Genomic DNA, 44,314 nt, shown 5'->3' with positions numbered 1-44,314 from the left:
CTTCTCGGAGATCGATTACGAGCGCAACAAGGCAGCCTGGCTGAAGGACCAGCCACCGGTGCCCCTCACCCCCGAAGACGTCTTCTCGCAGCTCGACCGTTTTCAGGGAGATGCCCGCGCCCGCGGCATCACCCACACCACGTTCCGCCACCTCACCGAGGCACTAAGCCTCAACGGCTCCCAGCGCGATGAGCTACGCCGAATCCTCATCACCAGTCGGCCTGACCAATACGACGCTCCGCTGTGGAATATCAGGGCATGAGCGCGTTCGCCAGCGACCCAGGCCTAGACAACGTCAGGGACGCAGCAGGCCACGGCACAGAAGTCGACGTGGCCGTACATCTCTTGGACGGCACCGTCAGGCTCTCGATCATGTGGACACAAGAGATCCTGCTGAGCCCCGACGACGCCGACCAGGTGGCCCAGGCACTTCAACGGGCCGCGGACCAGGCGCGCAAGATCACAGAAGCCGGGCGATCGGACGCGCCAACCGAGGCCTGAATCCCACTGAGTTACAACCTTCTCTACGGGTTCAAGGGCCCGCGCAAAGCGCGGGCTGGCCCCTTGGGCCTGGCCCCTCTGCGCCTACGGCGCCGGGGCCTGGCCCTGGGGGCCGCAAGCATGTTACGGCCCAGGCGGTAGAGCCTTAGACGGGCAAGGCCACGGTCAAGATGATGCCTCCGGCGGGGGATCGGCCGGCACCGGGATGGAGGGGGCGCCGTATGCGACCGCGGGTTCGTAGTGGCGTGCGCGGGGAGCTCCCATCCCGTCCACCGTCGACCCAGGCAGAGCCGAGCAGACGCGGCCCATGGCGTCCAGGTCGTTCGTACAGTGGCGCGCTCCACCTGGACGCCATGAACCACGCCCGCTCCACATGCGTGTGGGTCGACGGCGGACGGGATGGGAGCTGGGGAGAGTGGTGGGTTGAGGCGGAAGGAAGTGCCGACGTTAGTACGGCAGTGACGCTTGCGTACGGCCGAAATGTGCAGGCGCTGTACGCGGCGTTCTTCCCCAGGCCGATGACGTTGGGCACCCTACCGCCATGGGGGCATCTACCACTTCACCGACAATCCGAGTGACCTTCGACGATTACTACCCGGACCCAGCCGACGCTGACTGCCTTCGTCGCGCAGTCAGCAAGCGAGCGGACCATCTGACCTTCGAAGATGGGCATGTGGTGCTGTGGTTCGTAGGCGCAGAAGTTGGTCGCTATCCACTGCAGACGATCACATCCATCAGCATCCCCGGAGCTGAGGATGGGCGACGACGGGATGACTCAGAAGCAATCCGCAAGCAGTTCCCCAACGCGTATCAGCCATGGTCACCAGAGGACGACGACCAGCTACTGGCGCTCTATCGAGGCGGTAGCCGTGACTTCGACGATCTGGGGCAGACGTTCGGTCGGCAGCCCAGCGCCATCCGGTCACGTCTCGCCAAGCTGGGACTTGAACAGCTGTCATCCGCGCCGCAGACCAAAGTCGCAGCACTCCGCGCGAAGTGAAAATGCCATTCCCACACACCCCATCTGACCTGCGGAAACTCGCCACTGTCCAGCTTGGACGTAGGAAACGGTGGTAAAGTTCTACCTGTCGAATCAGGGTTGCTATGACAACCCCAGATCGCACCTTAAGCCTCCTGCACGGAGGCCCGGCCCCGGGTGCAACCAGGACCGGGCTCGTGCGTGGAGTGAGCGAAGCGGGTCCGGCCGAGTATGAGACGGTCGGACCCGCTTTGCGGTCCGCCCATCGTCCGGCGCCACTTCACCACGGCGCTAGTGCCGCGCCAACTGCTCCACACAGGTTGCGATAGCCGCCAAGGCCGGCAGAGCCACGATCAAAAGCCTGAACCATCGCGGGTCCGAATCTTGATCGCGCTTTTCCTCCTGCTCGTCAGGCTCTCGCTTCTGCATGTCTAGCTCCTCACCTTGTTGGTTCCCCCGGGCGAGCCGGGTCCCTCGACGGCAGTACGTCAAGGCGCGGTGCTCGGTGAAGAGCGAGACCGCCTCAGCATACCGGCCCCGTCATGAGCTTGACGGAGCGTCAGTGCGAGACGAATTGGAAAGCTGGCGCGCGCGAAATTGATTCATTCCCAATTCGTTCTAGCTTCGCCGCTCCCCTCCACTCCAAATCGGATGCCGATTTTCCGCATCCGATTTGGATGCCTGACTCGCATGCTCCCTCAGGGAGGTTACACTACGAGCAGCCGTAGTAGGTGCGGGTTGCCCCAAGGAGGAGGACGAGCGTGACGGAGGTGAGCTCCCCGGAGCGCGAGGTCAGCGAGTGGAACCTCGAACCAGGTGATGTGATCGAGCGCAAGCAGCTGCACGTCAAGTACGGCGGGCGGACTCAGGGCGGCATCGGACCATCAGCCAAGACGCCCAACGTGATGATCTTTACGGACCCGATCGCCGGCGAGAAGCATGGGTACTACGACGGCTGGATGCCCGATGGGCTCTTCCACTACAGCGGCGAAGGGCAGTACGGGGACCAGCGGATGCTCTCCGGTAACGCCAGCATCCTGAACCATGAAGCCGAGGGTCGAGCCCTTCGGGTCTTCCAGGGCGCCCGGGGCAACGTCACCTACCTTGGCCGCTTTGCAGCCGACGGCTGGTACGAAGCGGACGCACCGGAGACTGGAGATGGCCCGCTCCGCAAGGTCATCGTCTTCAAGCTCCGGCCCTTGGACACTCCAGCCAAGCACCCCGGCACAAAGTTGGGTCGGCTCCTCGCGGACCAGCAGGACCCAGTCACCGAGATCGACATCGAGCGGCTCGAAACCGAGAAGACGTACGTCGACCCGAACCGCGAGCCGTACGAGGCGGAGCGACGAGAAAGCAAGCTTGTGCTGGACTTCAGTGCCTACTGCCGCGCCAAGGGTTACCGGGTGATCCGTCAGCGCATCCTGCCCGAAGATGAGACCAGGCCCCTCCTCACAGACCTATACGTCCAAGACCTAGATGTCCTGATCGAGGCCAAAGGCAGCGTGACGAGGGAGAATATGCGTATGGCCCTGGGTCAGCTGATCGACTACAACCGTTTCGTGCGCGCCAAGTACCAGGCCGTTCTTGTGCCGAGCAAGCCCCGACCGGACCTCATTGAGCTCGCGAATGCTGCTGGGCAAGCGATCATCTGGCCCCAAGGCAACGGCTACAAGTGCTCCGACGCTGACCTACTAGCACACGCTTGATCACCGTGCGGGGGTTCCCGCGGCAGTCATCGGCGCAGCTGCCCACAGCGACCTGCCTCAGTCGAGGTTCCTAGTCGGGGGCCGTCAAGTGTCCACCCACGGCTCTTCTGGCCCGCTCCACCAGTTGCTCCTTTTTCTCGGCGCGGCGCCTCACGAACTGCGCCCAGTCACCCGAAGCGCGTATGTGCAGCTCTTCACCACCATGACTGCCCTCCAGGTACTCCTTCAGCGCATCCCATTCCTCATAGGCCAAGCCAGCCATCGACCTTGCCACTTCAGCAACGTCGGGCGGCCCTTCAAGTTCGATGATGTGCATCGTCTTCCAGAGCTGATCCACATGTTCGGTCAGCTGGCGCAGCGCAGGCTCGACAGGGGACGGCAAAGGCTCCATCCACAACTGATCTATGAAGTGGTGAGCGTCCAGCAGCTGGTTGAGGAAGCGCACGTAGACATCACGCCTCACCTCACGATGCCGCACTGCGCGTTCCTCGATCAGCCCTTCCCTTGCCTGCTCCCTCTGGCTCCTCGTCTGAGTGAGCGCCGCCTTATACGAAAATGCAGCAGCCAGTCCACCGGCCGCCACCGTAGACACGGCAGTGATCAGGGCTACAGCGACAACGTCGTTCATGTACGTAGTGTGGCCGCTGAGAGACCTGCGGCAGCCTGAGGGGATGAGCTCTGAGACAGGTGAGGAACTTCCAGACCTAGGTAAGTGGCTTCCTGCCAACATCGATCTTGACTTCGTAGCGCTCTTTCCGATCGCGGTACCCGACGACGGTTGGCTCAAGTTCACGCCCGATCCTGAACGAGGCTTCCCTGCCGTGCACATCGACGCCGCTTGGATCACGGACGAGGTGCTGCACCAAGCTACGGTCAGCGGTTTCACATTCGGTGAGGGCGACGACGTGGGAGAGCGCGAAGTGATTCGGCAGGGACAACTACCACTGACCTCGACTACGACATCGTGAGCGGCGATGGTCGCGCAGAACTGGAAAACGGGGAGATCGTGATCGGACTGCCCGGAGCGCTAATCGACCCTTACGTTCGCTAGATGCGATCGCTTGGTCGTGCCACTCTCGTGCCAGAACAAGCGGGGAGTCACGGGGAACTACGGAACCGAGAGAGCAATGGCGCGAGGTCCGCTCAGGACAACGAAGCGCCAGGTCACATCCGTAGTCGCCCAACCTCGCTCCTAAAGTGGTGCTCAGCTCCCGCCGTGCAGTGCGGTACTGATCTCCATAAGCCGCCCCTCGGACAGAGCGAACGCGTTGCTTGGGTTTCGGTAGGAGTGCCCACCGTCATTGGTCCAGACGTCGCCTGCCGACCTCCACCGAGCGGGAGCCCACTGGCCCTGATTCTCAAGCAGCATCCATCGATCACTCACTGGGTTCGGCGGGTAGGAGAGAACCCAACTCGGTTGATCCGTAGGTCAGGAAGACGAGGTCGCTATCGCTGCTGGTGTCCCAGATCTTGCGGTCGAATGTCACGGGGACTGATGCCGTGGACGGCGGACCCAAGTAGCACTCGACGGACGTCGCGCCGTCGGAACGTTCGAAGGACACGCGAGCGTCGTTACGCGGAAGGGACAGGCTGTAGATACCGGGGCGTCCGGCATCTGGGGTCAGCCAGCGGCCTGAGAGAAGGTTGTTCGTGAGCTTGGTGGCAATGTCTGACGGAGCAATGTCTCCGGCCAGGTCCGGCGGGGTCTTCATGGTGATGTCGTCGGGGGTGCCGAGGTCGTCGGCGCTGACGGGCTGGTTGTTGATGTCGTCGATCTGGGTTCGGATGACGGCGATCTCACTGGCGATGACCTCGTTGCTGAGGTTTGCGGCGAGGGCAAGGTCTTCGATGACCTTCTCGACGGTGCCGAGGACAGGGGCGGCGCCGCCGAGGATGTTGGTGAAGTCGTCGAAGTCCTCCTTGATGCCCTTATAAACCTGCTCCTCGACGGTGTCTTTGTAGAAATAGTTGCTGATCTGGAGGCGCTCGTAGGTGGCGCCGATGCGGTCGATACGGCCGATTCGCTGCTCGACGCGCATCAGGTTCCAGGGCATGTCGTAGTTGATGAGGCGGCCCGACGTCTGCAGGTTGAGGCCCTCACTCATCGAGTCGGTGCCGATCAACACCTCGATATCGCCGTTGCGGAATCGGGCCTTGATCTCGGCCTTAGTGACCGGGGTCCACTTCCTCTCTACGGGATCGTAGATCTCGCCACCGCGGCCGGAGTAACAGCCGAGCTTGTAGTAGCCGGCGGTCAGGAGGCGCTCGCGGACGTAGTCCATGGTGTCGGTGTACTGGGTGAAGACCACTGCGGAGTCATACGTTTTGAACGACTCGGCCAGGTCCCTGACGAGCTGCTGGGCCTTGGTGTCTTCGCCGGTGATATCGCCGAGGTCGTTGAGGAAGGCGCGGAGCTCGCCGATCTCCTTCTTGAGGCGGTCAGCGCGGACGTCGAAGGTCTCGGGGTCGAAGAGGGAGTTCTCCAGGTCGACGCCGTCGTCATCGGTGAGGAGGTCGGCGAGGCTCTTGCCCTGCTCGAGTACGTTGAGGCGGCGTTGCAGGGACTGCTTGATCGCTTCGAAGGAGGAGGTCAGCCGACGCCGGTAGACGGTCATGATGAAGCCGAGGGCCTTGGTGGCCTTGTCGGACTTGTACGCGTTGTAGTGGCGGCGGATGTATTCCTCGATGCGCTCATACAGCTTCCGCTCGTTCGGCGCCAGGGGGATGAACTCGTCGGCGACGTACCGGTACGGGATGACGATCGAGGCCGGGATGATGCCGGCCGCCTGGTAGGCCCGCATGGTCTTGCGGGTGTTGCGGAAGACCCGATCGCGTATCGGGGTGTGGCGGCGGGCCCACTTATCCATCCACTCGGAGGTGGCGTTGGGGAACTGTGCCCTGAGGTCCGGTGAGGGTGGGTTGCCGGCCATCCCGGTCACCGTCCACGCGTCGGCCCATCCGAGTGCGTTGTCGACCTGCCGCTCCAGCTCAGTGTCGCGTTCGGCGAGTGGATCGGAGAAGTAGTCCTCCAGCATGTCACAGATGAGTTTCCACCCGCGCCTCTCGGGCGGGTCGCCGAGGTAGGTGAAGTATTGCGTGAAGAAGAACGCCTGCTCACCCCACTTGCCCGGCAGCCCGAGAAGCTCGATGAGGTCCCAGGCCTCGTGGGGGTGCATCTGCATCGGGGTCGCCGAAGCGAGGTAGAGCGCACGCCACAGGTCGCGCTTCTTCATCTCCTGGAGCAGCGCAAGCAGGGAATTGGGAGTGTCGGTCGCCTTGGAGCCGCGGCGGCGGGCGTGATGGGCCTCATCGACGAGGACGACATCCCACGGTCCGGCGTCCAGGATCTGGGTACGGCGACTGCGGCGGCGAGCGAGATGGGAGGAGGCGAGCACGATCGGGAAGGCCGACCACGGATTCGCCTTCGGATCGGTCGCGATGGGCTGGTCGAACCGGTCCATGAAGCCGCCCTTGTCGTATCGGGCGACGTCGAGGTTCATCTTCTCGTGGAGCTCTTCCTGCCACTGCTTCATCACCGAGGCAGGCACAAGCAGCAGCGCCTTCTTCGCCCGACCGGAGGTGAAGAGCTCACGCAGCACCATGCCTGCCTCGACGGTCTTGCCGAGACCGACCTCGTCGGCGAAGAGATAGCCGCGCGGATACGTCGACACTACCCTGTGGATCAGCTCGGCCTGGTGCGGCAGCGGCTGAGCCCACGCTGTGCCCACACCAGTCCATGCCGACTGCTTCGGCGCATCCCGGAGAGCGACCAGCTCGTCCCAGGCCGCCTGGATATCGGCGTCCACGTCGACAGGCGATGCCTCGTGATCGGCGTCCTCCCGCCTCGGCTGCGGCACGAACGTGTCAAAGGGGAACGGCGGAGTGTCAGGAGCGTGCTCTATCAGGTGTTTCCGGATGGCGGTGGGCAGGTCGATGATCGCCCAACCCTCGTCGGGGTTGGCACGCCAGTGCCGCTCGAAGGCTCGTTCCTTGGGATCGCCGTAGTCCTCCCAGGACTCGGTACGCCAGGAGCGGTAGGCGTCGAAGGTCTCGTGGTTCTTCACCCATGCGGTGACCGAGGCGTTGTTCGAGCCGCTGAATGCGACCTTCTGGCCGTAGCGGTCTGTGAAGATGCCGTACTTGGTGTGGAAGTAGCGGCCCGACTCCTGGTGGGTGAGCAGGTGGCCGTGCTTGTCGACCGGGATGCCGACCCGAATGTGGAGCCGGTCGTTGGCGACCATCCAGGCCAGCACGCTGAGGTGGTCGCTCTGCACGATCTTCGTACCCTCCAGGCCAGGGTCAGCCAGTAAACGCTCGGCGACCACATCGTCGAGCGGAGTGCCGGAGAGCACCGCGTCGACGTCCTTCTTTCCGAGCTGAGCGCCGACGATGAGTCTCATCACGCCGCCACCGGCGATGAAGTACGCCGTGCCCTGGGCGGCGTACTGCAGCTCTGCCCCGGACCAGTAGCCGACCGCACGGTCGTAGGCGACAGCCCTTGAAAGCAGCGGCTCGTAGAACGTCTCGAACGGTGCGTCGTCGGGCGAGTACATCGCCTTCAGCGTGAGGCTGCGGAAGGAGTCCTCGGCCGTGGCAGGATCGTGGTCGAAGAGACCGTCCTGCGCCGGTGCCGCCGGCTTAACGGCGGCACCGGGAAATAGGGTGTCGTCGTGCTCGGCCAACCTCACTCCATTTCAAAGAGCGCGTCGGGCTTGTCCTCGACCAGCGTGGCCACGTCGGTGGCCTCCGGCAGAGTCACGTCGGGGAAGTAGAGCGTGCACAGGATGTCAAGGCGCCCAGCCTCCGGCAGAACCCACTCTTCCTTGAGCCTGGTTCGCGGCATCGCATTCACCAGACCCTGCAGGGTGGAGATGAACCCTGCGTCATTGGTGTAGCCGTGCTTGTCGAGGAATCGCTTCGCCGCTGGCATGCCATCGTGCTCGGCGATGTACAGGGTCGTGTCGACCGCGTCGATGATGTAGTCGAACGAGGCAGCCTCGGGCCGTACGCCGGGGGCGTCGGAGTCGCCACCGCGCCGCACTCGCTCGCTCGGGGTGAGTAGGGTGACCTTACCCGAGGACTTGACGACTACCTTGGCCCGCTCGAGCGCGTCGATGTCGAGCCCACCGACGGCGAGCGCCAAGAGGCGGGCAGTGTCGAAGGGGAACTGGCGGGCAGCGAAGGTGTCCCAGGCCAGTAGCACAAAGTCGGTGAGCGTGTCGACCTTCGCCGCCTTACCGACCAGGCGGGAACGGCGCAGGTCCACGATCTCCTCACGGGCCAGAGCAAGGGCGTCCTCGGGTCGCAGCAATTTGTCGCGGCCATCCTCGTCCGGGGTCGAGGAGTAGACCGGCCAGCTCTGCGAGATCACCGAGAGTGTCGGGCCATACGTCGAGAGCAGTAGGTCGACGCCCTCAATCCCGCCGTGCTGGAAACGCATCGCGGCCTCACGGGCTGCACGACGAACGTCCTGCTCGATGTCATCGAGATAGACCTTCGCGTCACCCTCACGGTCTTCGCGCTTGCGGCACACCAACATGATGGTCGACTGGGCTGAGTTGAGAGCCCTGATGTTGAGCCCAACTTCAGTCTCGGTGTTGACCGGCCACGAGGTCTCGATGGTGAATCCTGCCTGTAGAAGGCCCATGCCCAGGGTGTCCCATGCATTTGCCTTCTTGTGCGTGAACATCACCGAGAGCACACCATCGCTGGCGAGGACTCTGCGGCATTCGGCGAAGATACTGGTCATCTTCGACTCGTAGTCGAGGTCAGCGAGCTCTTGGCGACGCTTGCCCGCCGTCAGAAAACGGGCGATGTTGGCGACAGCCTCGTTGTCCTTGTCGGTAAGGTCGTCGTGGAAGTAGTCAGGAACCAGCCGGCCGAGAGTGCGCCTTTCCCAAACGTAGAAGTAGTCGGCCAGCTCGGCGTACATCACGTTGTCGTAGTACGGCGGGTCCATACACACGTGGGTCACGACGCCGTCGGGAAGGGCCAGGCTTGCGCCACTTCCCTGCAGGACAGTCACCTGCCGCGGCAATCGATCGTTGGCGTCCGCTAGCGAGACTCCGGTCTCATCGAGCAGGCGCGCGATACCGCCGTAAGCGTCGGTGAGCTGGTCGAGACACCACGAGAAGAGCGCGCGAGCACCCTCGAACTCGGCGAAGGTCCACTTGAATGAGAAATCGTGGCGGTCGAATACGCTGCGCATCTTCTGACGTGACACGTCCCAAGACGACAGGCGCGAGTTCCAGTTCAGAGCCTTGCCCTGCATCAGAGCCAACTGGAACAAGACGTCGGTGGCGTCCTCACCAAGTGCCTCGCGGACTTCGGCTTCGAGGCTGGCGAACTCCTCGACGAAGACCCCTTGGACGAGTGCCTGCCGCCGAGTGAACATGTCGGTCCAGTAGGTGAAGCCGTAGGGCCGGATCTCGTGCTTGGGGATCAGGTCAGGAATTGCTTCGCTCGGCAGGATACCGGTGGCAATCCAGACGTCCTTTACCTCGGCGTACTTGGCTTCTGCGGCGACGATGGCGTCGAGGTCTGACTGGGTGGGGGCGCGGAAGGTGCGTTCGCCGGACGGCTTGCGGATGGCGACCGCGTAGAGGACCTGCTTCATCTGGCCGCTTTGGGCGGCCTGCTTGATGTCGTCGCCGTCGATGACGAGGTTATCGTAGGGTGAAATGGCCTTGCCGCGGGCGGTGGTGCCGGCGGCGGCGTCGGTCGTGTCGACGTCCTTGCCGAGGACGACCTCGAAGATCGGCTCGGAAAGCTCGACACCGTCGTACTCGGTGAGCATCCGGACGGCGGCTTCCTTGCCTGCGGTCTTACGGAGCCACTTGTCGGGCAAGAGCGGTACGAGGCGGCCGGTACGAGGGCAGGGGATGGCGTTGGCGTACAGGTAAGTCGCTACTGTCTCAGCCTTGCCGCTTGGGAAGTACTCCTTAAGGCGCTCCTCGACGCGATTGACGAGGATGCCACCCCACTTCTTAAGCTCCGGAAGAAGGTCGAGCCCGCGGGTCGCGGGGATCTCGACTCCTGCTTTGAGCACGCTCGCGGCCACGCCGTTGAGGTCGTTGGCAACGACTGGAAGCCCGAGTCGGCTGGCGGCCCACGGAATCGAACCGCCACCGGCGGTCGGGTCTGCGACCACTGGCAGCTCGCCCCAGGTGTGGATCAGCACCGCATGGAGCAGGTCGATGTCCGTGCGCGGGATCGCGTTCCGGAACGCTTGCTTGTAGGTGTAAGGGTTGGGGATCCGCTGGCCTGTCGCGACAGCGACGTCGTACATGCGGCGGGCGATGATCGGGTCACCCCAGATGCCGACGAGGTGGAGGAGCCAGCGACGGTAGGCGGCCTCGTCCTGGAGCTCGACGGCGTCGGGAAACGCATTGGCGAGTTCCTCGGACCACGCCGGGAGGACACCTGCGAGAGCGACAGCGGCGGAGGCGACGAGGGGGCGGCGGGCCCACCAGATGTGGAGGAAGGAGAGCGGGGGGAGCGCGGAGGCGGCGCCGCGTTCGCGGCGCGACTCGATGCCGAGCTCGGCGACGGGGAGCCAGTCCTCGATGAGGACACGTGGTTTGGTGCTCATGGGGTGGCTCTTTCAGTTGTCAGAGAGGAGAGTCCGGAGCGCCTTGCGGGCGCGGCTGGCGTCGACGCCGATGCACTTGGAGTACCAGTAGTAGGTCTCCTCGGTGCTCATGGCGTTGATGCCGGCGACGAGTGCGCGGACGCGCTCATGCTTGGCGATGGGCTGGGTGGCCAGCAGGATCAGGGCCAGGCGTACGCCGTCGGGTTCGGTGAGCCGGATGGGTGCCTTGCGGGTGAAGGCCAGCACGCTGGGCTGATGGCCCGACCGCTTCACGGCAGCGAAGAGTGCGTCGACGACGCGGCCCGTCTGCTGCGGGGTGAGGGTGACGACGGCCGTGGCGAGGACGGAGGCGAACTCGCCAAAAGTCTCCTCGATGGTGAGGCCGTAGGTCTCGCCGCGGCCGGGCTTCACGATGAGACGGAAACCGCGGGCGCCGGCGACAGCAGCGAGCCGTCGGCTCGGGGCGGTCGTCGCGCGCTGAGGCAGGGTCACTTGGTCACCTCCGCCGTCATTGTTGTGCTCTTGATGCCGAGCTTTTTGATCACGTCGTGGATCTGCGCGAACTGCGGGTCGCCGACGTCGAGTCCCGGGTTGAACCGGAAGGTGAGGGTGACGTCGCCGACCACCTTCGTGGCGGCGGTGAGCGCCCTCTTGGCGTGGCCATAGGCCATCTGGAAGTCGGCGCGCTCGGCGGTGCCCTGGAACTGGATGCCGCCTCCAGTGAGCCCCTTGTACTCGGCGCGGATGGTGGAGCGAACCGTGATGGTCTGCTTCTGCAGCATGCCGAGCGAGGCGACGGCGAGGTCGATGTCGCTCGTGCCAGAGGCGGCATCCGCGCTCGTCTTCAAAGTGAGAGTTGAGATGGTGCGGATCGTGTAGTCGGAGACGGCGTCGAGCAGGGTCTGCATGGCCGCTCCGCCGGGGCCGTTCGCGGTGAAGGTCTTGGAGGGGACGGTGCGGGTGGGGACCTCGACACCGATTTGGTCAGCGGTCTCGCGCGGCAGGATGCGGAGGGTGTCGAGGCCCTTGTCCTTGATCGCCGAGGGCGAGAGCGCCCGGACGCCAGCGGCAGGCTCGGTGTCGGTGACGACGAACCAGCCGTACTCGCTGGACTGGACGGCAGTGGCCAGCAAGTCGAGGACCTCGGTCTTGGAGGGCTCGCCGCCGCAGGCGGCTTCGAGCCGGGCGCGGAGGTCGGCGCCGGTGAGCTGGTCCTTGGTGAGCACCGAGCGGAGGTCGGTCTGGGTGGGTTTGCGGACCAACAGGCCGCGCTTCTGCGCCTCGGTCATGGTCATGACCTCGGTGTCGGCGCTGAAGGTGATCGACATACCAGCCTGGTTGTTGGCCGTGTAAGCCTTGCCACTGGCGGAGTCGTAGTAGACCCAGTTGTCGTGGTTGACGCCGTTGACGATCGCGTCCCGCAGCAGGGAGGGGTTGCGGACGATGGCGACCTTGTGGTCGGCCCAGAAGTAGTCAAAGATCGCAGCCGTGCTCGTGGCTTCCTTGTTGGCCCAGGTACGGGCGCGCAGGAAGGAGGCCGTGAACGGGCTGGTGCGGATCTTGTCCTCGTCGGTCAGCAGGGTGATGACTGCGGAGGTGGCATTCTTCGGGTCGCCCTGGGCCTGGGCGGGGAGCTCGCGATGGCGCAGGTAGCCAGTGGTCTTCTCGTCGGCCGGGTAGTAGATGTGTTTGAAGCACCGGGTGACCGCGATGCGTGCCTGGAGGCGGGCCTCCTTGTCGTAGGCCTCGACCTTCTTGCGAACCTCCTCGCTGAACTGACCCAGCCGGTGGGAATCGGCGGCGAGGTTGTTGGAGGCGATCAGGGCACGTGCGCGGTCCTTGAGCGCGTGGACCTGCTCGGCGTCGGCCAGGGCGAAAACCAGGGAGTTGCGGTACTTGCGCAGCGCGCCGACCGAGCCGACCTTGTCGAGCATCTCCACAATCTGTGCCGGCGGCTGGTCGGCGTGGCGCAAGTCGACGGTGACGACATCGTGGTCGAGCACGACCACGCGCAGCGCGTTCTTGTCTGGGATTTCGGCAGGGCCTGACGGGAAATGGATCGCGGTGACGCCGCCGTCGTTGGCGAACGCCTTCTGTATCAGGCTGTCGACTTCCGCGGCGACCACGGTGTTGGCGACGTTGCGCTTCTCGGTTTCGATGATGGCGTTGACGTTGGGCTCGATGTTGAAGCGCCATCGGGCACCGTCGTACGACAGGTGCCAGAAGACCTTCTCCGACTCGGTGAGCGCCTTCTCGTAGATGGTGGCGTCCTCGCCGGGGCGCAGCGTGCCGACCAGCCAGTCGTTGCGGCCTGCGCCTGCGGTGGAGGCCATTTCCAGGGAGTGGGTGAACACGGTGCGGGCCACGCGGGTGGCGTAGGCAGGCTTGCCGGGGAAGACATCGGCGTCGACGACAGCCGCGTGGGAGGCCTTTGAGGCGAAGTCGCCCTTGGCCACGCTCGCGTACTCGGCGCGACCGAGGCCGTCGGTGAGGTGGTTGAGGACCGGCTCGTTGGAGTAGTCGATGTCGCCGACGTTGACGATAGCTGTGTCGTCGTCGGTGGCGTAGATGTTGGCCACGACCTCGGCCAGAAGTTTCAGGGCGCCGCGGGCGCGCTGGAAGTCGGTGATGTTGCCCAGGCGTTTATCGAGGACGCGGACCAGCTCGGGGTGGAACGGGTAGGTCTTAGTAACCAGGTCGCCATAGGAAGCCGGGTGCTCAGCGCCGCCGGCGAGCTGCTCGGTCTTGGCGAGCTGCTGGTAGAAGTCCCGGTAGGCCTCCCCGGCTGCCCTGGCGGCGCCCTCGTCGACGGAGGTGAAGAGGCGTTTCTTGAGGATCTCTCCGATCTCGTTGTCATCGGCCGGCGTGATCACCGCGCTCGGCCGCACCGCGCGGGTCAGCACGTCCCCGGTCTCCTGGGCGGCCTTGACCGAGGCGGCGTTGGCGGCGTCGGTCTTCTCCCTTTCCTCACCAGTCAGCTCGCTGATCTCGGTGGTCTCCGCACCGAACGCGTTGGTGGTCGCAGCCAAGGTGATGATGACCGAGACCTTGTTGGTCGGGTCGGAGGCGACCTCGAAGAGGTTGCCGAGGAAGGCGGGGATCGCGCCGGCCATGCGGCGTACGTCCTCGCTGCCGGAGGAGGTCAAAATACGCAGGTGCTTGGAGATCTCGTCGACGATCACCACTGTCGGCTTGCCGCCGAAGGCGGCCTTGATCGTGGCGGTGCCCGGGGCCGTGCGTTGGGTGTCGTTGGCCTCCATCGCCGCGAACGCGTCATCGCCAATCTGGGCGGCCATTTCGCCCCACATCGTGTAGGTGCGATGGCCGCTGGTCTCGAGGCCCGCAGTGGGGTCGAGGGCGTCGCCGACCAGGGCCGCGACCTGGACCGGGCCGTCGGGAAGCAGGCTCGGGTCGAGGAACTCGGCAATGTTGGACGGACGGGCACCCTTGGCGAGGTGGTAGACCGCGGTCAGGCCGTGGGTCTTACCGCCACCGAATGAAGTCGTCGGGCGAAGCACGCCGTTCTCCCCCGCGACACCCTTCGCTCCGGTCAGGCGACCGAAGGTTTTGGTAAGCAGCGTCTTCAAACCACTCGTGGGGTAGGTCTGCGCGAAGAATGCCTCCGCGTCGCCATACACCGGATAGTGCTCCGCGTCGCGGACCACCTTGTCCAGTTGTGCTGCGAAGTGGTTCTCCGCCAATCCGCCTTCGAGAACGTCCTCCCGCGGAACACACGCCTTCCGCAGAGCCACCAGGCTCGACGCTGCCATGCCCCTCCTCCCGCCCAGACGCCGCGCACGCGGCGTCGCCCCTCAACCTGGGCATAATGGTATTGCAGGCCGCCGACAATGCCGCCTACTAGTTCTGCCGACGGCCCCGCATCGTCCTACCTGCCGGTGGGTACATCAACGCGTCGTCCATGCCGGTGGCCCACATCAGCTCATTGCATGGCGTCGTGGACCATCCGTGGACGAGCAAGTCACCCAACACTGTCGTAAGGTCTCTGACCTGCCGGAACACCCGAGATGCCGACGGCCTCCGGAGCCGTGTGCGCAGTCGGACTCGCGAGAGGCACCACGCAAGCACGAAAGTGTCGGCACGAGCCGAAGCGTTGAAGGGGCCTGCTAGGTGCGGGCGCGTGGTGCTCGGGTGGCCGGGTCTGTGGCTTCTGCGGCAGTCGTGGGTCGGGGTCTGAGACGTGATTTGAGATTGCGGTCACCGTGCAGCCGGGTGTCTGGCGCACACTGCGGCGGGTCAGGGTCGAATCTCGCGGATCAGGGTGCCGTTCCCGTCGTGCAGTTCCAGGGTGTACGTCAGTCCGAAGCGGTTGAGGAGGGCGACGAGGTCGTCGAAACGGTGTGGGGCTACCACCCCGTTCAGTAGGACGTCTGGGCCGTCCACGGGGTCCAGTTCCACCTCGCACCACGACGTTCCCACCTCGTAGCCGTACCAGGAGGAGGAACTGGATCTCCAGCCAGCTCGGACGAAGCGTTCTGCTATGGGGGAGGCGTCGCGGCAGCCGTGCAGGATGCCGACCACGTTGTTGGCCAACTCCACCCATGCCCGGTCGAGTGCTTCGCCTTCGTCTGACAGGTCCACGTTCGCAGTATGAAGGGTTCCGCGACGCGGGGGGGGCGGGGACCGGAGCCCCCGTCACCGTGGGGCGACGGGGGCTGTTCAGTGCGTGCGGGGTCAGGCCTTCGTTGTTGTCTTGCGGGGCCTCGGGGAGTCCAGGTGGGCTACCACCGTGGTGTAGAAGCGGTGTACCGCTTCGTCGACGCTGCGGATGAAGCCCGTCTCGGCGTTGCCGCGGCCGCTTCCCATGCTCTTGACCAGGGACAGGCGAAAGCCCGTGATGCGGGTACCGGTGTCCTTCGGGAGCAGGTCCGCCGGTTCGGGGCGGAGGCGTTCCAGGGTGCCCCCGCGGGCCGCCGTTCGCTCCGTCGACGAGCGTTTCGATGTGGAGTGTCGCCGGTGCGTTCGCAAGGGTGCGGATGAGCCGCTTCGCCCAGGACAGGGGGTAGCCCTGCTCCGGGGCCGGCACCTCCATCGAGGTGCGCAGTTTTGCCCGAGCGGAGGTCCGACACGATGCCGAGGACGCCGGGTGTGCCCTCCATGCGGAGTTCCGCCTGGAGGCTTCCGTCGGTGCAGAGTTGATCCGCGAGGAGGCTTCGGCGTGCTCCCGGGTCCGTGCCTCACTTGGCGCGCTGCACCGGGAGGACCTTCTGCCCCAGCTCGCCTCCCAGTCCGAGGCACACCTGACGGATGAGGCGCTCCCAGCTCTCGACGACCTCCAGTGCGCGGGCGTCGCCCTGGCGCAGGGTCTCGTCGTCGATGCCGTTGCGTACGGGGACCCAGGCCCGGCCCATGTTCTGGAAGCCGTGGCACCCGGAGTTGTCGTGCTGCAGGTAGTGCAGCAGTTCCTGGAGGAGCGGCGGTTCGGCCGACGCTGGCCGGCACCGTCATAGGTGCCGGCCCGGGCTCGTCGGTCACATGCGCGCCAGGATCTCCGCCTTCTTCGTCGTGAACTCCTCGTCCGAGAGGATGCCCGCGTCCCTCAGCTCGGCCAGCTGGCGGAGCTGTTCGACCGGGGTGGGTGCCGCCTGCGGCACGGGAGCCGGGGCCGGGGCGGGGGCCTGCTCGGGGGCGGGGATCCTGCCGAGGATCAGGTCGGTGAGCAGGGTCTTGATGCGGGGAGCCGCGTCGTGCGGTACTCGGAAGTCGATGTTGTTGCCGGATGCCACGACCACGACCTTGGTGAACATCAGGCCGTCCCGCTTGGTCACCACGCTGGCGATGTTGCGGACCGGGTTCATCTCGGTGCCGGCGTCGGAGCTGCGCACGCCGGTGGCCAGGAGCGAGGCGCCGCCGGTCAGGAGGCCGGCCGTGAGCTTCTTGGCGCTCATGCCACGGGGGCGGGACCACTCGATCCGGTCCTGGTAGATCGCCACGTCGGCGTTCTTGCCCTCGATGTGGCTCTTGAAGGTCATCAGCGCGGTGCTGGACATGGAAGGTGCTCCTGACGTTCGGAACGGCGTGATACGTGCCGCCTACAACTGGACACACCCAAGTAGGTGAAGGTTGTACGAACGTCGGGGCAGGCTGTCAGGCCGTCGGGTCCGGCATGATCTCGCGGACCTCCTGGGGGCACCGGCACGCCTCGGCGATCTTCGCCGCCCACTCCAGCGCGGCCTCGCGGGAGGGGACGTCGACGACCGAGAAGCCGCCGATCACCGCCTTCGCCTCCGGGGCGGGGCCGTCGGTCACGATGCCGTCCGGAGTCACGATGCTCGCCCGTTGCCGTTCCAGTCCGCCGCCGTAGACCCAGACGCCGGCCTCGCGTGCCTGGCGCACCACCTCCAGCGAGGCCTCGGCCACCTTCGGCAGGTCGCCCTCGGGGATGACCATGGTGCCGTCGTCGAAGGAGATCAGGTAGTGCGTCATCGGGGCTCTCCTACAGCGCGTCGGAGTCGTCCGTGCGGAGCATCGCCCAGACCGTCTTGCCGGCCGGGGGGCGCCGCGTCCAGCCCCAGTGTTCGGACAGGGCGTCGATGATGCGCAGGCCGCGGCCGTGCTCGTCGAAGGGGTCGCTGGTGTGGGGGTAGACCGGTGGGCTGTCGCTCGGGTCGATGACCGCGCAGACCAGGTGGGCCGGGCGGCGCAGGCTGAGGCGGAGCCAGATGTCGCCGTCTCCCCCGGTGGGCCGGGCGGCGTGCAGCACGGCGTTGGCCAGGAGTTCGGTGACGATCGTCAGCGCGTCGCCGGTGCAGTGGCCGAGGGACCAGTCGTCCAGGGTGCGGCGGACGAGGTCGCGGGCCTCGGCGCAGCCCCGTTCCGCGCCGGTGAGGCGCAGGGCCACCGGGCGGGGGGTCTCCGCGTACGGCGAGGACGGTCCGGCGGGCGGCAGGGGCGCGATGCGGGGCGCCTTGGTGCCGACGCCGAGGCCTCGTACGGCCGTGCCGAGGGGGCGCGCCGGTCTCGCGGGGGACGCGGCACTGCCGGGCGGTCGGAGGCCTTCGTACGCAGGTAAGGACACGGCGTCTCCCTGATACACGGTCATGACGGGGCGTCTGCACCGCAGTTGACGGCACGGCTATTATCCACGACGAAGGCCTCCTCGTGCAATTTCACGGGAAATTGCGCGTGGAATGTCATCACAGAGCACGTGGCGTGTCCGGGGCCGGGCGAGGCCAGGGAGCGTGCGCGTGGCGGAACGTGAGCAAGGAGAGTGCAGTGCCAACAGCACCGAACGGCGTACGGGCCAGCTCGTTGGGCGTCCGTTGGATCAAGAGCCGGCACAGCAATGCCGAGGGCAACTGCGTCGAAGTGGCGGCTCTGGCCGACGGGCGTGTCGCCCTGCGCAACTCCCGCGACCCCGACGGCCCCGCGCTCGTCTACACGCCGGGTGAGATCTCCGCGTTCCTGGCTGGCGCCAAGGACGGTGAGTTCGACCACCTGGCGTGACGCCGGACCGCCACCGGTGTGACACCGGACGGCCGGCCACAGACACCGGTTCCCCTCCTCGAGGGGTGCCGGTCAGAGGGGGCGCCGCAGCTCTTCGGGGGAGGCGGCGGCGCCCCCGCCGGGGTGTGTCGGGACCCCGAACGCCGTACGTGAAACGGAAGTTGAGGCCGCCACTTCCGGCCGGGCCGGGCGGCAGGAGCCGTCGGGATGCGATAATGCAGTCTGTCGTATGCCCGTCTACGGGGAGTCAGGATGTCCTCCGAGTCACCTCGCATTTCCCGCCTCGAGCCGTATCTCAGCCGGACCGAACCCGCGCCCACTCTGCTGAAGATGCTGGTCGGCGTGCAGCTGGCGGGTATCCGCGAGGACGCGGGACTCTCCCAGGACCAGGCCGCGCGGGCCGTCGGGTTCAGCCCGGCGAAGCTGTCGCGGATCGAGTCGGGCAAGGGCCGCCGGCCGCCCACCGAGGCCGACGTCCGCGCGCTGCTGGAGCTCTACCGCACCGAGGAGTACGAGGCCTCCGTACTGCTGCAGCTGCTCAAGCGCGCCACCGAGCCCGGGTGGTGGCAGCGCTACGACAAGCGGCTGATGCCGGAGTGGTTCGACCGGCTGGTGGGGCTCCAGGAGGCCGCCACCGCCATCCGTACCTTCGAGCTCCAGTACGTGCCCGGTCTGCTGCAGACCGAGGAATACACGCGGGCCGTCGTCGAGCGCGGCCTGCCCACGGCGTCCGCGCGCGAGGTGCAGCGGCGGGTCGAGCTGCGCATGCGCCGCCGTGAGCTGCTGCACCGCTCCGACGCGCCCCGGCTGTGGGCGATCGTGGACGAGTCGGTGCTGCTGCGGGTCCTCGGCAGCCCCGCGGTGATGCACGAGCAGCTGGAGTACCTCGTGGAGATGGCTCAGCGGCCGCATGTGACCGTGCAGATCGTGCCGCTGGACGTGACGAACGCGTCGGCGCCCGCCATCCCGATCACCTATCTGCGGTTCGGCGGCGTGGACCTGCCGGACATCGTGTATCTGGAGCACATCAAGAGCGCCGCATTCCTGGAGGACCGCGACGAGACGGAGGAGTACCGGCTCGCGCTGGACCGCCTGGGCGACGAGGCACTCGACCCGCGGGAGTCGCTGGAGCGGCTGCGCGAGACGATGAAGCGTTACGCGTGACCGGCCGCTGACGCGCGGCGCAGCGCCTGAGCGCCGCGGCGACCGGGAGCTGACCCGGCGGGCGGCATCCCCGTCGGCGCCGCGACGATCACTGACGCATCCACGATCGCCGTAGCCTGGCCCACCTCTGTCACATCCGGCCCGTACGACGCGTCCGGGGCTCCCTCACGAGAGCCCCGGGCGGATGATGCGGTGCGGGCGGCCGCGCTACCGCGGCAGGCGGCCGATGCCGCCGAACTCGATCCACTCCTGCGTCTGCTGACGGGGTGCCACCTCGTTGTCGGGGCGCCAGGTGGAGACCTCGACCAGCCCGGGCTCCAGGATCTCGAGGCCCTCGAAGTACTCCTCGACGTCCTTCTCCTGACGCACCCGCCCCCAGTGGCCCTGGGTCGCCTGGTCCATGAACTCCGTGACGAACTTGCGGACCTCGGGGTCCTCGCTGACCAGCTGGCACATCAGCATGAAGCTGCCGGGCGCGAGGCGCTCGCGCACCCTGCGGGCCACGGCGAGCGGGCCGTCCGTGTCGCTGTCCGGGATGCAGTGGAACACCGAGTTGAACAGCACGGCGACCGGCTGCGAGAAGTCGATCAGGCGCTTGGTGTCGGGGTGGTCGAAGATGCCGTCGGTGTCGCGCATGTCGGCGTGGATGACGGCGGTGCGGTCGTTCTGGTCGAGCAGAGCGCGCCCGTGGACCAGGACCATCGGGTCGTTGTCGACGTAGATGACGCGCGACTCGGGGTCGATGTCCTGGGCGACCTGGTGGACGTTGTTCTGGGTGGGAAGACCGGAGCCGTGGTCGAGGAACTGGCGGATGCCGTACTCACCGGCGAGGGTGCGGACGGCGCGCTGGAGGAAACGCCGGTTGTTCACCGCGAGGGCCCGGGTGCTGGGGACGACCTTGTCCAGTTCCTCGCAGGCCGCTCGGTCGGAGGCGTAGTTGTCCTTGCCGCCGAGATAGTGGTCGTACATGCGCGCCGCTGTCGGCACCGCGGCGTCGATCGATGTGGACAGCTTTCCAGGCTCCATCGTTTCCCCCAGTGGCAGGGCCGGCCGAGGAGGATCACCTCGCCGACAACCCATCCTAGGGAGGGGCGAGTTGGTCGGGCCAGCCCATCGGGCAAGCCCGTACGGCCGCTTCGGCCCGGCGGGGCGGGCACGGAGCCGCGAAATGGAGCAAGGGTGCGAACCGGTCAGGGATCGGTGGGCGGCCGGGTGACCGCAAACGTTCGTAGGTGTCTACGAGATCGTCGCCGTGACGGTCTGTCGGACGGCACCGCGGGCCGGTGATCACCGGGAGTCGCGCCGTGCGGAGGGCCTGGCAGGGAGGTTTCTCGGCCGCTTTGCGCGCGCGAGGCCGCGGCGCGCCGCTGGTCGAACTAGAGTTCCCGGTCGGAAACGGTATGCGACGGGGGTGTCAGGTGACCGCGAGGACGTGCCCGTTCCTCTGCGTGCCCGGCGGATGCGGGGCGACGTCATGACCGGGGCTGCGTCATGACCGTGCCCGGCACACGGACCCGGTGGCTGAGGGGCGTGCGCTCCCCCGCCGCGCGGCTGCGTCTGGTGTGCTTCCCGCACGCGGGCGGGGCGGCCGGCTTCTTCCACGACTGGGCGGCGCTCACGCCGCCGTGGCTCGAGGTGCTGTCGGTGCAGTACCCCGGCCGCCAGGACCGGCTGAACGACCCGTGCCCGGCGACGATGGAGGAGCTGGCCGGCACGGTCGCCGAGGCGCTGCTCCAGGAGTCGGCGGACGGGCTGCCGGTGGCGCTGTTCGGGCACAGCATGGGCTCGGCGGTGGCGTACGAGGTGGCCGGCCGGCTGGAGGACGCGGGCGCGGCCCCGGTCCGGCTCGCCGTGTCGGGGCGGGGGCGGCCGCGCGGCCCGCACGAGCTCGCGGCACGGCCGGCCCCGGACGACGACGAGATCCTGCGGCGCGTCCGCGGGCTCGATCCGGCCGGTGCCGCCGTGTACGACCATCACGAGCTGCGGCCGGTGATCATGCCGGCGCTGCGCGCGGACTTCCGGATGCTGGCGGCCCACCGCCCGGCACCGCTGCGCCGGCTGGCCGTCCCGGTGACCGCCTGCGGCGGGGACCGCGATCCGGTGTGCCCGGTCGAGGACCTGTCGTCCTGGTCGGACGTCACCTCACGGGGTGTGGAGGTGCGAACCTTCGAGGGCGGCCACTTCTACCTCACCCCGCGCAAGCCCGAGGTGCTGGCCCTGCTCGCCGAGCGGCTGGCCTGAGCGGGCGGGCGCGCATCACGCCGACCGTTTGCGGGAGGCCGTCTTCTTGGCCGCCGTCTTCTTGGCCGTGGTCTTGCCGGTGCTCCTGGCGGTGCTCTTCGCCGGGGTCTTCTTCGCGCCCTGGGCGGACTTGGACGTCGACTTCCTCGCCGACGACGTCGAGGACGCGGACGAGGCGGACGACGCGGTCTTCTTCGCGGCGGCCTTCCCGCCGGCCGCGGACTTCTTCCCGGAGGTCTGCTTCGGTGCCGCGCGGGCCGACTTGCGCTGCGGCAGCGTCCGCACCTCCGCCTCCCGCGCCCCGGACGCCTCCTCGGCCTCCGCCGGCCGCTCGCCCCGCGACTCCTTCGCCGCGCGCACGCTGTTCTCGAGGGCGGCCATCAGGTCGAGGACCTTGCCGGACCGCGCCGGCTCGGGCGTCTCGGGCGGGGCCTCGCCGGAGACCTTCGCGGCGACCACCTCCTCCAGGGCCTCGCGGTACTCGTCGTGCAGCTCCTCGAGCTCGATCTCGCCGAGGGTGTCCATCAGGGCGTCCGCGAGGTCGAGTTCCTTGTCGTTCACGGTGACGGGCGTGTCCGGCGCGACGCCCTCGGGGGCCCGGACCTCGTCCGGCCACAGCAGCCCGTGCATGGCGATGGCGTCGTCGACGACCCGCAGCATGCCGAGCCGCTCCCGGCCGCGCAGGGCGTACTTGGCGATGGCCACCTTCTGGCTCCGCTTGAGCGCCTCGCGCAGCAGGGTGTACGGCTTGGCCGCCTGCGCCCCACCGGCCGCCAGGTAGTAGGCGGCGTCCATCTGGAGCGGGTCGATCCGGTCGGCCGGGACGAAGGCGACGATCTCGATGGTCCGGGCGGTCGGCAGCGGGAGGTGGGAGAGGTCCTCGTCGGTGATCGGGACGATCGTGCCGTCCGCGTCCTCGTAACCCTTGCCGATCTCGGCCTGGCCGACCTCGCGGTCCTCCAGTTCGCAGACCTTGCGGTAGCGGATCCGGCCGCCGTCCTCCGTGTGGATCTGACGGAAGGAGATCGAGCGGTTCTGGGTGGCGTTCACCAGCTTGATGGGGATGCTGACCAGGCCGAACGAGATGGCGCCGTTCCAGATGGATCGCACTTCCGCACCCCTTCGGTCGATATGCCAGGATTGTTCCTATATTCATCCGTTTCTCTGGAATCCTCATCGTATGACGCCGATCACAGAGGTGGAGGGGCGACGGCTCGCGCTGAGCAACCTGGAGAAGGTGCTGTACCCGGCGACCGGCTTCACCAAGGGCGAGGTGCTGCACTACTACGCCACCACCGCGCCGGTGCTGCTGCCGCATCTGCGCGACCGGCCGGTGTCGTTCCTGCGCTACCCGGACGGCCCGGACGGACAGCTGTTCTTCGCCAAGAACGTGCCGCCGGGCACCCCCGACTGGGTCACCACCGCCGAGGTGCCCCGCATGGAGGGGCCGGCGCGGATGGTGCTGGTGCAGGACCTGGCGAGCCTGATGTGGGCCGCGAACCTGGTGACCGAGTTCCATACGCCCCAGTGGGTGATCGCGGAACCCGGCGAGGCGGACCGGCTGGTCTTCGACCTGGACCCCGGGGCGCCCGCCTCGGTGGTCGAGTGCTGCGAGGTCGCCCTGTGGCTGCGGGAGCGGCTGGCCGCCGACGGCATCGAGGCGTACGCCAAGACCTCCGGCTCCAAGGGCCTGCACCTCAGCGCGGCCGTACGGCAGGTGTCCTCCGAGCGGGCCACGGAGTACGCCAAGGAACTCGCCGTGGAGGCCGAGCGGGCGATGCCCCGGCTGGTCGTGCACCGGATGACCAAGAGCCTGCGGCCGGGCAAGGTGTTCGTCGACTGGAGCCAGAACGCCGCCCGCAAGACGACGGCCGCCCCCTACACTCTGCGCGCCCGCGCCGAGCCCCTGGTGTCGGCGCCGGTCACCTGGGAGGAGGTGGCGGAGTGCGGCTCCCCCGGCGCCCTGACCTTCCTCGCCCCGGACCTGGCCCCGCGCCTGCAGGACTTCGGCGACCTGCTGGCGCCCCTGCTGGACCCGAAGGCCGCGGCCGAGGTGCCCTGAGGACCCCACGCATCACCGCGGCCCAGGTGCCCTGACGGCAGCGGCGCCCTGACCGCCTACAGCGCCGCCGTCCACACCGTACGGTCCCGGGCCAGCGCGAACAGGGCCTCGACGTCCGCCGGCTTCAGCAGCCCGCCCGTCCGCGCGAACCCGGCGATCTCCGTGTCCCGGAGCACCCGCACCTCGCGCGGCGGGGTGCGTACCGTCACCTCCGCCGGGTCGACGAGGACGAGGACCGGGCGGACCTCGGCGGTCAGGGCGTGCGCGGCCCGGTCGGCGTCGGCGCGCAGGCGCCGCAGCAGCGGTTCCGTGGTGCGCCGGCCGAGGGTGACCAGTGGATCGGCGACGGTCACCTTCTGCCGGTGGGCGTACACGCTGTGCAGGGTGAACAGCCCGCCGGGCCCGATCAGCAGATGGTGGACGCGGTCGCCGCCGGGCAGCGGCACCGAGTGCAGCACGCGCCAGCCGGCGCCCTCCAGCAGGTCCAGCGCCTCCCCGACCGTGCGCTCGGCGGTCAGCGCCCGCCGCCGTGGGTCGGTGCGCAGCCGGTGGGCGGGGCCGGGGTCGCGGTCGAGGGCGACGAGCAGCGCCTCGCCGGGGCGGTTGGGGGCCAGGTCGTCGTCCGGGTGCAGGGCGAGCCGGGCCAGGTCGGCGGGGGTGGGGACCGGGGGCGGGCCCACCGTGACCGGGCCGGTGACGAAGGGGCCGAGGGCCTCCAGCACCTCCTCGCGGCGGTCCTGGCCCAGCAGGTTCACGCGGGCCGCGTCCCGGTCGTACCAGGCGATGTTCCGCCCGTCCGGGAGGCAGACGTACAGCCGTTCCTGGCCGTGCCGCCAGGCTGGTACGACGCGCAGTTCGCTCATGGCACCATCACCCCACCGACCATGGGAACAGGCGGGGTGCTGCGCGGGCAAGAACCCGGATACCTTGGGGAGGAGTTGGGCAGGGCCCCGCGAGGGGCGGCTGGGGAGGCGCCGTTGCGTACCCGCAGGAAGCAACCCGACGTACCCGCTCCGGACAGTGCGTGGAGCGAGATCGTGCCCGGCCTGTGGATGGGCGGGCACCAGTTCCGCGGCCGGGCCGGGCAACTGGAGTTCGCCGTGGTGCGGGACGAGTTCGACCTCGTCCAGAGCTTGCTGCGGCTGCCCGGGCACGGGCCCGAGCAGGGCGTGGAGCACCATGTGTGGCCGATCCCGGACGGGCCGCTGGACGGGACCCAGCTCGCGGGCGTGATCCGGCTCGCGGACGCCGTGACGGAGGCGCTGGACGCGGACCGCAGGGTCCTGGTCCGCTGCTACCACGGCTACAACCGCTCGGGGCTGGTCGTCGCCCAGGCCCTGATCCGCCGCGGCCACTCCCCCGACCGGGCGATCCGGCTGATACGCTCCCGCCGCTCTCCCTGGGCCCTGCACAACGAACTGTTCGTCGACTACCTCCGCGCGGGACTGCCGGTCGCCCGGCTGCTGGAGGAACTCGCCGAGTGACCGTGCCGCCCCCCGCCCCCGGGTGCGCAAAATGGACTTCCGTACGAATACTGTGGACGCGCCCGCCCAGCGCCCGCCCTTCACTGGAGAACCGTGCCCCGCAGCCGCCTCATGCGCCTCGCCGCGCTCGTCGCCCTGCTGTCGGCGGCCGTCGCGGGGTGCGGTGACGCCGGGGGCCTGCGGAGCGCCGGCCCGACGGAGACCGCCGTCGCCCCGGACACGCTCTGGCCGCGGCTGACGCCCGCGTCGAGCCCGGCGTACGTGATCGGCGAGGTGAACCGGGAGACCGTGAAGGGCCTCACCGTGCCCGGCGGGGACATCCGCGCCGTGGACCCGGTGGACGTGGTGCGACGGGAGGTGGCGAAGAGCCCCGGGGACTACGAGGGCGGCAAGGCGCCGTACCGCGAGACCGGGCGGCTGATCGGCGACTGCGGTGACGGCGCGGGGCACGGCCGGTGCCCGGTGCTGCGGCCCTACTACCGGGATCTCACCGGCGACGGGCGCGCCGATCTGACGCTGGGCTTCCGGCTGCTGCCGGGCCGGACCACCGCGGTGCGCGTGTACACGGTGGAGAAGCGGCGGCTGGTGCAGGTGATGAGCTGGGACGACGCCGTCAGCGGGGTGGAGCTGGCCCGGCGTTCGGTGATCATCCGCTCGCCGTCGGAGGTCGCCGGGTACGAGTACCGGCTCCAGTGGACCTGGGAGCCGGACCAGAAGGCGATGCTGCTCACCCACGACGAGATGCTGCGCACCGGGCCGCACCCGCCGAAGTCGTCGAAGTCGCCTCACTCCCCGAAGTCGCCGGCGTCCCCCTCGGCGGGCACCCCGTGAGGCTCCGGCTGCCCCGGTGGGCCGGCCCGCTCGCCGTGCGGGCCGCCGTGTTCATCACGGTGATGTGCTGTGCGCTCGCGGCCCTGCTCGGTGTGCTGGTGCACGTCTCGGTGACCAACCAGACCGTCGGCAAGGCGCGCGACCTGGCGCTGGACCGGCTGGCGAGCGCCACGACGGCGTTCGAGGCCGGGGACAGGCTCGCTTCCGGCGCGCGGGTCGACCCGCCGGGGCTGCCGGGCTCCCTGCGGGACCTGGCGCTGGGCGGCGAGCGGGGCACCGTCGTCACCGATCACCGGGGGCGCCCCACGATGTGGGCGGCGGGTCCCGTCGACCGCGGCCGGGTGCTCGCCGTCGAGGTGGACTACTCGCAGCAGGCGCGCACGATAGACGGTCTGGACCGGGCGATCCTGTGGTCGTCGGCACTGGCCATCGGGGTGACGGTGCTGGCGGGCGCGTTCGCGGTGACCCGGGTGACGCGGCGGCTGCACGCCACGGCCGGGGTGGCCCGGCGGATCAGCGTCGGCGACCTGGACGCGCGGGTCGGCGACCCACGGACGAAGGACCCGGACCGGCCGCAGGACGAGGTGGCCGTGGTCGCGGCCGCCCTGGACTCGATGGCGTCCTCGCTCCAGGCCAAGCTGCTGGCCGAGCAGCGCTTCACGGCGGACGTGGCGCACGAGTTGCGCACCCCGCTGACCGGGCTGCACGCGGCGGCCGAACTGCTGCCGCCGGGGCGGCCGACCGAGCTGGTGCGGGACCGGGTGGCGGCGCTGCGGACGCTGACCGAGGACCTGCTGGAGATCTCGCGGCTGGAGTCGGGGCGCGAGCGCTCCGAAGTGGACACCGAGTCGCTGGCCGCGCTGGCGGACCGGGTGGTGCGGGGCGCCGCCGGTGACACGGGGGTCGTGGTGGTGCGGGACGCGGTCGTGGAGACCGACCGGCGACGGCTGGAACGGGTGCTGGGCAACCTGGTGGCCAACGCGCACAAGCACGGCCGGGGGCCGGTGGTGCTGACGGTGGACGGGACCGTGGTGACGGTCCGGGACCACGGCGAGGGCTATCCGGAGTACCTGGTGGCGCACGGCCCGCAGCGCTTCCGCACGGAGGGCGGCACCACGGGACACGGGCTCGGACTGACGATCGCGCTGGGCCAGGCGGAGGTCCTGGGCGCCCGCCTGACCTTCACCAACGCCCCCGACGGCGGAGCGATCGCCCGACTGGTCCTGCCGTAGCCCGCGTTCCGGGGGGGGGAGGCGCGGCTGACGTTGCCGGTCGCCCGACCGACGCTGCCGTCGCGCTGCAGGGGGGAGCCGCACGCCTGGCGTGGGCCGACGCCCGGCAGGCCCCGCCGGAGCCCGGGAGCAGGGGCGGTGCCTTTCCGGGGCCGCACGGCCAAGGTTCAACACCCCCGGGACGCCGGGGCGGTCGCCCGTTGGTCCTGCCCTGGAGCGCGGGCCGGGGCCGCGCGGCTGGCATGCCCGGCACCCCGGACGCTGGGCCCGTGCGGGATTCCCCGTGCTCCAGGTGAGGCGCGCCGCTCGGGCCCGCTTCTCTCTCCCCCCGGGGGGTGGTGCTCGGTTGGCCCATTCAGGCGCGCGGCGCCCCAGAGGTGCTCCTAATGTGGCGATCAGTCAGGTTTTTCCTGTCCCGGGCGTTTCCGGGACTGTCCTCGGAGGTGCCTCATGGCCCTGCGTTCGCGTTTCGCGCTGTCCATAGCCGCCGGTCTGCTCGCCACCGCCGCGGCCGCCACACCCGCCGTGGCCGACGACGAGTGGGGGTCCGGCAGCAGCACGGAGTCACAGGGGGACTGGGGCGGGGCCCAGGGAGAGGGCGGGGAGCAGAACGGCCAGGGCGCCTCGCAGGGTGCGTCCCAGGGGGCGGCGCAGGGCGACTGGGGCGGCGGTCAGGGCGGGAACCAGCAGTACACCCGGGGCCGGGTCACCGCGAGCACGCTGCTGCTGCGCAGCGCCCCCAACCGGGGCAGCCAGGTCATCCGCGTCGTGCACCGGGGCGACCACGTACGCATCTTCTGCAAGACCCGGGGCGAGAGCGTCCAGGGCAACGGGAACTGGTACCTCCTCGCGGACGGCATCTGGGCCTGGGGCTCGGCGCGCTACATCGACACCTTCGGGCACACGCCGCGCTGGTGCTGAGACACCAGGCGCGCAAGACGGACTATTTGGGTAGGTTCCGGACATGATCAAGGCCGGAACCTCCCTGGTGGCAGCGGACACGCCCGCTCCCGCCGCACCCCTCCCCCGGCGCCGTGGCATCGAACTGTCCCTCATCGTCGTGGCCGTCCTGCTCAGCGTGTACGGGTACTGCGCCGTCGGTCTCGCCCGGCAGGGCACCGTCCCGCCCGGCGCCGCGGGCTACGGCGCCGGGCTGGGCGTGCTGGCACTGGTCGCGCATCTGGCCGTACGCCTGCGCGCCCCGTCGGCGGACCCCCTGCTGCTGCCGATCGGCGTCCTGCTCAACGGGCTCGGCCTGGTGCTGATCTACCGGCTCGACCTGGAGACGCCGGGTGACCGGGCGGCGCCGACCCAGCTCGTGTGGTCCACGCTGGGGGTGGCCCTGTTCATCGTGGTCGTCCTGCTGCTGCGCGACCACCGGGTGCTCCAGCGGTACGCGTATGTCTGTGTCGTCGCCGCGCTCGCCCTGCTGACCCTGCCGATCCTCTTCCCCTCGGTGAACGGCGCCCGCATCTGGATCCGGATCGCGGGATTCTCGATCCAGCCCGGCGAGTTCGCGAAGGTGCTGCTCGCGGTGTTCTTCGCCGCGTACCTGGCCGCCAACCGCAGCGCGCTGGCCTACACGGGCCGGCGGGTCCTCGGGGTGGAGCGGCTCCAGCTGCCCACCGGGCGGGTCCTCGGCCCCATCGTCGCGATCTGGCTCATCAGCGTGGGCGTGCTCGTCCTCGAACGGGACCTGGGCACCTCGCTGTTGTTCTTCGGCCTGTTCGTGGTGCTGCTGTACGTCGCCACCGGGCGCACCGGCTGGATCGCGGTCGGCCTGCTGCTCGCGGCGGTCGGCGCTGTCGCCGTGGGCATGCTGGAGCCGCATGTGCACGGCCGGGTCGAGGACTGGCGGCATCCGTTCGCCTCCATCGAGGCGGGTGAGGGGCCCAACCAGCTCTCCCAGTCGCTGTTCGCCTTCGCGGCGGGGGGCACGTTCGGCACCGGGCTCGGCCTCGGCCACTCGATCCTGATCGGCTTCGCGGCCAAGTCGGACTTCATCCTGGCCACCGCCGGGGAGGAGCTGGGCCTGGCCGGACTGTCCGCGGTCTTCCTGCTGTACGGCCTGCTCGTGGAGCGCGGCTACCGGACGGGCCTCGCGCTGCGCGACCCGTTCGGGCGGCTGCTCGCGGTGGGGCTCGCCTCCATCGTGGCGCTCCAGGTGTTCGTGATCGCGGGCGGGGTGACCGGGCTGATCCCGCTGACCGGCATGGCGATGCCGTTCCTGGCGCAGGGCGGCTCGTCGGTGGTCACCAACTGGGCGATCGTGGCGCTGCTGATCCGGCTGAGCGACCGCGCGCGCAGCCGCCTGGGCGTGCCCCGCGGCGAGGAGAGCGCGGCGCCGGAGGCGGGGCGGCACGAGCCGGCGGGGGCCGTCCGATGACCCGGCACATCCGGCACGCCGCCTTCTTCTGCGCGCTGCTGCTGGCCGCGCTGCTGGTCAACGCCGCCCGGGTGCAGGTCGTCGAGGCCCCGGCGTACGGCGACAACATCGCCAACCGGCGCACCACCATCGCCCGGTACGGGCAGCCGCGCGGGGACATCCTGGTCGACGGCACCCCGGTCACCGGCTCGAAGGACACCAGCGAGCACCTGCGCTACGAGCGGACGTACGCGAACGGCCCGATGTACGCCCCGGTGACCGGCTACGCCTCGCAGGTGTACGGCACGACGCTGCTGGAGCACACCGAGGACGGCGTCCTGGCGGGCACCGACCCGCTGCTGTCGCCGTTCCCCCTGTGGGGGGCCGCCACGCGGAGCCGGTACCCGGGCGGGGACGTGGTCACCACGCTGCGGCGGGCCGCGCAGGAGGCCGCGTACGAGGGGCTGGCGGGCCGCAAGGGGGCGGTCGCGGCGATCGAGCCGTCGACGGGGCGCGTCCTCGCCCTGGTGTCCGCGCCCTCCTACGATCCCTCGGTCCTGTCGGGGAACGGCTCGGCGGTGGCCCGGTCCTGGTCGACGCTGAACCGCGACCCGGACAAGCCGATGCTGAACCGGGCGGTGCGCAAGACGTATCCGCCGGGGTCGACCTTCAAGGTGGTGACGGCGGCCGCCGCGCTGGACGCGGGGGTGGTCGAGGACCTGGACGTCCGGACCCGCACCCCCGACCCGTACACGCTGCCGGGCACCAGAACGAAGCTGACGAACGCCTCCGACGGCTGCAAGGACGTTCCGCTGCGCAAGGCGTTCGAGTGGTCCTGCAACACGGTGTTCGCGAAGCTCGGCGTCGAGGTGGGGGTGAAACGGATGGCGGCGACGGCCGGCGCGTTCGGGTTCAACGACCCCGATCTGAAGATCCCCTACTCGGTCGCGCGGTCCACGTTCGACACCCGGGTGGACCGGGCGCAGCTCGCGCTGTCGTCGATCGGGCAGTACAACACGCGGGCCACGCCGTTGCAGATGGCGATGGTGGCGGCGGCCGTGGCGAACGGGGGGCAGGTGCGCTCGCCGTATCTGGTGGAGCGCACGGTGCGGGCGGGCGGGGGCACGGTGGCGGCGGCCGGGTCCCGGCCGATGCGGCAGGCGATGCGGCCCTCGACGGCCGCCCAGCTGCGGGACCTGATGGTGGACGTGGTGCGGGAGGGCACCGGCACCAACGCCTGGATCCCGGGCGCGACGGTCGGCGGCAAGACCGGCACCGCGCAGCACGGCCTGGGCAACTCCGGGACGCCGTACGCCTGGTTCGTCTCCTGGGCGCAGGGCGACCACGACGTGGAGCCGAAGGTCGCGGTCGCCGTGGTGGTGGAGGACGCGGACGCGGACCGGGGCGAGATCAGCGGCGGCGGGGACGCGGCGCCGATCGCGCGGGCGGTGATGGAGGCCGTGCTGAAGTCGTCGCCGGAGCAACGGCGTTGAGGCGCGCGGCTCAGTCGGAGCCCGCGCGCACCGCGTCGGTCACCTCGGCGACCCGCTCGCGCTCCTCGCGCGCGAACCGTTCGGCGTCCAGCCGCTCCGCGATCTCCTCGTCCTGGGACATGAGCAGGTCCAGATTCTGGTCGCCCATCTCCAGCACGCCCATGTCGACGTAGGCCTGCTGGAGCCGTTTGCCCCACAGGCCGATGTCCTTGACGCAGGGCACGATGCGGGAGAACAGCAGCCTGCGGAAGAGCTGGAGGAACTCGGAGCGCTCGCTGAGCTCCTCCGCCTCGGCCTTCGGGATGCCGAAGTTCTCCAGGACCTCCACGCCCCGCAGCCGGTCCCGCATGAGGTGGCAGCCCTCGATGACGAACTCCTCGCGTTCGCGCAGTTCGGCGTCGGTGAGCTGCTTGTAGTAGTCGCGCAGGGCCATCCGCCCGAAGGCCACGTGCCGGGCCTCGTCCTGCATGACGTAGGCGAGGATCTGCCGGGGCAGCGGTTTGGTGGTGGTGTCGCGGATCATGCCGAACGCGGCCAGCGCCAGCCCCTCGATCAGCACCTGCATGCCGAGGTAGGGCATGTCCCAGCGGCTGTCGCGCAGGGTGTCGCCGAGCAGGGACTGGAGGTTGTCGTTGATCGGGTAGACCATCCCGACCTTCTCGTGGAGGAAACGGCCGTAGATCTCGGCGTGCCGGGCCTCGTCCATGGTCTGGGTCGCCGAGTAGAACTTGGCGTCCATGTCGGGCACCGACTCCACGATCCGCGCGGCGCAGATCATCGCGCCCTGCTCGCCGTGCAGGAACTGGCTGAACTGCCAGGACGCGTAGTGCCGGCGCAGGTCGCCCTTCTCCCGGTCGTTCATCCGGTCCCAGTGGGGCGTGCCGTACAGGGCCATCGCGTCCTCGGGGGTGCCGAGCGGGTCGTAGGGGTCGACCTCCAGGTCCCAGTCGATCCTGCGCTGCCCGTCCCACTGTTTGTCCTTGCCCTTCTGGTAGAGGGCGAGGAGCCGCTCGCGGCCGTCGTCGTACTCCCAGTTGAAGCGGGCCGCGCCGGTCGCCGGTACCTGCCAGAGGGGGTCACCCGGATCGTCGGCGTACACGTCGTATGTCGGCATACGGCGCAGGCTCCTACGTGTTGGACGCGGGGTCAACAAGTGCGGCACAGGGGATTGACGGGCTTGCTGACAGGCAGTCTCATAAGACCCGTACGATGTGACCACCGGTAACGAGGTGAGGGACCGATGACTGCCCTGACGGAAGCCGAGGCGCTGGACGGCCTGCGCGACGCGCTCGGCCTGCTCAAGGACCGCGAACAGGTGGCCGAACGCCTCCTCGCCTCTTCCGCGAAGCACTCCTTCGACCCCGACGAGGAACTGGACTGGGACGCGCCCTTCGAGGAGGGCAAATGGTTCTGGCCCCCGGAGCTCGTCTCGCTCTACGACACTCCGATGTGGAAGCGGATGAGCGAGGAGCAGTGCATCGCGCTCTCCCAGCACGAGGCCGCCGCGCTCGCCTCCCTCGGCATCTGGTTCGAGATCATTCTCATGCAGCTGCTGGTCCGGCACATCTACGACAAGTCCGCGACGAGCGCCCACGTCCGGTACGCGCTCACCGAGATCGAGGACGAGTGCCGGCACTCCAAGATGTTCGCCCGCCTGATCTCCCACGGCGGCACGCCCTGGTACCCCGTCAGCCGCGTCCACCAGAACCTGGGCCGGCTGTTCAAGACGATCTCCACCACCCCGGGCTCCTTCACGGCCACCCTGCTCGGCGAGGAGATCCTCGACTGGATGCAGCGCCTGACCTTCCCGGACGAGCGCGTCCAGACCCTCATCCGCGGTGTCACCCGCATCCACGTGGTCGAGGAGGCCCGCCATGTGCGGTACGCCCGTGAGGAGCTGCGCCGGCAGATGATGACGGCGCCGAGGTGGTCGCAGGAGTTCACCCGGGTCACCTCGGGCGAGTTCGCCCGCGTCTTCTCGGTCGCTTTCGTCAACCCGGACGTCTACACCAACGTCGGCCTCGACAAGCGGGAGGCCATGGCCCAGGTCAAGGCCAGCGGTCACCGCCGCGAGGTCATGCAGACCGGGGCCAAGCGGCTGACGGACTTCCTGGACGACATCGGCGTCCTGCGCGGAGTGGGCCGCCGCCTGTGGAAGTCGTCGGGCATGCTGGCGTAGCCGCCGCGTGCCCGGAGCCGGTCCCACCCCGGCGGTTAGGCTTCCTTCCATGCCAGCCGCTCCCGCCTACCGCCGCCTGAGCGTCGAGGAGCGCCGTACCCAGCTCCTCGACGCCGCCCTCGGACTGTTCGCGCACCGGGCCCCCGAGGAGGTCTCCCTCGACGACGTGGCGGAGGCGGCGGGGGTGTCCCGGCCCCTGGTGTACCGGTACTTCCCGGGCGGCAAGCAGCAGCTGTACGAGGCGGCGCTGCGCTCCGCCGCCGAGGAACTGCGGACCTGCTTCGACGAGCCCCGCGAGGGCCGCCTGGTCCCCCGGCTCGCCCGCGCGCTCGACCGCTACCTCGCCTTCGTCGACCAGCACGACACCGGCTTCAGCGCCCTGCTCCAGGGCGGCAGCGTCGTCGAGACGTCCCGGACGACGGCCATCGTCGACGGGGTGCGCCGCGCCGCCGCCGAGCACATCCTGCGGCACCTGGAGGTCGGCGACCCGGGGCTGCGGCTGCGCATGACGGTCCGCATGTGGATCACGGCCGTGGAGGCGGCCTCCCTCATCTGGCTCGACGAGGGCAAGCGGCCGCCCGTGGAGGAACTGCGCGACTGGCTGGTGGACCAGTTCGTCGCCGTGCTGTCGGTGACCGCCGCCCGGGACCCGCAGACCGCCGCGCTGGCCGAGCGCCTCCTGGCGGATGGCTGACACTGGTCCCGTGAAGAGCGAAGACACCCCGTTCGAGGGCGGCCCGATGGACGGCCGCGTGCTGCCGGTGCTGCTGGGCATCACCGGCCACCCGCCGAAGACGTACCGCATCCCCGTCCCCGGCCCGGACGGCGGGCCGCCCACGGTCCTCGTCTACCGCCGCGTCCCGCGCGGGCAGGCCGCCCGGCCGGGCCTGTCCCGGCGCTGGAAGTACGCCTACGACCCCGAGGGCGACCAGGGGCGCCGGCTGAACTGGCCGTGGTCGCGTCCCGGCGACACGCCGCGCGGCAAGCCGGACGACCCGCACGGGTGACCGGCCTACGCCGAACCGCGCACGTCCGGCGCGCGGCCCCGGTGCGTCCGCCCGATGCTCTCGGTGCGAGCAGAGATCCTGTCCGCACCGGAGGTGATGACATGTCGGGAAGGCCGCTGCGGCTGGCGTGCACCGCTACCGTGCTGTCCGCCGCGCTCCTCGTGCCCGTGTCCGCCACGGCGGCCCCCGAGCCCCCCGAGCGCACCACGGTCGCGCTTCTGACGGACCTTCAGCGGCTGTACCGGGAGGCGGAGCGGGCGACCGAGACGTACAACACCACCGAGGAGAAGCTGGACGGGCAGCGCGCCGAGGTGGCCCGCCTGGACAAGGCGCTCGCGTCCGCGCGGCTGCGCCTGCACGACAGCCGGGGCGCGGCGGGCCGCCTGGCCCGCCAGCAGTACCAGAACACCACGGCGATCTCCCCGTACGTCCGGCTGCTGCTGGCCCGCGACCCGCAGCACGCCCTGGACCAGGGCCATGTCATCGGCCTGCTGGCCCGCGAGCGCGCCGAGACCGTCGGCCGGCTGACCGGCACGGAACGGGCGGCAGACCGGCTGGCCCGCGCCGCCCGCGCCGCCCTCGACAAGCAACTCGCGCTCGCCGAACGGCAGAAGAAGGACCGCGACACGGTACGGAAGCGGCTGCGGAAGGTGGAGGAACTCCTCGCCTCCCTCACCGCCGAGCAGCTCGCCGCGCTGGCCGAGCTGGAGGAGAAGGGCGTCACGAAGGCGCAGAAGGACCTGCTGGCGTCGGGCGCCCTCGCGGAGGACGACGCCAAGCCGTCCGCCCCGGCCCGGCGGGCGATCCGCTTCGCCGAACGCCAGCTCGGCAAGCCGTACCGGTGGGGCGCCGAGGGCCCGAAGTCGTACGACTGCTCCGGGCTGACCCAGCGGGCCTGGGGGCACGCCGGCACCCGCATCCCCCGCACCAGCCAGGAGCAGTGGGCGCGGCTCGAACGCGTCCCGCTGATCGAGCTGCGCCCCGGCGACCTGGTGATCTACTTCCCGGACGCGACGCACGTGGCCCTGTACATCGGCAAGGGCAAGGTGATCCAGGCCCCGCGCCCCGGCGAGAAGATCACGATCTCCCCGATCGCCTCCAACCCGGTCCTGGGCGCGGTACGCCCGGCGGTCAGGAAGGCGTGACGGACGCCAGGTACGCCTCGGTCTTCTCCGGCTCGTAGAAGAAGTTCTCGAAGTCGGCCGGGTTGTCGAAGCCGTTGGCGAAGCGGTCGGCGGCCGGCTGGAGCCGGCCCGCCGCGCCGATGAGGTCGAGGATGTGCTCCGGCGGCGGGGCCAGCATGGCGTTCGTCCACTTGGTGACGTGCTGGGCGGTGGCCCAGTAGCGGTCGAACGTGGCCCGCATCCAGGTCTCGTCGAACTCCTTGTCGCCGTGCTCCAGGATCGACGCGAGGTAGGCGGCCGCGCACTTGGAGGCGGAGTTGGAGCCCTGCCCGGTGATGGGGTCGTTGGCCACGACGACGTCCGCGACGCCGAGGACCAGGCCGCCGCCGGGGAGCCGGCCGACGGGGTTGCGGACCGTGGGGGCGTACCGTCCGCTCAGCGTGCCGCCGGCGTCCGTCAGCTCCACCTTGGTGGCGCGGGCGTACTCCCACGGCACGTACCGCTCCATGAGTTCCAGGGTCAGGGAGAGGTGCTCGGACGGGTCCTTCACGCCGGCGAAGACGTCGAGCGGGCCGCCGGGTATGCCCTCCCAGAACAGGATGTCCGCGCGCCCGGACGTCGTCAGGGTCGGCATGACGAACAGCTCGCCGACGCCGGGGACGAGGTTGCAGCGGACGGCCTCGGTGCCGGGGTGCTCGGGGCGCGGGCCCATGCCGTGCACGTAGGCGACCGCGAGGGCGCGCTGGGGCTCGCTGTACGGGGAGCGCTCGGCGTCCCTGCCGAACATCTGGACGAGCTCGCCCTTGCCCGCGGAGACGAGCACGAGGTCGTACGTGCGGGAGAAGTAGTCCAGGTCGCCGACGGCCGCGCCGTGGATGACGAGCTGGCCGCCGCGCTGGGCGAAGGTCTCCATCCAGCCGGCCATCTTCACCCGCTGGTCGACGGACTGCGCGAACCCGTCGAGCCGGCCCAGCCAGTCGATCGCGCGGGCCGCCGGGCCTTCGGCCCAGGAGCCGGGGGCGGCGACCGAGACGCCGAGTCCTTCGATCTTCGGGGCCTGGGACTCCCAGAAGTTCAGCTGGAGGTCGCGCTCGTGCTGGAGTGCGGTGTGGAACATGCACTGGGTCGACATGACCCGCCCGGAGCGGATCTCGTCCGCGGTCCGGTTGGACATCAGGGTGACCTCGTACCCGTGGGACTGGAGTCCGAGGGCGAGCTGGAGGCCGGACTGGCCGGCCCCGACGACGAGTATCTTCCGCATGCGGGTGAGGGCTCCTAACCGCGATTCACTCGGGGGTGACGTCGAGCGCGTGCCCCACCAGGGACAGCAGGGTCTCGATCACCGAGATCCGGCGCCGCGCGTCCATGATCATTACAGGTATGTGGGCGGGGATCGTCAACGCCTCGCGCACGTCCTCCGGTTCGAACCGCTCGCTGCCGTCGAAGTGGTTGACCGCGACGACGTACGGCAGGCCGCAGCTCTCGAAGTAGTCCAGCGCGGGGAAGCAGTCCTTCAGCCGCCGGGTGTCGGCCATGACGACCGCGCCGATCGCGCCGCGCACCAGGTCGTCCCACATGAACCAGAACCGCTGCTGGCCCGGTGTGCCGAACAGATACAGCACCAGGTCGTCGTCGAGCGTGATGCGCCCGAAGTCCATGGCCACGGTGGTGGTCGACTTGCCGGGCGTGGCGGTGAGGTCGTCGGTCTCCTCGCTCGCCTCGGTCATCAGCGCCTCGGTCTGCAGCGGCGTGATCTCGGAGACCGCGGTGACCAGCGTGGTCTTCCCGACGCCGAACCCGCCGGCCACGACTATCTTCGTGGCGATCGGGGCCCGGGTGCGGTCCGTCTGCCAGGACCTCAGGTCCTCGTCGGTGTCCTCAAAGACGACGGAGTCCACTCAGCACCCTTTCGAGCAGAGCCCGGTCCGGACGGCCGGTGCCATGACCGGTCCCGGTGCCGTACACACGGATCTTTCCCTGGTCCGCGAGGTCGCTGAGGAGCACGCGGACCACGCCGAGCGGCATCTTCAGCAGCGCGGCGATCTCGGCCACCGTACGCATCCGGCGGCACAGTTCGACGATGGCCCGCAGCTCCGGCATCACCTTCGTGCTGAGCGAGCCGTTGGTGAGCTCCTTGCGCTCCTCGGGGGCCTCCAGCGCGGCCACGAACGTCTCCACGAGGAGGACGTGACCGAAGCGGGTCCGCCCGCCGGTGAGCGAGTAGGGCCGCACGCGCGCCGGTTTTCGGTCACCGCCGCGCACGGGGAGCTGTGGCCGGTTCCTCGGGGCGTTGCTCATCGGGTGCTCCCTGCCGGCGCGGGCTCCAGCGACTTCCGCAGCTCGCTGCGGAGTTCGGGGGTGAGGACGTGGCCGGCCCGGCCGACGAAGAGCGCCATGTGGTACGCGACGACGCTCATGTCGCAGTCGGCGGAACCGTGCACGCCGAGCAGCGAGCCGTCGCTGATGGACATGACGAAGAGGCTGCCCTCGTCCATCGCGACCATGGTGTGCTTCACCCCGCCGAACTCCATGAGCCGGGCCGCGCCGATGGTGAGGCTGCCGATGCCGGAGACGACGGTGGCGAGGTCGGCCGAGGAGCCGCGCGGGCCGGAGCGCTGCCCGGACCTCGCCTCGCGGGCCTCGTCGTTGCGTGCCTGGTCCGAGGAGAGCAGGAGCAGGCCGTCGGAGGACACGACGGCGACCGACTGGATACCCGGCACCTCCTCGACCAGATTCGTCAACAACCAGTGCAGGTTGCGGGCTTCACTGCTCAGTCCGAAGGTACTGGGCGCGGTCAACTGCTTGCCTCCTCGACTGTGCCCCCCGTGGCTGCTTCGGATTCGGTGCGCGCCTCGGCGGGCGTGTCCGGTGCCTTGTTCTGTCCGGTGCGTTCGGCGATCTCCGCCTGGACCTCGCGGTAGCCGGCCTCGGCTCCCTTGCGGAAGCCGCCGAGCCGGCGGCGCAGGGCGTCGGCGTCGACCGTTCCGCCGCGCCGGGGCGGCGGGGCGGTCGGTGTGGTGATCCTGGGGGTGCGCTTGGGCAGGCCCTTGTCGGTGACGGGCTCCGCTTCCTCGTCGGCCTCGTCGGGCTCGTCGGCCTCGTCCGCCTCGTCCCGGGCGCGCTCGTGGGTGTCGGGGCCGATGGCGTACGGGTCGGGCCGCTCGGGCAGCGACTCCTCGGCCGGGGCGGCGGCCGGCTCCGGGATCAGCAGCTCCATCGTCGTCTCGGACGGCGACAGGTCGGCGGGGGCCTGCGGCTCGGCCGGTGTTTCGGGTTCAGTGGGCTCCGCGGGCTTCACGGCCCCGGCGCGCGTCGCGGGCTCGGTGTCCCCGGGCTCGGACGACGGCTCCGGTTCCGCCTCGTTCCGCTGTACGGCCTGCTCGGCCAGCTCCACCAGCGGGTCGGCGTTCTTCTGCCGGGCCGGCAGGTGGTTGGAGTTGGCCTCGGCGTCGGCGCCCGGCAGGGAGAAGGTGTGGCCGCCGGTGTGGCGCGGCGCGTCCGTGGGGACCGCGGCGGTGGGGGCGGCGGCCAGCAGTCCCGCGGGCAGGACCGCGACGGCCGCGACGCCGCCCTGCTTCTGCTCGCGCAGCTGGACGCGGACGCCGTGCCGGTGGGCGAGGCGGGCGACGACGTACAGGCCGAGGCCGAGGCCGTCCTCGCCCTCCTGGTCGTAGGTGGCCTCCGGGTCGAACTCGGCGAGGCGGGCGTTGAGCCGCGCCAGTCGGTCGCCGGCCATGCCGATGCCCTCGTCCTGCACGGAGAGCATGACCTCGCCGCTCTCCAGCAGCCAGCCGGAGACCTCGACGGGCAGGTCGGGCGGTGAGAACGAGGTGGCGTTCTCCATGAGTTCGGCGAGCAGGTGCGAGAGGTCGTCGGCGGCGAAGCCCGCCACGTGCGCGTGCGGTGGCAGGGCGGCGATACGGACCCGCTCGTACCGCTCGATCTCGCTGACGGCGGCGCGGACGACGTCCACCAGCGGCACCGGCCCGGCGTGCTGCTGGACGTGCTCGGTGCCGGCCAGCACGAGGAGGTTCTCGCTGTGCCGCCGCATGACGGTGGCGAAGTGGTCGAGCTTGAACAGGGTGGCGAGGCGCTCGGGGTCCTGCTCGCGCTCCTCCAGTCCCTCGATCACGCCGAGCTGGCGCTCCACCAGGCCGAGGGTGCGCAGGGCCAGGTTGACGAAGGTGCCGCCGATGCTGTCGCGCAGGCGCTCCAGCTGGGCGGTGGACTCGGCGAGTTCGCCGCGCAGCTCCTCGCGGGCGTCGGCCATCTTCTGGCGCTGCCCGACCAGGTGCTTGCGGTCGGACTCCAGGGTGGCGATGCGCTCGTGCAGCGCGGCGGCACGGGTGTGCAGCGCGTTGACGGAGTCGACGACCTGGGCGAACTCGTCCTTGCGGCCGGTGAACCGCACGGGTTCCTCGGCGGCCGGGTCGGCGGCGCCCGCGAGCCGGGCGGAGCCGAGCCGCAGCACGGCGAGGGGGCGGGTGAGGCTGCGGGCCATGCCCGTGGCGACGCCCACGGCGAGCAGCATCAGCGCGCCGAGGATCGCGATGTGGATCTCCAGCGCGGTGACGTCGTCGTCGCGCAGCTCCTCCAGGGCCTTGGTGCGCCGGTCGTAGAGCGCCGACTCGGCGCCGCGCATCGAGTCGACGCGGGCGGACAGGGCGGCCGAGGCCCGGCGGATGTCGGTGGCCAGGTCGCGGTCGGAGAGCGTGGGCTGGTCGGTGAGGGCGGCCAGGTACCGCTCGGCGGTGTCGACCTCGGGACCGGTGACGGTGGAGTCGTAGGAGGCGCGGGCGGCGGGGGCAGCGGTGTCGCGGAAGCCGGCGAGGGCCGCGTCGGAGCGCAGCCGCGCCTCCTGGGCCGCGGTGGTGAGCGCGTCGCGCTGCTTGGCGTCCGCGTCCGAGGTGGTCTTGCGGGTGGTGGCGGCACCGGTCAGCGGGTCGATCACGGTCTGGGTGGTGGTCGGCACGCTCAGCGCGGCGAGCAGCAGCCCGCGCGCGGCGGCCGCCTGCTGGACGGCGGTGTCCAGCTCGGCCAGCGCGTGGGCGCCGGTGCCGGCGCGCGACGGCATCTCCTCGGCCAGTTGCCCGGCGAGCCGGTGCAGCTCGGTGATGGCGCCCGTGTAGGCGGCGTGTGCCTCCAGGGCGCTGCTCTTGCCGGTGAGCGCGGAGCGGCGCAGGGCGGCGACGCCCTCGAGGTCGTCGCGCAGCTCGGCGGGGGTGTCGGTGTCGGCGCGCAGCTCCTCGACCTGCCGGTCGACGCGGGCGCTGCGCTGTTCGCTGGGCGCCTTGGACTTGGGGCGGCCCGCGGCGATGTAGGAGGTGACCTCGTCGCGCTCGTCGGCGAGGGAGTGCGCGAGGGTGAGCGCGTCCTGGGTCTGCTCGGCGAGCGTCACCGTGCTCTGTGTGTCGTGCAGTTGCCCGGAGGCGGCGACGACCGAGGGGACCCCGGCGCCCGCGATGGCGGCGGCCACGACGGCCACGGCGACGATCAGCCGGTTCCGTACGTGGGTCGGGCGCCCCTTGCCCGCCGGGGCGGGGGCGTCGGCGGTGCCGGGGATGGGCTGGTCGCCTCCCGCGGAGGCCGTCTGCTTGTCTGAGCGACGAGGCCGCGTCTTCTGCACCGGTGCTCGCATTCCTGACTCGTGGTACCCATGGGTCCGGATGACGTGCCGTCAACTGCCGTCGACCGTACGTACACCCCTCCCCCAAGCTCGCGACTGGGTTCGCGCCCGGGGTGGCCCTCACCGGTCCCCGACCCTCCCAGTGCGGGTGGGCGACGGCCGCACATCACCTGAGCCGCCACCCGAAGGAGTGAACCCCGGAGGGGAGTTGGCGGGCAAGTTCCCGTGGCGTGTGCGGACGCCCTGCGCGGTGGGCCGGTTGGACGTCTGCGGCGGGCGGTGGCAGTATTCGCCGCCACGCCTTGCCGGAGTGAAGCATTCCTCCCAAATCAGGCGGGTGACCTGCGCGGCCGTGACGATCCGGCGGGAGTCGCGCCCCCCTGGGGGACCTTGTGAAGGGCTCGTGCAGACTGGCCGGATGCGTACCGAGCTAGTTTCGGAGTCCGGCGATCCGGACCGCGCCAACGAGGACTTCGCGAGTGTCGCCCTGCCCGCTTCGGGGCGGGGAGGGGCCCTCGTCGTCCTGGACGGGGTGACGCCGCCGAGGGGCGCGACGGGGTGCCGGCACTCCGTCCACTGGTTCACCGCGCGGCTGGGCGGGGCGCTGACCGAACTGACCGTTTCCCTCCCCGATGTTCCGCTCGGGGACGTCCTGGGCCGCGCCATCGCCCGCACCGCCGAGGCCCATGCGCAGACCTGTGACCTTTCTCACCCGCGCACGCCCCAGGCAACCGTCGTCCTCGCGCGGTGGTCCGCCGGGGCGGTGGACTACCTCGTGCTGTCCGACTCGATGCTCCTCGTGGAGTCCCCCGACGGCACGGTGACGGCCCGTCTGGACGACCGGCTGGCCCGGCTGCCGCGTTCGGCGCTGGCGACGGACGCCCACATCGACGCGCATCTGCGCAACAGGGAGGGCGGCTTCTTCACGGCTGCCGCCGACCCCGCCGTGGCGGCACGCGCGGTGACGGGGACGCTGCCGCGCGGCGAGGTGCGCACCCTGGCCGCGCTGTCGGACGGCGCGGCCCGCTGGGTGGAGCGCTTCCGTCAGGGCGACTGGGCCGACTGCCTGGGCCTGGTCCGCGAGGAGGGCGCGGGCGCGCTGGTGGAGCGGGTGCGGGCGCTGGAGCGGACGCACCCGGGCCGCGGCAAGCGGCACGACGACGCGACGGTCGTGTACGTGGAGCTGTGAGGCGGCGGGCCCTCCAGGGCGCGCTTCGAGGATGGCGAGCCGCACGGCGCTTTCGCAGCCCGGCTCAGTCCATGCCCCGGTTCAGCTGGTTCAGCAGCCGGGCCAGCTCGGCCACTTCCTCGCGCTCCCAGTGCGAGAGCTGGGCGACGTAGCGCGCCCGGCGGGCCTCGCGCACGTTGGCGACCCGGCGGCGCCCCTCCTCGGTGAGGTGCACCAGCCAGGCCCGGCCGTCCGCCGGGTCCGGCTCGCGGGCGACGAGGCCCAGGTCCTCCAGGGCGTGCAGCTGGCGCGACATGGTGGCCTTGCCGACGCCGATGAACGCGGCGAGTTCGGTGGCGCGCAGCCGTCCGGACTCGTCCAGCCGGACCAGCAGGCCGTACGCCGCCGACTCCAGGTCCGGGTGGACCTCGCGGGCCATCTCGCCCTGCTTGGCGCGGGCCCGCCGGAAGAGAACCGTCAACTCGCGTTCCAGGTCCAGGAACTCGGGCTGGTCCATACCACCGCGGGCAGGCCCGGGTCCGGGCGCCGTCGCGTCGCCGTTGCCGTCTTCGTGCACGTCAGCCCCTGCCTCGTTTTCCCGGCCGTGAAAGTTTCCGCCAACCGGCGTCATCGCCGCAGCTCCGTCAGTATTTCGCAGGCTTGGACCAACGGCAGCCGCCAGGCCCCCTTCCACCAGGTCGTTCCGCTGCCTAGCGTCGTACGGCGGAGCATGACGATGACATGCTCACGCCACACTCGTGCGCGTTCCCCACCATGCGTCACCGAGCCTTCGGAGGCACGCTATGCCCGTGCACAGACCCGAACAGCGCCACCCCCACAGCCCGTATCCGACCGGACTTCTGCTCACCCTCGTCCTCGCCCTGGCCCTGCTCGTCCTGGCCGCCCAGCCGTCGTCCGCGCGGGACGACGCCACCCCGCCGCGCGGCTCCGCGTACATGGGCGTCGGCGTCGCCGCCCACGACGGCACCGACGGCTCCCCCGCCGGCACCCTGGCCGCCCAGACGGAGGGCGTCGACGTCTCCAGCCACCAGGGTGACGTCGCCTGGCCGACCCTGTGGTCCAGCGGGGTCAAGTGGGCCTACGTGAAGGCCACCGAGGGGACGTACTACACCAACCCCTACTTCGCCCAGCAGTACAACGGCTCCTACAACGTGGGCATGATCCGCGGCGCGTACCACTTCGCGACGCCGGACACCACCAATGGAGCAACCCAGGCCGACTACTTCGTCGACCACGGGGGCGGCTGGTCCCGCGACGGCCGCACCCTGCCCGGTGTCCTCGACATCGAGTGGAACCCGTACGGCGCCGCCTGCTACGGCAAGTCCGCGAGCGGGATGGTCACCTGGATCCGCGACTTCGTGAACCGCTACAAGGCCCGCACCGGCCGCGACGCCGTCATCTACACGGCGACCAGCTGGTGGAAGCAGTGCACCGGCAACTCCAGCGCCTTCGCCACGGCCAACCCGCTGTGGATCGCCCGGTACGCGACCGCCGTGGGCGAGCTGCCCGCCGGATGGAGCTACCACACGATGTGGCAGTACACGTCGACCGGCCCGACCGTCGGCGACCACAACCGGTTCAACGGCGCCCTCGACCGGGTCGTGGCCCTGGCCAACGGCTGACTCCCCCGCACGGCGAAGGCCCGGGCCCCCTTCCGGGGACCCGGGCCCCGCCCTGTCCGGCGGCGTCCGTCACGCCGCCGCCGGAACCTCCCGGGCCGCGTCGCTGGTGGCCGGCGACAGGGCCAGCTCCAGGACCTGACGGACGTCGGTCACGGCGTGGACGTCGAGCTTGTCCAGCACCTCGGCCGGGACGTCGTCCAGGTCGGGCTCGTTCCGCTTGGGGATGATCACGGTCGTGACCCCCGCGCGGTGGGCGGCGAGCAGCTTCTGCTTCACCCCGCCGATCGGCAGCACCCGGCCGGTCAGCGAGACCTCACCGGTCATCGCCACGTCCGTGCGGACCGGCCGGCCGGACAGCAGCGAGGCCAGCGCCGTCGTCATCGTGATGCCCGCGCTCGGGCCGTCCTTCGGCACCGCGCCCGCCGGGAAGTGGATGTGCACGCCCCGGTCCTTC

Annotated in this window: 40 protein-coding genes and 2 pseudogenes (1 of these 42 only partly in view); 21 read left to right on the top strand and 21 right to left on the bottom strand. The window is 69.9% G+C overall.

All coding sequences use genetic code 11. The features are described from left to right. The 4 genes and pseudogenes from ADL34_RS30420 to ADL34_RS30410 all read left to right on the top strand — a co-directional run. Positions 1-262: pseudogene (locus ADL34_RS30420) on the top strand (hypothetical protein); the annotation flags it as partial. Next, the gene (locus ADL34_RS30415; protein ID WP_062668276.1) at positions 259-501 is read left to right on the top strand and encodes a hypothetical protein; all 243 of its coding nucleotides are present in this window, start codon (positions 259-261) and stop codon (positions 499-501) included. The pseudogene ADL34_RS30420 and the gene ADL34_RS30415, both read left to right, overlap by 4 nt. Positions 502-1,075: 574 nt before the next feature. Further along, complete coding sequence (locus ADL34_RS36260) at positions 1,076-1,501, top strand: hypothetical protein (protein WP_159039000.1); 426 nt, start codon at positions 1,076-1,078, stop codon at positions 1,499-1,501. 740 nt (positions 1,502-2,241) lie between these two features. Beyond that, a complete protein-coding gene (locus ADL34_RS30410; RefSeq protein ID WP_062668275.1) occupies positions 2,242-3,186 on the top strand; it encodes a hypothetical protein in 945 nt (314 codons plus the stop codon). 70 nt (positions 3,187-3,256) lie between these two features. Here ADL34_RS30410 and ADL34_RS30405 read toward each other — a convergent pair whose 3' ends face one another. Beyond that, a complete protein-coding gene (locus tag ADL34_RS30405; RefSeq protein ID WP_062739835.1) occupies positions 3,257-3,814 on the bottom strand; it encodes a hypothetical protein in 558 nt (185 codons plus the stop codon). 43 nt (positions 3,815-3,857) lie between these two features. On the opposite strand from ADL34_RS30405, the gene ADL34_RS36255 reads away from it, so the two are divergent. Then, a complete protein-coding gene (locus tag ADL34_RS36255; protein WP_159038999.1) occupies positions 3,858-4,154 on the top strand; it encodes a hypothetical protein in 297 nt (98 codons plus the stop codon). A 408-nt stretch (positions 4,155-4,562) separates the two neighbouring features. On the opposite strand, the gene ADL34_RS30400 is transcribed toward ADL34_RS36255, so the two are convergent. The 9 genes and pseudogenes from ADL34_RS30400 to ADL34_RS30365 form a co-directional block, all read right to left on the bottom strand. Continuing rightward, positions 4,563-7,868 (bottom strand): DEAD/DEAH box helicase, encoded by a 3,306-nt coding sequence (locus ADL34_RS30400; protein WP_062668273.1) that lies wholly within the window; start codon positions 7,866-7,868, stop codon positions 4,563-4,565. 2 nt (positions 7,869-7,870) lie between these two features. After that, the gene (locus tag ADL34_RS30395) at positions 7,871-10,777 is read right to left on the bottom strand and encodes a DUF1156 domain-containing protein (protein WP_062668272.1); all 2,907 of its coding nucleotides are present in this window, start codon (positions 10,775-10,777) and stop codon (positions 7,871-7,873) included. A gap of 12 nt (positions 10,778-10,789) precedes the next feature. Further along, entirely contained in the window at positions 10,790-11,269 is a 480-nt protein-coding gene (locus ADL34_RS30390; RefSeq protein ID WP_062668271.1) for a DUF7680 family protein, read from the bottom strand. Then, positions 11,266-14,547 (bottom strand): ATP-binding protein, encoded by a 3,282-nt coding sequence (locus tag ADL34_RS30385; RefSeq protein ID WP_079034155.1) that lies wholly within the window; start codon positions 14,545-14,547, stop codon positions 11,266-11,268. Before ADL34_RS30385 ends, ADL34_RS30390 begins: the two co-directional genes overlap by 4 nt. Positions 14,548-15,031: 484 nt before the next feature. After that, on the bottom strand, positions 15,032-15,376 hold the full coding sequence (locus tag ADL34_RS36250) for a hypothetical protein (RefSeq protein ID WP_159038998.1): 345 nt from the start codon (positions 15,374-15,376) through the stop codon (positions 15,032-15,034). A 93-nt stretch (positions 15,377-15,469) separates the two neighbouring features. Next, positions 15,470-16,209, bottom strand: a pseudogene (locus ADL34_RS30380) (TerD family protein); the annotation flags it as partial. A 57-nt stretch (positions 16,210-16,266) separates the two neighbouring features. Next, positions 16,267-16,785, bottom strand: a complete 519-nt coding sequence (locus ADL34_RS36465) for an SHOCT domain-containing protein (protein WP_062668268.1) — start codon at positions 16,783-16,785, stop codon at positions 16,267-16,269. Between the two features lie 97 nt (positions 16,786-16,882). Then, positions 16,883-17,221 (bottom strand): YciI family protein, encoded by a 339-nt coding sequence (locus ADL34_RS30370; RefSeq protein WP_062668267.1) that lies wholly within the window; start codon positions 17,219-17,221, stop codon positions 16,883-16,885. Positions 17,222-17,231: 10 nt separating this feature from the next. Then, on the bottom strand, positions 17,232-17,813 hold the full coding sequence (locus ADL34_RS30365) for an ATP-binding protein (protein ID WP_234375134.1): 582 nt from the start codon (positions 17,811-17,813) through the stop codon (positions 17,232-17,234). Positions 17,814-18,010: 197 nt separating this feature from the next. Between ADL34_RS30365 and ADL34_RS30360 the strand changes: the two genes are divergently transcribed. Beyond that, a complete protein-coding gene (locus tag ADL34_RS30360) occupies positions 18,011-18,241 on the top strand; it encodes a DUF397 domain-containing protein (protein WP_055624080.1) in 231 nt (76 codons plus the stop codon). Positions 18,242-18,493: 252 nt separating this feature from the next. Continuing rightward, the gene (locus ADL34_RS30355) at positions 18,494-19,405 is read left to right on the top strand and encodes a helix-turn-helix domain-containing protein (RefSeq protein ID WP_062739834.1); all 912 of its coding nucleotides are present in this window, start codon (positions 18,494-18,496) and stop codon (positions 19,403-19,405) included. A gap of 207 nt (positions 19,406-19,612) precedes the next feature. On the opposite strand, the gene ADL34_RS30350 is transcribed toward ADL34_RS30355, so the two are convergent. Continuing rightward, positions 19,613-20,431, bottom strand: coding sequence for an SAM-dependent methyltransferase (locus ADL34_RS30350; RefSeq protein ID WP_062668266.1), 819 nt, complete (start codon positions 20,429-20,431; stop codon positions 19,613-19,615). A gap of 465 nt (positions 20,432-20,896) precedes the next feature. Here ADL34_RS30350 and ADL34_RS30345 point away from each other — a divergent pair, with 465 nt between their 5' ends. Next, positions 20,897-21,646, top strand: a complete 750-nt coding sequence (locus ADL34_RS30345) for a thioesterase II family protein (protein WP_062668265.1) — start codon at positions 20,897-20,899, stop codon at positions 21,644-21,646. A 15-nt stretch (positions 21,647-21,661) separates the two neighbouring features. Here ADL34_RS30345 and ADL34_RS30340 read toward each other — a convergent pair whose 3' ends face one another. After that, the gene (locus tag ADL34_RS30340) at positions 21,662-22,756 is read right to left on the bottom strand and encodes a Ku protein (protein ID WP_062668264.1); all 1,095 of its coding nucleotides are present in this window, start codon (positions 22,754-22,756) and stop codon (positions 21,662-21,664) included. A gap of 70 nt (positions 22,757-22,826) precedes the next feature. Between ADL34_RS30340 and ligD the strand changes: the two genes are divergently transcribed. Beyond that, positions 22,827-23,708, top strand: a complete 882-nt coding sequence (ligD, locus tag ADL34_RS30335) for a non-homologous end-joining DNA ligase (RefSeq protein ID WP_062668263.1) — start codon at positions 22,827-22,829, stop codon at positions 23,706-23,708. A gap of 56 nt (positions 23,709-23,764) precedes the next feature. Here ligD and ADL34_RS30330 read toward each other — a convergent pair whose 3' ends face one another. After that, the gene (locus ADL34_RS30330) at positions 23,765-24,571 is read right to left on the bottom strand and encodes a nuclease-related domain-containing protein (protein ID WP_062739833.1); all 807 of its coding nucleotides are present in this window, start codon (positions 24,569-24,571) and stop codon (positions 23,765-23,767) included. Between the two features lie 114 nt (positions 24,572-24,685). Between ADL34_RS30330 and ADL34_RS30325 the strand changes: the two genes are divergently transcribed. The 6 genes from ADL34_RS30325 to ADL34_RS30300 all read left to right on the top strand — a co-directional run bounded on the left by ADL34_RS30325 (position 24,686) and on the right by ADL34_RS30300 (position 31,113). Then, on the top strand, positions 24,686-25,192 hold the full coding sequence (locus ADL34_RS30325; RefSeq protein WP_079034154.1) for a protein-tyrosine phosphatase family protein: 507 nt from the start codon (positions 24,686-24,688) through the stop codon (positions 25,190-25,192). A 93-nt stretch (positions 25,193-25,285) separates the two neighbouring features. Continuing rightward, entirely contained in the window at positions 25,286-26,023 is a 738-nt protein-coding gene (locus tag ADL34_RS30320) for a hypothetical protein (RefSeq protein WP_062668260.1), read from the top strand. Beyond that, positions 26,020-27,255 carry a sensor histidine kinase gene (locus ADL34_RS30315; RefSeq protein WP_062668259.1) on the top strand — a complete coding sequence of 412 codons (1,236 nt, stop codon included), beginning with the start codon at positions 26,020-26,022 and terminating at the stop codon, positions 27,253-27,255. The genes ADL34_RS30320 and ADL34_RS30315 overlap by 4 nt, the downstream gene beginning before the upstream one ends. 450 nt (positions 27,256-27,705) lie before the next feature. Next, on the top strand, positions 27,706-28,176 hold the full coding sequence (locus ADL34_RS30310; RefSeq protein ID WP_062668258.1) for an SH3 domain-containing protein: 471 nt from the start codon (positions 27,706-27,708) through the stop codon (positions 28,174-28,176). A 43-nt stretch (positions 28,177-28,219) separates the two neighbouring features. Further along, positions 28,220-29,641, top strand: coding sequence for an FtsW/RodA/SpoVE family cell cycle protein (locus tag ADL34_RS30305; RefSeq protein ID WP_062668257.1), 1,422 nt, complete (start codon positions 28,220-28,222; stop codon positions 29,639-29,641). Next, the gene (locus tag ADL34_RS30300) at positions 29,638-31,113 is read left to right on the top strand and encodes a penicillin-binding transpeptidase domain-containing protein (RefSeq protein WP_062668256.1); all 1,476 of its coding nucleotides are present in this window, start codon (positions 29,638-29,640) and stop codon (positions 31,111-31,113) included. Before ADL34_RS30305 ends, ADL34_RS30300 begins: the two co-directional genes overlap by 4 nt. A 10-nt stretch (positions 31,114-31,123) precedes the next feature. Here the strand turns inward: ADL34_RS30300 and ADL34_RS30295 are convergent, their stop codons facing one another. Beyond that, positions 31,124-32,227: a ferritin-like domain-containing protein gene (locus ADL34_RS30295; protein WP_062668255.1), complete on the bottom strand. Its 1,104-nt coding sequence runs from the start codon at positions 32,225-32,227 to the stop codon at positions 31,124-31,126. Positions 32,228-32,353: 126 nt separating this feature from the next. Between ADL34_RS30295 and ADL34_RS30290 the strand changes: the two genes are divergently transcribed. The 4 genes from ADL34_RS30290 (at position 32,354) to ADL34_RS30275 (ending at position 35,444) form a co-directional block, all read left to right on the top strand. Continuing rightward, entirely contained in the window at positions 32,354-33,292 is a 939-nt protein-coding gene (locus tag ADL34_RS30290) for an AurF N-oxygenase family protein (RefSeq protein ID WP_062668254.1), read from the top strand. A 49-nt stretch (positions 33,293-33,341) separates the two neighbouring features. After that, positions 33,342-33,986 (top strand): TetR/AcrR family transcriptional regulator, encoded by a 645-nt coding sequence (locus tag ADL34_RS30285; protein ID WP_062668253.1) that lies wholly within the window; start codon positions 33,342-33,344, stop codon positions 33,984-33,986. Between the two features lie 10 nt (positions 33,987-33,996). Next, entirely contained in the window at positions 33,997-34,299 is a 303-nt protein-coding gene (locus tag ADL34_RS30280; RefSeq protein ID WP_062668252.1) for a hypothetical protein, read from the top strand. A gap of 101 nt (positions 34,300-34,400) precedes the next feature. Further along, entirely contained in the window at positions 34,401-35,444 is a 1,044-nt protein-coding gene (locus tag ADL34_RS30275) for a C40 family peptidase (protein WP_062668251.1), read from the top strand. Here ADL34_RS30275 and ADL34_RS30270 read toward each other — a convergent pair. From ADL34_RS30270 to ADL34_RS30250, 5 genes are read right to left on the bottom strand one after another with little or no spacing between them, the layout of a single operon-like run. Next, a complete protein-coding gene (locus tag ADL34_RS30270) occupies positions 35,431-36,684 on the bottom strand; it encodes a styrene monooxygenase/indole monooxygenase family protein (RefSeq protein ID WP_062668250.1) in 1,254 nt (417 codons plus the stop codon). The two genes, ADL34_RS30275 and ADL34_RS30270, sit on opposite strands and share 14 nt — an antisense overlap. A gap of 25 nt (positions 36,685-36,709) precedes the next feature. After that, positions 36,710-37,321 (bottom strand): GTP-binding protein, encoded by a 612-nt coding sequence (locus tag ADL34_RS30265; RefSeq protein ID WP_062668249.1) that lies wholly within the window; start codon positions 37,319-37,321, stop codon positions 36,710-36,712. After that, complete coding sequence (locus tag ADL34_RS30260) at positions 37,302-37,721, bottom strand: DUF742 domain-containing protein (RefSeq protein WP_062668248.1); 420 nt, start codon at positions 37,719-37,721, stop codon at positions 37,302-37,304. The genes ADL34_RS30265 and ADL34_RS30260 overlap by 20 nt, the downstream gene beginning before the upstream one ends. Beyond that, entirely contained in the window at positions 37,718-38,221 is a 504-nt protein-coding gene (locus ADL34_RS30255; protein WP_062668247.1) for a roadblock/LC7 domain-containing protein, read from the bottom strand. Before ADL34_RS30255 ends, ADL34_RS30260 begins: the two co-directional genes overlap by 4 nt. Next, a complete protein-coding gene (locus tag ADL34_RS30250) occupies positions 38,218-41,049 on the bottom strand; it encodes a nitrate- and nitrite sensing domain-containing protein (RefSeq protein WP_234375133.1) in 2,832 nt (943 codons plus the stop codon). Before ADL34_RS30250 ends, ADL34_RS30255 begins: the two co-directional genes overlap by 4 nt. A 418-nt stretch (positions 41,050-41,467) precedes the next feature. On the opposite strand from ADL34_RS30250, the gene ADL34_RS30245 reads away from it, so the two are divergent. Then, positions 41,468-42,238: a protein phosphatase 2C domain-containing protein gene (locus tag ADL34_RS30245; protein WP_062668246.1), complete on the top strand. Its 771-nt coding sequence runs from the start codon at positions 41,468-41,470 to the stop codon at positions 42,236-42,238. A 64-nt stretch (positions 42,239-42,302) separates the two neighbouring features. On the opposite strand, the gene ADL34_RS30240 is transcribed toward ADL34_RS30245, so the two are convergent. Continuing rightward, the gene (locus tag ADL34_RS30240) at positions 42,303-42,794 is read right to left on the bottom strand and encodes a MarR family winged helix-turn-helix transcriptional regulator (protein ID WP_062668245.1); all 492 of its coding nucleotides are present in this window, start codon (positions 42,792-42,794) and stop codon (positions 42,303-42,305) included. 226 nt (positions 42,795-43,020) lie between these two features. Here ADL34_RS30240 and ADL34_RS30235 point away from each other — a divergent pair, with 226 nt between their 5' ends. Continuing rightward, positions 43,021-43,860 (top strand): lysozyme, encoded by an 840-nt coding sequence (locus tag ADL34_RS30235; protein ID WP_062668244.1) that lies wholly within the window; start codon positions 43,021-43,023, stop codon positions 43,858-43,860. A gap of 69 nt (positions 43,861-43,929) precedes the next feature. On the opposite strand, the gene lon is transcribed toward ADL34_RS30235, so the two are convergent. Then, a protein-coding gene (lon, locus tag ADL34_RS30230) for an endopeptidase La (protein ID WP_062668243.1) crosses the window boundary here: on the bottom strand, positions 43,930-44,314 show its 3' portion. It continues 2,030 nt past the right edge of the window; the window shows 385 of its 2,415 coding nt (coding positions 2,031-2,415); its start codon lies off the right edge, out of view; it ends in the stop codon at positions 43,930-43,932.

Origin of the sequence: Streptomyces sp. NRRL WC-3605 (assembly GCF_001509795.1) — a bacterium.
Classification (GTDB): Bacteria; Actinomycetota; Actinomycetes; order Streptomycetales; family Streptomycetaceae; genus Streptomyces; species Streptomyces viridochromogenes.
The sequence above is the reverse complement of the archived record's forward strand: the minus strand, read 5'-3'. Positions and strand labels throughout refer to the sequence as shown.

What these genes read in the sequence shown, in the direction of transcription:
- ADL34_RS30415 (WP_062668276.1), top strand. Translation starts at nt 259, where the DNA reads ATGAGCGCGTTCGCCAGCGACCCAGGCCTAGACAACGTCAGGGACGCA.
- ADL34_RS30345 (WP_062668265.1), top strand. Translation starts at nt 20,897, where the DNA reads ATGACCGTGCCCGGCACACGGACCCGGTGGCTGAGGGGCGTGCGCTCC.
- ADL34_RS30285 (WP_062668253.1), top strand. Translation starts at nt 33,342, where the DNA reads ATGCCAGCCGCTCCCGCCTACCGCCGCCTGAGCGTCGAGGAGCGCCGT.
- ADL34_RS30310 (WP_062668258.1), top strand. Translation starts at nt 27,706, where the DNA reads ATGGCCCTGCGTTCGCGTTTCGCGCTGTCCATAGCCGCCGGTCTGCTC.
- ADL34_RS30260 (WP_062668248.1), bottom strand. Translation starts at nt 37,721, where the DNA reads ATGAGCAACGCCCCGAGGAACCGGCCACAGCTCCCCGTGCGCGGCGGT.
- ADL34_RS30235 (WP_062668244.1), top strand. Translation starts at nt 43,021, where the DNA reads ATGCCCGTGCACAGACCCGAACAGCGCCACCCCCACAGCCCGTATCCG.
- ADL34_RS36255 (WP_159038999.1), top strand. Translation starts at nt 3,858, where the DNA reads ATGAGCTCTGAGACAGGTGAGGAACTTCCAGACCTAGGTAAGTGGCTT.
- ADL34_RS30330 (WP_062739833.1), bottom strand. Translation starts at nt 24,571, where the DNA reads ATGAGCGAACTGCGCGTCGTACCAGCCTGGCGGCACGGCCAGGAACGG.
- ADL34_RS30305 (WP_062668257.1), top strand. Translation starts at nt 28,220, where the DNA reads ATGATCAAGGCCGGAACCTCCCTGGTGGCAGCGGACACGCCCGCTCCC.
- ADL34_RS30275 (WP_062668251.1), top strand. Translation starts at nt 34,401, where the DNA reads ATGTCGGGAAGGCCGCTGCGGCTGGCGTGCACCGCTACCGTGCTGTCC.
- ADL34_RS30290 (WP_062668254.1), top strand. Translation starts at nt 32,354, where the DNA reads ATGACTGCCCTGACGGAAGCCGAGGCGCTGGACGGCCTGCGCGACGCG.
- ADL34_RS30405 (WP_062739835.1), bottom strand. Translation starts at nt 3,814, where the DNA reads ATGAACGACGTTGTCGCTGTAGCCCTGATCACTGCCGTGTCTACGGTG.
- ADL34_RS30295 (WP_062668255.1), bottom strand. Translation starts at nt 32,227, where the DNA reads ATGCCGACATACGACGTGTACGCCGACGATCCGGGTGACCCCCTCTGG.
- ADL34_RS36465 (WP_062668268.1), bottom strand. Translation starts at nt 16,785, where the DNA reads ATGTCCAGCACCGCGCTGATGACCTTCAAGAGCCACATCGAGGGCAAG.
- ligD (WP_062668263.1), top strand. Translation starts at nt 22,827, where the DNA reads ATGACGCCGATCACAGAGGTGGAGGGGCGACGGCTCGCGCTGAGCAAC.
- ADL34_RS30395 (WP_062668272.1), bottom strand. Translation starts at nt 10,777, where the DNA reads ATGAGCACCAAACCACGTGTCCTCATCGAGGACTGGCTCCCCGTCGCC.
- ADL34_RS30270 (WP_062668250.1), bottom strand. Translation starts at nt 36,684, where the DNA reads ATGCGGAAGATACTCGTCGTCGGGGCCGGCCAGTCCGGCCTCCAGCTC.
- ADL34_RS30355 (WP_062739834.1), top strand. Translation starts at nt 18,494, where the DNA reads ATGTCCTCCGAGTCACCTCGCATTTCCCGCCTCGAGCCGTATCTCAGC.
- ADL34_RS30350 (WP_062668266.1), bottom strand. Translation starts at nt 20,431, where the DNA reads ATGGAGCCTGGAAAGCTGTCCACATCGATCGACGCCGCGGTGCCGACA.
- ADL34_RS30370 (WP_062668267.1), bottom strand. Translation starts at nt 17,221, where the DNA reads ATGACGCACTACCTGATCTCCTTCGACGACGGCACCATGGTCATCCCC.
- ADL34_RS30245 (WP_062668246.1), top strand. Translation starts at nt 41,468, where the DNA reads ATGCGTACCGAGCTAGTTTCGGAGTCCGGCGATCCGGACCGCGCCAAC.
- ADL34_RS30385 (WP_079034155.1), bottom strand. Translation starts at nt 14,547, where the DNA reads ATGGCAGCGTCGAGCCTGGTGGCTCTGCGGAAGGCGTGTGTTCCGCGG.
- ADL34_RS30300 (WP_062668256.1), top strand. Translation starts at nt 29,638, where the DNA reads ATGACCCGGCACATCCGGCACGCCGCCTTCTTCTGCGCGCTGCTGCTG.